A 56,345-nucleotide genomic window follows, 5' to 3' on the forward strand; every position below is an offset into this window, starting at 1 on the left:
AACCTGGGGGATGACCTGTGGTTAGGGGTGAAAGGCCAATCAAACTCCGTGATAGCTGGTTCTCCCCGAAATGCATTTAGGTGCAGCGTCGTGTGTTTCTTGCCGGAGGTAGAGCACTGGATAGGCGATGGGCCCTACCGGGTTACTGACCTTAGCCAAACTCCGAATGCCGGTAAGTGAGAGCACGGCAGTGAGACTGTGGGGGATAAGCTCCATGGTCGAGAGGGAAACAGCCCAGAGCATCGACTAAGGCCCCTAAGCGTACGCTAAGTGGGAAAGGATGTGGAGTCGCAGAGACAACCAGGAGGTTGGCTTAGAAGCAGCCACCCTTGAAAGAGTGCGTAATAGCTCACTGGTCAAGTGATTCCGCGCCGACAATGTAGCGGGGCTCAAGCGTACCGCCGAAGTCGTGTCATTGCAGCAATAGGGCCAACGCCTGCTGTGATGGGTAGGGGAGCGTCGTGTGCCGGGTGAAGCAGCACCGGAAGGTAGTTGTGGACGGTTCACGAGTGAGAATGCAGGCATGAGTAGCGATACAAGAGTGAGAAACTCTTGCGCCGATTGACTAAGGGTTCCTGGGTCAAGCTGATCTGCCCAGGGTAAGTCGGGACCTAAGGCGAGGCCGACAGGCGTAGTCGATGGACAACCGGTTGATATTCCGGTACCCGCTTTGAAACGCCCAATATCGAATCCTCTGATGCTAAGACCGTGAAGCCGTCCTGGAGCCTTCGGGCAAAGGGGAGTGGTGGAGCCGTTGATCCAAGGTGGTAGTAGGTAAGCGATGGGGTGACGCAGGAAGGTAGTCCAGCCCGGGCGGTGGTAGTCCCGGGGTAAGGGTGTAGGCCGTGTGGTAGGCAAATCCGTCACACGTTAAGGCTGAGACCTGATGCCGAGCCGATTGTGGTGAAGTGGATGATCCTATGCTGTCGAGAAAAGCCTCTAGCGAGTTTCATGGCGGCCCGTACCCTAAACCGACTCAGGTGGTCAGGTAGAGAATACCGAGGCGTTCGGGTGAACTATGGTTAAGGAACTCGGCAAAATGCCCCCGTAACTTCGGGAGAAGGGGGGCCACGTCTGGTGATGAGTCTTGCACTCTGAGCTGGGGGTGGCCGCAGAGACCAGCGAGAAGCGACTGTTTACTAAAAACACAGGTCCGTGCGAAGCCGTAAGGCGATGTATACGGACTGACGCCTGCCCGGTGCTGGAACGTTAAGGGGACCGGTTAGTGACCTTTCGGGGTTGCGAAGCTGAGAACTTAAGCGCCAGTAAACGGCGGTGGTAACTATAACCATCCTAAGGTAGCGAAATTCCTTGTCGGGTAAGTTCCGACCTGCACGAATGGCGTAACGACTTCTCGACTGTCTCAACCATAGGCCCGGTGAAATTGCACTACGAGTAAAGATGCTCGTTTCGCGCAGCAGGACGGAAAGACCCCGGGACCTTTACTACAGTTTGATATTGGTGTTCGGTTCGGCTTGTGTAGGATAGGTGGGAGACTGTGAAGCGGCCACGCCAGTGGTTGTGGAGTCGTCGTTGAAATACCACTCTGGTCGTGCTGGATGTCTAACCTCGGTCCGTGATCCGGATCAGGGACAGTGTCTGATGGGTAGTTTAACTGGGGCGGTTGCCTCCCAAAGAGTAACGGAGGCGCCCAAAGGTTCCCTCAGCCTGGTTGGCAATCAGGTGTTGAGTGTAAGTGCACAAGGGAGCTTGACTGTGAGACCGACGGGTCGAGCAGGGACGAAAGTCGGGACTAGTGATCCGGCGGTGGCTTGTGGAAGCGCCGTCGCTCAACGGATAAAAGGTACCCCGGGGATAACAGGCTGATCTTCCCCAAGAGTCCATATCGACGGGATGGTTTGGCACCTCGATGTCGGCTCGTCGCATCCTGGGGCTGGAGTCGGTCCCAAGGGTTGGGCTGTTCGCCCATTAAAGCGGTACGCGAGCTGGGTTTAGAACGTCGTGAGACAGTTCGGTCCCTATCCGCTGTGCGCGTAGGAATATTGAGAAGGGCTGTCCCTAGTACGAGAGGACCGGGACGGACGAACCTCTGGTGTGCCAGTTGTCCTGCCAAGGGCATGGCTGGTTGGCTACGTTCGGGAGGGATAACCGCTGAAAGCATCTAAGCGGGAAGCCTGCTTCGAGATGAGTATTCCCACCTCCTTGAGAGGGTAAGGCTCCCAGTAGACGACTGGGTTGATAGGCCAGATGTGGAAGCCCGGTAACGGGTGAAGCTGACTGGTACTAATAGGCCGAGGGCTTGTCCTCAGTTGCTCGCGTCCACTGTGTTAGTTCTGAAATAACGAACTCCCGTTTGCCGGTTGAGTTCAGAATTTCATAGTGTTTCGGTGGTCATAGCGTTAGGGAAACGCCCGGTTACATTCCGAACCCGGAAGCTAAGCCTTTCAGCGCCGATGGTACTGCAGGGGGGACCCTGTGGGAGAGTAGGACGCCGCCGAACAATTATTGTGGGGGAGCCCCGCACCTTATGGTGCGGGGCTTTTCCGCGTTCCGGGCCCGTTTCGGGCGCACGGGGCGACGGTTCGGGTTCCCGGGGGCCGCGGGGTTCTCCTGTAGGGTCGTCGTGGTTCATCGTTCGCACGTTCAATCGCAGTGGAGGCCCCCGGGTGGAGGTCCAGGAGACTCGGGTCCAGACCGACCGAATTTTCACGATCCCGAACATTCTGAGCATGGCTCGCCTCGTCGGCGTCCCCGTGTTCCTGTGGCTCATTCTCGCCGAACACGACGGCTGGGCCCTCCTGGTGCTGATGTTCAGCGGGATCAGTGACTACCTCGACGGCAAACTCGCCCGGAAGTGGAATCAGATCAGCAGCCTCGGCCGGCTGCTCGACCCGGCCGCCGACCGGCTCTACGTTCTGTCCACCCTCTTCGGTCTGACCTGGCGCGAGATTCTCCCGCTGTGGCTCACCGCGGCCCTCCTGGTCCGCGAGCTGATGCTCCTGGTGATGGTGTGGATCCTCCGCCGTCACGGCTATCCGCCGCCGCAGGTCAACTTCCTCGGCAAGGCCGCGACCTTCAACCTCATGTACGCGTTCCCGCTCCTCCTGCTCAGCGACGGCAGCGGATGGCTCGCCTGGGTTGCGTCGGTATTCGGATGGGCGTTCGCTGGATGGGGTACAACCCTCTATTGGTGGGCAGGGATCCTGTATGTGGTCCAGGTCCGCCGGCTCGTCCGCGCGGACAGGGAGGCCACCACCCATTAGCTGATGCGCGAAGGGGGATTCTCCCGATATGAAGGCCGTCGTGATGGCCGGTGGCGAAGGCACACGTCTTCGCCCCATGACCTCAAGCATGCCCAAGCCGCTCCTGCCGGTGGCCAACAGGCCGATCATGGAGCACGTGCTGCGGCTGCTGAAGCGGCACGGTCTCACCGAGACCGTGGTCACCGTGCAGTTCCTCGCGTCACTCGTACGGAACTACTTCGGCGACGGCGAAGACCTCGGCATGGAACTCACCTATGCCAACGAGGAGAAGCCACTCGGGACCGCCGGCAGTGTGAAGAACGCCGAAGAGGCCCTCAAGGACGACTCCTTCCTGGTCATCTCGGGGGACGCCCTCACCGATTTCGACCTCACCGACCTGATCGCCTTCCACAAGGAGAAGGGCGCCCTCGTCACGGTGTGCCTGACCCGGGTCCCGAACCCGTTGGAGTTCGGCATCACGATCGTGGACGAAGAGGGCAAGGTCGAGCGCTTCCTGGAGAAGCCGACCTGGGGCCAGGTGTTCTCCGACACCGTCAACACCGGCATCTACGTGATGGAGCCCGAGGTCTTCGACTACGTCGCGGCCGACACCTCCGTGGACTGGTCCGGTGACGTGTTCCCGCAGCTCATGAAGGAAGGCCGGCCGATCTACGGCTACGTCGCCGAGGGCTACTGGGAGGACGTCGGCACCCACGAGAGCTACGTCAAGGCCCAGGCCGACGTCCTCGAGGGCAAGGTCCAGGTCGACATGGACGGCTTCGAGATCTCCCCCGGAGTCTGGGTCGCCGAAGGCGCCGAGGTCAGCCCCGACGCCGTGCTGCGCGGCCCGCTGTACATCGGCGACTACGCCAAGGTCGAGGCCGGGGTCGAGATCCGCGAGCACACCGTGGTCGGGTCCAACGTCGTCGTCAAGAGCGGCGCTTTCCTGCACAAGGCCGTGATCCACGACAACGTGTACCTCGGCCCCCACACCAACCTGCGCGGCTGCGTGATCGGCAAGAACACCGACATCATGCGGGCCGCCCGGATCGAGGACGGCGCCGTCATCGGCGACGAGTGCCTGGTGGGGGAGGAGTCCATCGTCCAGGGCAACGTCCGCGTGTACCCCTTCAAGACGATCGAGGCCGGCGCCTTCGTCAACACCTCCGTCATCTGGGAGTCCCGCGGCCAGGCCCACCTCTTCGGGGCGCGCGGGGTCTCCGGCATCCTCAACGTCGAGATCACCCCCGAGCTCGTCGTCAAACTCGCCGGGGCGTACGCCACCACCCTCAAGAAGGGCGCCATCGTCACCACGGCGCGCGACCACTCCCGAGGCGCGCGCGCCCTCAAACGCGCCGTGATCTCCGCGCTCCAGGCCAGCGCCATCGACGTGCGCGACCTGGAGAACGTGCCGCTGCCCGTGGCCCGCCAGCAGACCGCCCGCGGCAGCGCCGGCGGGATCATGCTGCGGACCTCGCCCGGGGTCCCCGACTCCGTCGACATCATGTTCCTCGACGAACGCGGCGCCGACCTCTCCCAGGCACAGCAACGCAAACTCGACCGGGTGTACGCCCGCCAGGAGTACCGGCGCGCCTTCCCCGGCGAGATCGGCGACCTGCAGTTCCCCTCCAGCGTCTTCGACTCCTACACCGGGTCCCTGCTGCGGCGCGTCGACACAACCGGCATCGCCGACGCCGGCCTGAAGGTGGTCGTGGACGCCTCCAACGGCAGCGCCGGGCTCGTTCTGCCCAGCCTGCTCGGGCGGCTCGGCGTCGACGCCCTCACCATCAACCCCGGGCTCGACGAGTCCCGGCCCACCGAGAGCGTCGAGTCCCGCCGCCGGGGCCTGGTCCGGCTCGGCGAGATCGTGGCCTCCGCCCGGGCCGCGTTCGGCGTCCGCTTCGACCCCGTCGGCGAGCGGATCTCGCTCGTCGACGAACGGGGCCGGATCATCGAGGACGACCGTTCCCTGCTCGTCCTCCTCGACCTCGTGGCCGCCGAACGCCGCAGCGGCCGGGTCGCCCTGCCCGTCACCACCACGCGGGTCGCCGAACAGGTCGCCGCCTACCACGGCACCCAGGTCGAGTGGACGACCACCTCGCCCGACGACCTCACCCGGGTCGGCCGGCAGGAGAACACCATCTTCGGCGGCGACGGGCGCGGCGGGTTCATCGTCCCCGAGTTCGGATCCGTCTTCGACGGCTCCGCCGCCTTCGTCCGGCTCATCGGGCTCGTGGCCCGCACCCAGCTCACCCTCAGCCAGATCGACGACCGCATCCCGCGCGCCCACGTGCACAAGCGCGACGTGCCCACCCCGTGGGCCGTCAAGGGCCTCGTCATGCGTCGCGTCGTCGAGGCCGCCGGGACCCGGACCGTCGACACCACCGACGGCGTGCGGATCGTGGAGGCCGACGGGCGCTGGGTGCTGGTCCTGCCCGACCCGGCCGAGGCCGTCACCCACCTGTGGGCCGAAGGCCCCGACAGCACCTCCGCCGAGGCCCTCCTCGACGAGTGGTCGACCGTGGTGGACGGCGCCGGCCGCTGAACCACCGGCGGCGCGCCGGGTGCCCCGGCCCGGGCCCGACGCGCCGCCCGCCCCCACATCCGGCGCATTGGGTGCGAGCCCCCGCGACGTGCGACGATGTGCGGCATGTCGCAGCCGTCCGAGCACCGGGACCCGGCTCCGTCCGGGACCACGGGCGGGCCCCGTTCGGCGCGCGGGCGCCTCGACGCCTCGATGTCCCTGCTCACCGACGCGATGCGGGACAGCCTCGACGCGGGCTACGCCGAGGCGCACGCCCGACGCGCCGCCGAGGGCCCCGCGTCCAAGGGCCGGACGGGCCTGCGCGGGCTGGCCCTGGGCGCCGGCGCGCTGCTCGTCGCCCTCGTGGTCACCCTCGGCGTGGAACACGCCCGCACCGCGGCCCCCACCCTCGCCAAGGAACGCGAGGAGCTCATCGACCGGGTTCGCGGGGCCGACGACCACGCCGACACCCTCGACCGCGAGATCGACGAACTCCGCGCCGATGTGGACCGGCGCAGGTCCGAGGCGTTGAAGGCGCACGGCGGCGACCAGGGTGCCCTGACGGCCCTGCTGGCGGGCGCGACCCCCGTGACCGGGCCCGGGATCGAGCTGACGGTGGACGACGCCAAGGGCGCGGGCTCCGGCACCGGCGGGCCGCGCGAGAACACCGGGTTCTCCGACTCCGGCCGGCTGCGCGACCGCGACATGCAGCGCATCGTGAACGGGCTGTGGGGCGCGGGCGCCGAGGCCGTCGCCATCAACGGCCAGCGGCTGACCGCGCTCTCCGCGATCCGGGCCGCCGGCGACGCGATACTCGTCGACAACCGTCCCCTGGTCCCGCCCTACGAGGTGCTGGTGATCGGGGACCCGAAGAAGCTCGGCACGGACTTCCCCGACAGTCCCGACGGACAGTACCTGCACGTCCTGAAGGAGAGTTACGGGATCCAGTACAAGATCACCGCGCGGGACGAGGTCACGTTGCCGGCCGCGTCCGGCCTGACCGTCCGTTCGGCAACGGCCGCCCCGGCGGCTCCAGTGGGGAAGGGTGCATCGTGATCGCGGTTCTGGGCCTGGTGGCCGGGGTGGTGGTCGGCCTGTTCGTGCGGCCGGAGGTGCCGGCGCTCGTGCAGCCGTACCTGTCGATCGCCGTGGTCGCCGCCCTCGACGCCGTCTTCGGCGGCCTGCGGGCCATGCTGGACGGCATCTTCGTCGACAAGGTCTTCGTGGTCTCGTTCCTGTCGAACGTGGTCGTGGCCGCCCTGATCGTGTTCCTCGGCGACCAGCTCGGCGTCGGCTCCCAGCTGTCCACCGGTGTGGTCGTGGTGCTCGGCATCCGGATCTTCTCCAACGCCGCCGCCATCCGCCGTCACGTCTTCCGGGCCTGAGGCCGCCGATGAACGAACCACGCGTCCCCGGACCCGAGCCCGTCGACCCCCGGTCGGCCTGGGCCTCCGGTTCCGTGCCCGCCGGCCCCGAACCGGAACCGCCGCCCGGCGAACCGCCGGCGCCGGACGGCCGACGGCGGCTGGCCGGCGCCCTGTGGCCGCCGCGGATCAGCCGTTCCCAGGTGATCGTGGCCCTGTTGCTGTTCACCCTCGGGCTGGGCCTGGCCATCCAGGTGCGCTCCACCAACGAGTCCGATCCGCTGCGCGGCGCGCGGCAGGAGGACCTCGTGCGGATCCTCGACGAGCTCGACGGCCGCACCAAGCGGCTGGAGGAGGAGAAGCAGGGACTGGAGGCCCAGCGCAAGGAGTTGGAGACCAGCTCCAACCAGGCCGCCGAGGCGCGCCGCCAGAACGTCGAGAAGGAGCGCCAACTGGGCATCCTGGCCGGTACGGTGGCGGCCGAGGGGCCCGGGATCACGCTGCGGATCTCGGACCCGGCGAAGAAGGTCGAGGCCGACATGCTGTTGGACGCCGTCCAGGAACTCCGCGCGGCCGGCGCGGAGGCCATCCAACTGAACGACGTGCGGCTGGTGGCCGGGTCCTATTTCGCCGGTTCGGGCGGAGAGGTGACGGTGGACGGAACCGCGATCGCCCGGCCGTTCGTGTTCCGGGTCATCGGCAGGCCGCAGGACCTGGAGCCCGCTCTGAACATCCCCGGGGGCGTCGTGCAGACCCTGGAGAAGGAGCAGGCCACGTCCACCGTCGTCCGCTCTGCGAAGATCGTCGTGGACGCCTTGCGGCCTGCGGAGCAGCCTGACTACTCTCGGTCGTCATCGCCGTGAGGCGGGACGGTCGAGGGAGTGGCCCGCGCGGGATCGTGCCCGCGGGGGGTCGACGCACCGAAGAGGCGGTGCGTGGTGGAAACTGTCCGGTGGTCGCGGACGTTGTCAGAATGTCCGGGTCGGCAGGTGTGTGTGACGAAGGTTCGTCCTGCCCCACGGGCGGGTCTGTTTCGGTCAAGGGGAATCGCCCGTGAAGTTGTTTGAGAAGTTGTTCGGCAAGAAGAAGCGTGAGGAAAGCGGAACGGCTCGGCATCGCGCCGGCCACGGTTCCGCCGAGGACCAGGGCGAGCGTCCCCTGTTCCGGGACGAGGTGGCGGGCACCGGAGGGCATCCCGGAGGACACGCCGCGTCGACGGTTGACCCCGCCGGTTCCGGACGCATAGGTTTCGGTGAACCATCAACCTCAAGTGCGGGTGGAGGGTTCACGCCCGACCCGTACGCCACCCATGCCTCCGCGGGAGCACCGCGGCACGAGGAGCCGTCCATGTCGGCCGTGCAGGTCTGCAGCAGGTGTGGTCACCGCAGTGACGCGGTGAGCCGGTTCTGCTCCAACTGCGGTGCTCCGCTGCGGCCGGGTCTGACTCCGGAGCGCGCTTCGGAGACCACGTCCACCATCTCGATCTCGGGTCTCGAGGCATACGAGGCCGAGGCGACGGGTCAGCACCTGTCCCCCTCGCTCTCCCCCGAGGCCGAGGCCGCGGTGAACGCGCTGCCGCCCGGCTCCGCCCTGCTGATCGTGCGGCGCGGCTCCAACTCCGGCAGCCGCTTCCTTTTGGACGGCGACCTCACGACCGCCGGTCGACACCCGCAGAGCGACATCTTCCTGGACGACGTCACCGTCTCCCGGCGGCACGTCGAGTTCCGCAGGGTCGCCGGCGGCGGGTTCACCGTGGCCGACGTCGGCAGCCTCAACGGCACGTACGTCAACCGCGAGCCCATCGAGACGGTCGGCCTCCACAACGGCGACGAGGTGCAGATCGGCAAGTACCGGCTCGTCTTCTACGCGAGCCTGCGGAGCATCTGACCCGGAAGGGGTCCGATCCATGCTGCGTACACCGACAGGCGGTGCCGGCAACGGCACCGCCGGCTCGGCCGGCCGTCTGGTGAGCATCGGCACGGTGCTCACCAGGCTCCGCGACGAGTTCCCCGAGGTCACCATCTCGAAGATCCGCTTCCTGGAGGCGGAAGGGCTCGTGGAGCCCAGCCGGACCCCTTCGGGGTACCGCAAGTTCAGCGCCGAGGACATCGAGCGACTGGCCCGGATCCTGCGCCTCCAGCGGGACCACTACCTCCCGCTCAAGGTGATCCGGGAGCAGCTCGACGCGATCGACCGGGGCGAACGGCCCCGGGTGCCCGCCCCGGCCGCCCCCGGCGACGCGGAGGCCCCCGGCGGGCCCGAGCGGGGCGCGGGCGTCGTGCTCGGCGTCGTGGAGAACCCCACCGTGGCCCGGATCGGGCGGGCCGAACTGCTCGCGGCCGCCGAGGTGGACGAGGAACGGCTCGCGGAGTGGGAGTCCTACGGGCTGGTCGCCGAGGACGCCGTCGGCGGGTTCGACGCCGACACCGTGGTCGTGGCCCGGCTGTTGGCCGATCTCGGCCGGCACGGCCTGGAACCCCGGCACCTGCGGGCCATGAAGGCGGCCGCGGAACGCGAGGCGGGGCTCGTGGAGCAGCTCGTGGCACCGTTGCGGCGGCACCGCAACCCCCAGACCCGCGCGCACGCCGAGGCGCACACCAAGGAGCTCGCGGGGCTGTCCGTGCGGCTGCACGAGGCCCTGGTCCGGACCGCTCTCGGGGTGCGGCTGCACTGAGCAGCGGCAATCCGACTACCCAAACCCTCCGTGCACGGCCTAGGGTTGCTGTGTGAACGAGCTCGACGTTGTGGGTGTCCGGGTCGAAATGCCCTCGAACCAGCCGATCGTGCTCCTGCGTGAAGTGGGAGGCGATCGGTACCTCCCCATCTGGATCGGACCGGGCGAGGCGACCGCGATCGCCTTCGCCCAGCAGGGCATGGCACCGGCCAGGCCGCTGACGCACGACCTGTTCAAGGACGTGCTGGAGGCGCTCGGCGAGGAGCTGACCGAGGTCAGGATCACGGATCTGCGGGAGGGCGTGTTCTACGCGGAGCTGGTCTTCGCCAGTGGCGCGGAGGTGAGCGCGAGGCCCTCCGACGCCATAGCGCTGGCGCTGCGCACGGGGACGCCGATCTTCGGCAGCGAGGGGGTGCTCGACGACGCGGGCATCGCGATCCCGGACGAGCAGGAGGACGAGGTGGAGAAATTCCGCGAGTTCCTCGACCAGATCTCGCCCGAGGACTTCGGTACCGGAAACCAGTGACCAACGGTCGGTCCTGCCGGCGCCGCGTGGGGCCCATCGGAGAGCCGGTCACCCTCGGTGAGGGGATCCGGCCCGGTGGGCCCGTTCCGTGTTCGCAGCGTGACGGCGGGTGGGGAACTCGTCGGGACACCCCGTCCGGGGACGCGTCGCGGACCCGGAATTCACGGCCCATTCGAGTAGCCTTTCCCCGAAATGAGGCACGGGAAACCACTCTCAGGGTGATTGTCACTCGGCACGGCGAGTGTGGCGATCGTTGACGCACCCCTGGTGACTGCCTACCGTCGATGTGGCAGGTCAAGGACGGAGGGTCGGGCGTGAGGATCACGGGCGACGGTACGACCGGGGGCACCCCCGTGCGCGGCGGGGGCGGGCCGTTCCCGCGGCACGGCTCCGGCTCCGACCCGGCGCGCCGCGGGCCGGACGAGGACGCCGCCGACGCGGCGGACGGCGGAGAGGGCGGCGAGGAGCCCGCCGAACTGATCGGCTACCGGGGCCCGACGGCGTGCGCCGCCGCCGGCATCACCTACAGACAGCTGGACTACTGGGCCCGCACGGGTCTGGTCGAGCCGAGCATCCGGCCCGCGCACGGCTCCGGCACCCAGCGGCTCTACGGCTTCCGCGACGTGGTCGTGCTGAAGATCGTCAAGCGCTTCCTGGACACCGGCGTCGGGCTGCAGAACATCCGTACCGCCGTGCGCCACCTCCAGGCCCGGGGCTTCGCCGACCTGGAGCGGGTCACGCTGATGAGCGACGGGGCCACCGTCCACGAGTGCACCTCCCCCGATCAGGTGGTGGAGCTCCTCCAGGGCGGCCAGGGGGTCTTCGGGATCGCGGTGGGCGTGGTCTGGCGGGACGTGGAGGCGGCCCTCGCGCAGCTGCACGGGGAGCGCGTGGACACCGGGGAGACCCTGATCCGGCCGAATCCGGCCGACGAGCTCGCGGCCCGCCGCAACCGGGCCGGCTGAGTCCGGGGAACCCGAACGCGCGAGCGGTGTCACGTGTGCTCGCACGTGAGTGCGCCCGATTGTCGGTGGCATCGGGCAGCATCGGGGGGTGAGATCCGCGCCGACCATCCTGCACCTCGACATGGACGCCTTCTACGCCTCGGTGGAGCAGGCGGCGAAGCCCAGCCTGCGCGGGAAGCCGGTGATCGTCGGCGGGCTCGGACCGCGCGGGGTGGTGGCCACCGCCTCCTACGAGGCCCGGGTCTTCGGGGTGCACTCGGCGATGCCGACCGCCCAGGCCCGCCGTCGCTGTCCGAACGGCGCCTACCTCGTGCCCCGGTTCGAGCTCTACCGGGCGGTGAGCGACCGTGTGATGGGGCTGCTGCGCGAGCTGTCCCCGTTGGTGGAGCCGCTGAGCCTGGACGAGGCGTTCGTGGACCTGGAGGCCGGCGGGGTGGCCTTCGACGAGCCCTCGGCGCGGCGGGTGGGGGAGGAACTGCGGGCCGCGATCCTGGCCGCGACCACGCTCAGCGGCTCGGTGGGGCTGGCCGGGTCCAAGATGCTGGCGAAGGTGGCGTCGGAGGAGGCCAAGCCGGACGGGCTGCTGCTGATCGCGCCCGGGACGGAGCGGGAACTGCTGGCGCCGATGTCGGTGCGGACCCTGCCCGGGGTCGGGCCGGCCACCGGCGAACACCTGCGGCGGGCCGGGATCACCCTGGTGGGCCATCTGGTGGAGGCCGGGGAGGACGAACTGACGCGGATGGTGGGGCGGGCCCACGGGCCGGCCCTGTACCGGATGGCGCTGGGCCTGGACGACCGGCCGGTGGTCGCCGAACGGGACGCGAAATCGGTGTCCGTGGAGGACACCTTCGACGTGGACCTGCACGATCGGCTGCGGATCCGGGCGGAGGTCGCGCGGCTGGCCGACCGGTGCGTGCGGCGGCTGCGGGCCTCGGGGCACTCGGGGCGGACCATCGTGCTGAAGGTGCGGCGCTACGACTTCTCCACCCTGACCCGCTCCGAGACCCTGCGCGGGCCCACCGACGACCCCGTGGTGGTGCGGGAGGCGGCGGCGCGGCTGCTGGAGGGCGTGGACACCACGGGCGGGGTGCGGCTGCTGGGGGTGGGCGTCTCGGGCCTGGCCGACTACACCCAGGAGGACCTCTTCGCGCAGGCCCTCGGGGAGCGGGAGGAGGAGGCCGCGGCGGAGGCGGCGGCCGCCGAGCCGGAACCGGCCGAGGGGGCCGGGACGGGGGCCGAGGGCGCGGAGGGCGAGGCGCCGGACGGGCCGCGAGAGCTGCCCGGGGCCCCCGGGTCCGACGTGCGGCACGCGGTGTACGGGCCGGGGTGGGTGCAGGGCAGCGGGCACGGGTGGATCACCGTGCGCTTCGAGCGGCCCGGTCCGGTGCCGGGCCGCTCGCGGACCTTCCGCACGAGCGATCCGGAGCTGTCGGCGGGGGAGCCGCTGCCGCTGCCCGACGCCCGGGGGCCGGCGGTCCCGTGGGCGCCGCCGACGGAGAGCGGGGAGAAGTCCGGGGACGTTGCGCCGGACGGGGCCGAGGGGGCCCCGGGGGCGGTCGGGGCCTGAGGGGCGGGGCGGGTGAGCCGCCGCCCCTCAGCCGTTCCTGGGGTCCTCCTCGGGCATCCGCCCGAAGTCCCGGTCCCGGCCCGGTCCGACGGGCGGCGGGGCGCCGCCCGGCAGGGTCACGTCGAGCCCGTAGTGGTGGTAGAGCTGCAGCTCCTGCTCGGGCGAGAGGTGCCGGCCCACCCCGAAATCGGGCGCGTCCCGGATCAGGGAGCGTTCGAAGGGCACGTACAGCGTGTCGCCCACCAGTTCGCTCGGCTCCAACGGGACGAACGCGTCCCGGCTGAAGATGCCGGTGCGGACGGCGGCCCATTCGGGCACCCCGGTCGCGTCGTCGAGGTACACCTCGTCCACGGTGCCGATCTTGGCCCCGTTGCGGTCGAACGCCTTGCGGCCGATCAGGCTGCGCGGATCGATGTCGGTCTGCACGGTCCCTCCAACGGGTCGCAACTCCTCCGTTGTGACCACAAAACGGCATTTCCGGGGGGTGGGCCACTCGACCGACTCCCGAGTGGGGCCCCGAACCCCGCTGGTAGGCTGGGTCACGGCTGTCGACCCTGTGCGGGAGAGTCCTCCGTTCGAACCTGACGGAGGCGCCGAAGGAGCAACTCCTCCCCGGAATCTCTCAGGCAGACGTACCGCACGGACGAGGCCACTCTGGAAAGCAGGGTCGGGGGTCGACCGCGCCGGTGGCCGGTTCCCTTTCCTCACCGACGGTGAAAGCCGGCGCGTCCCGGGCGACCCCCGAGCGCACCGGTGAAGCTCTCAGGTCGAGATGACAGAGGGGGAGGCCGTTCGGGTGCCCGCGCCGTGGTGCCCCTCGCAGGTCGTACAGACCCAGGAGGCCTCCGTACATGACCGCCAACCGCATTTCGCTCACCCAGCTTGAGCGAGGCATCCCCTTCGAGCAGCGCCACATCGGCCCGGATGCCGAGGCGCAGGCGAAGATGCTCGCCCAGGTGGGCTACGGCTCCCTGGACGAACTGACCGCTGCCGCGGTCCCGGACGTGATCAAGAGCGCCGAGGCGCTGAACCTCCCCGGTGCCCGCACCGAGGCCGAGGTGCTGGCCGAACTGCGCTCGCTCGCCGACCGCAACCAGGTGCTGACGTCGATGATCGGCCTCGGCTACCACGACACCTTCACCCCGCCGGTGATCCTGCGGAACGTGATGGAGAACCCGTCCTGGTACACGGCCTACACCCCGTACCAGCCGGAGATCTCCCAGGGCCGCCTGGAGGCCCTGCTGAACTTCCAGACGGTCGTGGCCGACCTCACCGGCCTGCCCACCTCCGGGGCCTCCCTCCTCGACGAGGGCACCGCCGCCGCCGAGGCCATGACGCTGGCCCGCCGCGTCGGCAAGGTCAAGGGCGGGGTCTTCCTCGTGGACGCCGACGCCCTGCCCCAGACCATCGCCGTGATCGAGACCCGCGCCGAGCCCACCGGCATCGAGGTCGTCGTCGCCGACCTGTCGGCCGGCATCCCCGAGGAGATCGCCGAGCGCGGGATCTTCGGCGCGCTGATCCAGTACCCCGGCGCCTCCGGCGCGGTCCGCGACATCAAGCCGCTGATCGACCGCGCGCACGAGCTCGGCGCGATCGTGGCCGTCGCCGCCGACCTCCTCGCCCTGACCCTGCTCACCTCGCCCGGTTCCCTCGGCGCGGACATCGCGGTCGGCACCACCCAGCGCTTCGGCGTCCCCATGGGCTTCGGCGGCCCGCACGCCGGCTACATGGCCGTCCAGGCCAAGCACGCCCGTTCGCTGCCCGGCCGGCTCGTCGGCGTCTCGGTGGACGCGGACGGCAACAAGGCATACCGCCTGGCCCTCCAGACCCGCGAGCAGCACATCCGCCGCGAGAAGGCCACCAGCAACATCTGCACCGCGCAGGTCCTCCTCGCGGTGATGGCCGGCATGTACGCCGTCTACCACGGCCCGGACGGCCTCAAGGAGATTGCGCGGCGCACCCACCGGTACGCGACCCTCCTCGCGGCCGGCCTGCGCGCCGGCGGGGTCGAGCTCGCGCACGAGGCGTTCTTCGACACCGTCACCGCCGTCGTCCCCGGCCGCGCCGACGCCGTGGTCACCGCCGCCCGCGAGGCCGGCGTGAACCTGCACCGCGTGGACGCCGACCGCGTCTCGATCTCCTGCGACGAGACCACCACCCGCGCCGCCCTGACCGCCGTGTGGGGCGCCTTCGGCGTCACCGCCGACGTGGCCGCCCTCGACGAGAGCACCCCCGAGGCGCTGCCCGAGGCCCTGCTGCGCGCCGACCAGTACCTCACCCACCCGGTCTTCCACCAGCACCGCTCCGAGACGGCCATGCTGCGCTACCTGCGCCGACTGTCCGACAAGGACTACGCGCTGGACCGGGGCATGATCCCGCTCGGCTCCTGCACCATGAAGCTCAACGCCACCACCGAGATGGAGTCGGTGACCTGGCCCGAGTTCGGCCGCATGCACCCCTTCGCCCCGATCGAGCAGGCCCAGGGCTACGCCACGCTCATCACGGAGCTGGAGGAACGTCTCTGCGAGGTCACCGGCTACGACAAGGTCTCGATCCAGCCGAACGCCGGTTCGCAGGGCGAGCTCGCGGGCCTCCTCGCCGTCCGCGCCTACCACCGCGCCAACGGCGACGAGCAGCGCACCGTCTGCCTCATCCCCTCCTCCGCGCACGGCACCAACGCGGCCAGCGCCGTCATGGCCGGCATGAAGGTGGTCGTGGTCAAGACCGCCGAGGACGGCGAGGTGGACGTCGCCGACCTCACCGCCAAGATCGAGCTGCACCGCGAGGAACTCGCCGTGCTCATGATCACCTACCCCTCCACGCACGGGGTCTTCGAGGAGCACGTCGCCGACATCTGCGCCCGGGTGCACGAGGCCGGCGGCCAGGTCTACGTGGACGGCGCCAACCTCAACGCCCTGGTCGGCCTCGCCAAGCCCGGCCACTTCGGCGGCGACGTCTCGCACCTGAACCTGCACAAGACCTTCTGCATCCCGCACGGCGGCGGCGGCCCCGGCGTCGGCCCGGTCGGCGTCCGCGCCCACCTCGCGCCCTTCCTGCCCAACCACCCGCTCCAGCCCACCGCCGGCCCCGAGACAGGCGTCGGCCCGATCTCGGCCGCCCCCTGGGGCTCCGCCGGCATCCTGCCGATCTCCTGGTCCTACGTCCGGCTGATGGGCGGCGAGGGCCTCAAGCGCGCCACCCAGGTCGCGGTGCTCGGCGCGAACTACATCGCCAAGCGCCTGGAGCCGCACTACCCGGTGCTCTACACCGGCCCGGCCGGGCTCGTGGCCCACGAGTGCATCGTGGACCTGCGCCCGCTCACCAAGGCCACCGGCGTCAGCGTGGACGACATCGCCAAGCGCCTGATCGACTACGGCTTCCACGCCCCGACCATGTCCTTCCCGGTGGCCGGCACGCTGATGATCGAGCCCACCGAGTCCGAGGACCTGACGGAGATCGACCGGTTCTGCGACGCGATGATCGCGATCCGCGCCGAGATCGAGAAGGTCGGCTCGGGCGAGTGGCCGGCCGGGGACAACCCCCTGGCCAACGCCCCGCACACGGCCGCCGCGCTCGGTGGCGACTGGGAGCACGCCTACACGCGGAACGAGGCGGTCTTCCCCGGCGGCGTGAACGCGGCCGAGAAGTACTGGCCGCCGGTGCGCCGGATCGACGGCGCGTTCGGCGACCGCAACCTGGTCTGCTCCTGCCCGCCCCTGGACGAGTACGAGGGCTGAGCCGGCCCCCGCGCGCGGGTGAGGTGACGAAGGGCGGGCCGGGGACGGTGTCCCCGGCCCGCCCTTCGGCGTTCGGTCCTCGGGCGGCGCGCGAGCGGCTCGCTCAGGCGGCGGTCGCCACCCCGGCCGCGATCAGCGGCCGGTGCGGGGCGAACACCCGCCCGTCGGGCAGCAGGCCCCCGGTGTCCTCGAAGAGCAGGACGCCGTTGCACAGCAGGCTCCACCCCTGTTCGGGGTGACCGGCCACGGTGCGGGCGGCCTCCCGGTCGGTGGACTCGGCTGACGGGCAGGCTGGCTGGTGCTGGCACATGGCTGCGTTCTTTCGCTGCGTCGTGGACTGTGTGCTACGGCTCGGTACGTCTGACATCGCCGTCCCCCAGGGTCACCCCCGCGTCGACGCGGGGAGCGGATGCTCAGTCTTCCCCCAAGACAGGCCGTTCGCAGGGATTTCCCGCCGGCTGTCCTCACAGAGTCAGGACGCGTCACCCTCGCGGGCGGTTCGACACCGCCCACCGGTCCCTTCGGATGGTTCCGGCCGGCCCGAACGGGCCGGCCGGAGGGTCCGAACGGGTCAGGCCGCCGCTTCGCGCGCCAGGGCCTCCCGCGCGAGGGCCGGCGGGGCCAGTCGATGGGTCATCACCGGCAGCAACTCCGAGACCGGGTGCGGCCGGTGGGCCGCGATCCCGGGCGGCGCCGGGGCCAGCGGCACCAGCAGATCGGCCGGGGCGGGCAGACCGGCCGCCGGGTTGGCGTTCACCGCCCCGTGCAACCACAGGGTCAGCATGTACAGCTCCGGTACGGACAGCAGTCTGGGCTGCACGTCGCGTCCGAGGGACTCGGCCTGGCGCAGGGCCCGTTCGGTGGAGGCCACGTAGGGGCCCTCGAAGAAGTGCGAGAAGACCCAGCCGTCGGGGGTCAGGCGGGTCTCGGCGGCGGCCACGTACCGGTCCCCGCCGCGGATCAGGAACCGCCACCCCACCAGACGGGTGCGCGGCGGACGACCGTCCGCGCCGGCCGTGACGCGGTCCAGCACGTGGACGGGGAGCGGGAGTTCGGGGGTGAGTCGGCCTTGGAGGGCACGCAGGGACGGCGTGTGGGCCTCGTGGACCGCGGTGGGCGAACCGAGGGCGGCGAGGACGCCGCGAAGGGCGGCGGCGGGGGCCGGGGGGAGGTGCAGCGGCATGATGACGGGTCGCCTCTCACTGTGGGAGACCGGTGGAGCGGGGCAGGGGCGTGCGGGGGTGCGGACGGCGCTGTCGCGTTCCGGGGTCAGAGGGGGCCGGGAGGGGCGATGGCCGCGCTCCCACTCTCTGCCTCGTGGTGCGGAGTTTATACGACATGTGTTCACGCGGTGTTTCCGGGGGCTGTCCCGGCCATTGCGAACCAGCCGTTCACCGTACCCGCTGACGTGGATTTCATGCCCGGTGCGTGCGGAAGTCACGCCCTGACCTCGGAGGTTACCGGACGTGTCGATCGCTGGAAAGGGGCCGAATTCCGAAGCGGGCACATCCGGGCGGGAATTGCGTCTTGCCACATGCCGGATGAATGTGCCGACGCGCCGTCTCGGCCAAACCGGCGCGCGCCGGTGGCCCGGGGCCCCGATCGGGCGTTAGGGATCACCGGGGCGGGGCATCATCGACCGTGACGCGCGCCCCGGGTCAGCAGGGGAGCATCCGAGGAGGGACGCCTCGATGGGGGAGAAGGTCGTGGCAGGCGGATTCGACCTGTCCGATCGGCAGCGGTATCGGCGCAAGCTCCACGAGTGTCTGGAGGGGCTGGAGCGACTGCTGGCGGAGAAGAGGTTCGATCGGCCCAAGAACATGATGGGGCTGGAGATCGAGTTGAATCTCGCGGGTGCGGACGGACTGCCGAGAATGCTGAATGCGGAGGTGCTGGAGCGTATTGCGAGCTCCGATTTCCAGACCGAACTCGGAATGTTCAACCTGGAGGTCAACATACTCCCGCACCGTCTCGACGGCAGGGTTTTCGACCGACTCGCCGAGGAGATCGGCACCGGTATCGGATACGCGCACCGACAGGCCGCCGAGATCGACGCCGGCGTGGTCATGATCGGGATCCTGCCGACGTTGGCGAGCGAGGACCTCGTGCCCGCGAACCTGTCCGCCGTGGACCGGTACGCGCTGCTCAACGACCAGATCCTGTCGATGCGGGGGGAGGACTTCACCCTCGACATCGACGGGGTCGAACGCCTGGAGTGCACCTCGGGCTCGATCGTGCCCGAGGCCGCGTGCACCTCCGTGCAACTGCACCTGCAGGTCACCCCGGGCCGGTTCGCCGACGTGTGGAACGCGGCCCAGGCCGCCGCCGCCGTGCAGATAGCCGTCGGCGCCAACTCCCCGTTCCTCTTCGGGCGGGAGCTGTGGCGGGAGTCCCGGCCGCCGCTGTTCCAACAGGCCACCGACACCCGCCCGCCGGAGCTCCAGGCCCAGGGGGTCCGGCCCCGGACCTGGTTCGGGGAGCGCTGGGTGGACTCGGCGCGCGAGCTGTTCGCCGAGAACGTGCGCTACTTCCCCGCCCTGCTGCCCATCTGCGACGAGGAGGAGCCGCTGCGGGTGCTCGACGCGGGCGGGGTGCCCGCGCTGCGCGAACTCGTGCTGCACAACGGGACCGTCTACCGGTGGAACCGGCCCGTGTACGGGGTCGTGGACGGGGTCCCGCACCTGCGGGTCGAGAACCGGGTGCTGCCGGCCGGCCCGACCGTCGCCGACGTGGTGGCCAACGCGGCCTTCTACTACGGTCTCGTGCGCACCCTGGCCGACGAGCCGCGCCCGGTGTGGGGACGGCTGCCGTTCGCCGAGGCCGAGGCGAATTTCGACGCCGCCTGCCGGTACGGCATCGAGGCCCGGCTGCGGTGGCCGCGCCGGGGCCGCTCGGGCGGGCTCGCGGCGGTGCCGGCGGTGCGGCTGGTCCTGGACGAGCTGCTGCCGATGGCCGCCGCCGGGCTCGACGCCTGGGGCATCGACCCGGCCGACCGCGACCACTACCTCGGGATCATCGAGGAGCGCTGTCTGCGCCGGGTCAACGGGGCCTCCTGGCAGGTGGAGACCTACCACCGGGCGCTGGCGGACGGACTGGACCGGCGGGCCGCGCTCGTCGCGACCACCCGTCGGTACACGGAGCTGTCCCACCGGGGCGAGCCCGTGCACACCTGGCCGGTCGGGCTCGCGGGGGCGGGGGCGGCGGCCGGGCGCTGAGCGGCCCGCCCCGGGGCCGGGGCGCGCCGTGCCCGATCCACAGGTCCACCCGGCACCATGGTCCGGTCAAGGAGTGGGCCGTGGGACGGGAGCGAACGTGCGGGTGGACGGGCCGGTGGCGGCGGGAGCGGGCGGGAACGGCGGAGCGGGCGGGTCGGCCGGAGCGGGCGGCGGGCCGGCGGGCGGGGGCGGGTCGGCGGGGCCGCTCGATCCGCTCGGCCTCGGTCTCGACGAGGGCCGGCGGCGCCGCACGCTGCGCGACGAGACCCTGCTCGTGCTCGGCCTGTCGCTGGGCGCCAGCGGGGTCTCCTCGCTGATCAGTTTCGTCGGCTCGCTCACCAAACCCGGCGGGCTGGCCGACCAGGCGGCCACCCTCAACGGGTCCGCCGCCCCCGGCCGGCCCTGGCTCGACCTGTCCTGGCAGCTCTTCGGGATCGCCTCCGCGCTGGTGCCCGTGCTGCTCGTGGCCCACCTGCTCACCCGTGAGGGCGCGCCCGGGCTGCGGGTGCTGGGCTTCGACCGGACCCGGCCCGGGTTCGACCTCGGGCGCGGGCTGCTGGTGGCGGCGGGCATCGGCAGCGCGGGGCTCGCGTTCTACCTCGGCACCCGGGCCTTCGGGCTGAACCTGACGGTGGTGCCGGAGGCGCTGCCGGGGGTGTGGTGGAAGTTCCCGGTGCTGCTGCTGTCCGCCGTGCAGAACTCGGTGGTCGAGGAGGTCATCGTGCTGGGCTACCTGGTGCGGCGGCTGGACGGGCTGCGCTGGTCGCCGGTGGCGGTGCTGCTGGGCAGTTCCCTGCTGCGCGGCTCCTACCACCTGTACCAGGGCATCGGCGGGTTCGTGGGCAACGCGGTGATGGGCGCGGTGTTCGTGCTGCTGTACCGCAAGTGGGGGCGGGTGGGGCCGCTGGTCGTGGCGCACGCCCTCCTCGACATCGTGGCCTTCGGCGGGTACGCGCTGCTGGCCGGGCACGTGAGCTGGCTGCCGACGGCGCCCTGAGGGCGCGGGCGCCCTGCCGGGGAGTCAGGCGGGGGGAGCGGCCCGCAGTTCGGCGTCGAGGACCGTCACGGCGTGTCCCGCGACGAGGGTGCGGGGGCCGTCGAGCCGCACCCGGACCAGCCCCGTGCGGGCGCCGCCCTGCCGGCCGACCAACTCGCGCCGGCCGCCCAGGCGCGGGGACCAGAACGCGGCCAGGGCGGTGTGCGCGCCGCCCGTGACGGGGTCCTCGTCGATGCCGACGGCCGGGGCGAAGCTACGGGAGGCGAAGTCCCAGCCCCGGGCCGGGTCCTCGGCCGGGGCGGTCACCATCACGCCGGGGTGCCAGGCGCGCAGCGCGGTGAGGTCGGGCACGACGGCGCGCACGGCCGCCTCGTCGGGCAGTTCCACGATCAGGTCGCCCACGTGCGGGTCGGTGGCGTGGACGGAGAGCACGGGCGCGCCGCCGAGGGCCTCGCGGAGCCCGTCGGGCACGGGCACCGCGGTGGTGGCGCAAGCGGGCAAGGAGAGGGTGACCAGGCCGTCGGCGGCGACGGCGGCGGTGAGGATCCCGGCGCGGGTGCGGAAACGGGCCGTGCCGTCCGGGGCGAGGCGGCCGGCACGGGCCAGGACGTGCGCGGTGGCGAGGGTGGCGTGCCCGCACAGGTCGACCTCGGTGGTCGGCGTGAACCAGCGCAGCGCCCAGTCCGCGCCGGAGCCCGGGGGAAGGGGGTGGGCGAAGGCGGTCTCGGCGTGGTTGACCTCGGCGGCGACGGCGCGCAGCCAGTCGTCGGCGGGGAAGCCCGACTCCAGCAGGAGGACCCCGGCGGGGTTTCCGTGGAAGGGCCGTTCGGCGAAGGTGTCGACGATCCGCAGGCGCACGCGCCGACGTTACCTCGCTCGGCGGCCGTGAGGGGGGCGTGGCTCAGGGGGGCGAGGCGACCCCGATCGGGGTCTGCTTCGGCCGGAGTGCGGCCTCCAGGAGGGGCCAAGCGTCGAGTTCCGTCGGGCCGCGGTCGGTGGGGTGCCAACCCGCGGTGAGGGCCGCGTCCAGGAGGGCTCGGACGGCGCCGGGTTCGTGGAGGTTCAGGCCGGGTCCCGCGACGAGGCCCACGTCCCCGGAGCCGAAGGGGGCGCCGCCGGGGACGTACCGGTCGGGGCCGGCGGCGAAGACCAGGCGCAGCGGGCCGCCGGAGCCGGCCGGGCTCGGGGTGAGGGTGAGGATCTGGCGGCAGTCGGCGGCCCGGCCCTCGGCGTCCCGGGTGTGCGCGTGGCGGATCCGCCACCGGTACACGCGGCCGTGGGCGGTCAGCGGGCGGGACTTCTTCTCCTTGCGGGGCACGCGGCCAGTCCACCACGGCCCGCACCCGGCTGACCAGCGGTTTCGCACAGGGTTGTCGTAAGCGTGTTTCCGATATATCGTTGAGGCATCGCAACCGATCGGTGACGGTCGGAGCGAGTTTTCGAACCAGACCCATTTCTTCAGGAAAGGAGCGCAGTCATGCGTTCACACGGACACGAACACGAGCGGCACGAGCACGGTCGGGGTCACGGGCACTGCGGGCCGGACCGCCGGGGTCCGGGGGAGTTCGAGGGACGACGGGCCGCCTTCGGCCCCTTCGGCCCTCCCTTCGGCGGCGGACCCTTCGGGGGACGCGGCGGACGGGGCGGCCCGCGCGGTCGCGCCGGCCGCGGGGACGTCAGGGCCTCGATCCTGGCCCTCCTGACCGACCGCCCGATGCACGGCTACGAGATGATCCGCGAGATCGGCGAGCGCAGCGGCGGGGCCTGGAAGCCCAGCCCCGGCTCGGTCTACCCCACCCTCCAGATGCTGGAGGACGAGGGGCTGATCGCCGGCCAGAGCGAGGGTGGCAAGAAGCTGTTCGCGCTCACCGAGGCCGGTCGCGCCGAGGCCGAGGCCGGCCCCGACGCCCCCTGGGACGAGGCCGCGCGCGGCTTCGACCGCGAGGCGATGCACGAGGTCCGCCAGGCCGGAGCCGGCCTGATGGAGGCATTCGGGCAGGTGTTCCGCAGCGGCACCCCCGAGCAGCGGCAGAAGGCCGTCGCGGTGATCAACGAGGCCCGCAAGAAGCTCTACCTGATCCTCGCCGACGAGCACTGACCCGCACGCGGGCGACGACGGGACCCCGGGCCCGAGGCCCCGTCGTCCGTCGCCCGCTCCCGGACGCGACGAAGGCGCCCGCACCACCCCCGACCGGGGCGGTGCGGGCGCCTTTCGCGTGCCCGGGAGCGGCGCCGGGGTCTCAGGCGACCAGGCCGGCCAGTCGGCGCAGGGACTCGTTCAGCGCGGCGCCCGCCGAGTCCTTCAGCTTGCCCGCCATCAGGGCCACCGCCGCGCCCGTGAACTCGCCGTCGATGCGGACCGTGGTCGCCCCGCCGTCCGGGACCAGGGTGTAGCGGGTGCTGATGAGCACGCCCATCGGGCCCTTGCCCGAGATGGCCAGCACCCGGGCGGGCTCCAGTTCCGCCACGGTCCAGGTGACCTCGGCGGGGAAGCCCATCATCTTCATGTTCTCCGGGAACGTGGCCCCGACCGCGAGATCCGCCGGGCCGCCCTTGGGGAAGTCGGTGTGGGTCATGCTCCACTGCCCGTACGCGTCCCAGTCCGTCAGCTGGGTCCAGATCCGCTCGGCGGGAGCCTCGATGCGGGATTCGGCGGTCACTTCGGCCATGGGGCCACCCCTTCTTCCTCGGACTCGGTGCGCCGGAACGTAGTGCGGGGGAGTGGAACACACAAGACTGACGACCAGTCAGATATCCCGGGCGGGCCGCCCCGAGGGCCCCCGCCGTCTCAACAGGCGTCACCCCCGTGACGGTCCTGACGGCGGCTGCCATGATGGCCCGATGCACGTCTCAGGGAAGAACGCCGGACTGGGCCTCGCCCTGCTCTCGGCCTGCGCGTTCGGCGGCTCGGGAGTCGCCGCCAAGCCGCTCATCACCGCGGGGATCGACCCCCTCCACATGGTCTGGCTGCGGGTGGCCGGCGCCGCCCTCGTCCTCGCCCCGCTGGCCTGGCGCCACCGCGACCTGCCGCTGCGCCGACCCGGGCTGCTGCTCGGCTTCGGCCTCGTCGCCGTCGCCGGGGTGCAGGCGTTCTACTTCGCCTCCCTGTCCCGGATCCCGGTGGGCGTGGCCCTGCTCCTCGAATACCTCGGCCCCGCCCTGCTCCTGGGGTACATCCGCTTCGTGCAGCGCAAACCCGTCACCCGGGCCGCCGCCGGCGGCGCGGCCGTGGCCGTGGCCGGACTGGCCTGCGTCGTGCAGATCTGGTCCGGGCTCACCCTCGACCCGATCGGCGTCCTCCTCGGCCTGGCCGCCGCCTGCTGCCAGGCGTTCTACTTCGTCTTCTCCGACCAGGGCAGCGACCGGGGCGAGGCCCCCGACCCGCTCGGCGTGATCGCCTACGGGATGCTGATCGGCACCCTCGCCATGACCTTCGTGGCCCGGCCCTGGAACCTCGACTGGGCCGTGCTCGGCGGCAGCGCCGAGTTCGCGGGCACCGAACTGCCCGCCTGGACCCTGCTCGCCTGGGTGGTGCTGGTGGCCACCGTGCTCGCCTACGTCACCGGGGTGATCTCGGTGCGCCGACTCTCCCCGCAGGTCGCCGGCGTGGTGGCCTGCCTGGAGGCCGTCGTGGCCACCGTGTTCGCCTGGATCCTGCTCGGCGAACACCTCGAACCCCCGCAAATGCTCGGCGGGCTGCTCGTCCTCGGCGGCGCCCTGATCGCCCAGTCCTCCCGACCCGCCGCGCCCGACCCCGTCGCCGGCTCCACCCCGCCCGGGGTCGCCGTCACCGTGGCCGACCCCACCCCGCCCCGCGACCGGGTCTGACCCCGTGCCGTAGAGTGCCCGCCATGCCGAACACCGCCGTGCTCCCGCCTCCCGCCGCCCGCTGACGCGGGCCGCCGGGCCGGGAAACCGAGCCGATCGACCGCCGCCCGGGGGGTGAACGCCCCCGGGCCGGCGCGTGCTGCCCGCGTGGAGACGAACCTCTTCCCGTCTTCCCGCCCGGCCGGCGCGCCGCCCCCCCTCGCGAACGGGGCGCGCCGCGCGGCCGCGCACACGCGCTCGGAGTCACGTCATGACCTCGTTGTCCTCCCCTTCCCCCGTCACGCCCGGGGCCGCCGCCCCGGCCGGACCCGTCGGCCGCGCCCTGCTCGCGCTCGTGGCCTCGGCCGTCGCCTGGGGCACCGCCGGCGGCGCCGCCGCGCTGCTCTTCGCCTCCAGCGGACTCGGCCCGGTGGCCCTGACCTTCTGGCGGTGCGCCGGCGGCCTGCTCGTGCTGCTGCCGGTGCTGGCCCTGGCCCGCCGGCGCGCCCGCACCCGACCGGCCGTCGCCGGTCCCGGGGCCCGCTGGATGATCGGAACCGGGCTGATGTTCACCCTCTTCCAGGTCGCCTACTTCGCGGCCGTCCGCGAGACCGGCCTCGCCGTGGGCACGGTGGTCACCCTCGGCGCCGGGCCGGTGCTGATCGCGCTCGGCTCCCGCCTGTGGACCGGGGAACGCCTCGGCCGGGGCGGCGCCGGCTCGGTGGGCGCGGCGCTGCTGGGGCTCGCCGTCCTGGTGCTGGGCGGCGGGGCCGCCGAGGTCCGGCCGGTGGGCATCGGCTGGGCCCTGCTGTCCGCCGCCGGCTACGCGGCGATGACCCTGCGCACCCGGGCGCTGGGCCGGCGCGGACGGGCCGTGGACCCGCTGCGGGCCACCGTGTGGTCGGTGGCCGTGGGCGCGGTCTGTCTGCTGCCCGCCGCCCTCGCCGAGACCCCGACCGGGGTACTGCCGCAGGCCGCGCTGCTCGCCGACCCCCGGGTGTGGGGCCCCGCGCTCTACCTGGCCTCCGTGCCCACCGCCCTGGCCTACGCCCTGTACTTCGCGGGGGCCGCGCGGGTCCGGGCCGCCACCGTCTCCGTGATCATGCTGATCGAGCCGGTGTGCGCCGCCCTGCTCGCCGTCGCCTTCTTCGGCGAACGGCTGACGGCGCCGGTGCTCGGCGGGACGGCGCTGCTGTCGGCGGCCGTGCTCGCGCTGATCGCGCAGGAGGCGCGCGGGGCGACCGGGGCGCGCTGAGCCGCCCGGCCGGCTCAGGGGGTGGCGGCGCGCGGGCCCGTGACGAGGTACTCGGGCAGCGCCGCCCCCGCGTCGGTCCACGGGCCCGGGACCGGGACGCCGTAGGCGGTGCGGACCGGGACCACGCCGCTCCAGTGCGGCAACCCGGCGTCCCCCTCCTCGTCGTTGGGGCCGCCCGTCCGGGACTTCGCCGAGACCTGTTCGAGGTCCACCCGGATCACGGCGGTGGCCGCGTGCTCCTTGCGGTCGGCCGGCCGACTGTCGGCCGACCGGCCCGGGACCACCTGGTCCACGAGCGCGTCGAGGGCGATCCGTCGCTCCTCCGGGTCGGTCACGTCGTGCGCCGTGCCGTGCACCACCACGGAGCGGTAGTTGATCGAGTGGTGGAACGCGGACTTGGCCAGCACCAGCCCGTCCACGTGGGTCACGGTCACGCAGACCGGCAGCCCCGGCCCGCCGGCCGCCTTGGCGCCGCGCAGCGGACGGGAGCCCGTGGAACCGTGGAGGTAGAGGGCCTCGCCGACCCGGGCGTACAGGGTCGGCAGGACCACCGGGGCGCCGTCGCGCACGAAGCCGAGGTGGCACAGCCAGCCCTCGTCGAGTATCGCGTGCACCCCGGCGCGGTCGTAGGAGGCCCGTTCGCGGGAGCGGGTCGGGATCGTGAGCTCGGTCGGCTCGTACCCGTCGACCGGAGAGGGGCTCATGAGGCGAACTCCAATGCACTAGTGCATAATAAGGTTTGTGCCAGCAGAATATCGGATCACCGGGCGGCGCGCAGCCGAGATCGCCGCCGACGTCGAACGGGCCGTCGCGACCGGCTCCCTCACCCCCGGCGCCCGGCTGCCCGCCATGCGCGACCTCGCGGGCGAACTCGGCGTCAACCCCAACACCGTCGCCGCCGCCTACCGCACCCTGCGCGAACGCGGGGTCATCGAGACCGACGGCCGGCGCGGCAGCCGGATCCGCGCCCGCCCCGTCACCACCCCCCGCGACCAACTCCGCATCGAGGTCCCCGCCGGCGCCCGCGATCTCTCCCGGGGCAACCCCGACCCCGCCCTGCTCCCCGACCTCCGCCCCGCCCTCGCCGCCGCCGGCCGCCGGTACGCCGAGAGCCCCACCCTCTACGGCTCCGAACCCGTCGCCCCCGAACTCGCCGAACTCGCCCGCGCCCGCCTCGCCGCCGACGGCGTCCCCCACGGCCCCCTCGCCGTCACCTCCGGCGCCCTCGACGCCATCGAACGGGTCCTCACCGCCCACCTGCGGCCCGGGGACGCGGTCGCCGTCGAGGACCCCGGCTGGGGCTCCGTCCTGGACCTGCTGCCGGCCCTCGGCCTCACCGCGATCCCCGTCGGCCTCGACGACGACGGGCCGCTCGCCGAGGACGTCGCGCGCGCCCTCGCCGCCGGCGCCCGCGCCCTGGTCGTCACCGCCCGCGCCCAGAACCCCACCGGCGCCCGGGTCTCCGCCGCCCGCGCCGCCGAACTGCGCGCCCTGCTCGCCGCCCACCCCGAGGTGCTGCTCGTCGAGGACGACCACGGCGACGGATTCGTCGCCGAGCCCCTGAACCCCCTCGGCGGCGCCGGCCGGCACTGGGCGCTGATCCGCTCCACCGCCAAGGCCCACGGCCCCGACCTGCGCCTGGCCGTGCTCACCGGCGACCCCGCCACCCTGGACCTGGTGCGCGGCCGGCAGCGCCTGGGCCCCGGCTGGGTCAGCCGGCTCCTCCAGGACGCCGTCGTCGAACTCTGGCGGAGCGGGGCCGTCGGCCCCAAGGTCGCCCGGGTGTACGACGAGCGCCGCACCGCCCTCCTCGACGCCCTCGCCGCCCGCGGGGTCCGAGCTCAGGGCCGCAGCGGACTCAACGTGTGGGTACCGGTGCCCGACGAGACCGCCGCCGTCACCCGCCTGCTCCTCGCCGGCTGGGGCGTCGCCCCCGGCGCCCGCTTCCGGCTCGCATCCCCGCCCGCCGTCCGCATCACCCACGCGGCCCTCGGCCCCGAGGAGGTCCCGGCCCTCGCCGACGCCGTCGCCGCCGCCCTGCGACCCGGATCCGGGGCCCGCACGGTCTGAGGGCGCGCGCCGCACACGGGTGCGGCCCCGGTCCGCGTGGGACCGGGGCCGCACCCGTGCGCCCGCCGTTCAGCCCGTGCGCGCCGGTCGGGCGGCGGGCCGCGGCCCGGTGGGCCGGGACTGGGTCAGGAAGGCGCCCGCCAGGACCACGGCCGCGCCCACCGGCGTGTTCCACGTCAGGTGCTCGCCGAGCACCAGCACCCCCGCGGCCACCGCGATCACCGGGATGAAATAGGTGACCATCTGCGCCGTGGTCGGCCCCACCTCGTTCACCAGCCCGTACTGCATCAGCATCGCCACCCCCGTGCCCAGCGAACCGAGCGCGATCACCGAGAGGGTCGGCCACAGCGGGATCCCGGCCGGCGCCTCCGTGAACAGCAGGCTCACCACGAGGAGCTGCGCCGTGGCCGACAGCAGCTGTCCGGCTGTCAGCGACACGGGCGAGTGCCCGGTGTCCGCCAGCGTCCGACGCACCCAGATCCAGCCGATCGGGTAGCAGATCGAGGCCAGCAGGGCGAGCGCGGTGCCCAGCGGGTCCACCCCGGCGAAGCCCTGCCACGCGCCCAGCACGATCAGCACCCCGAGGAAGCCCAGCCCGAGCCCCGCGACCCGGCGCCGGGTCGGCCGGTCCTCCGAGAGCGCCACCATCGACAGCACCATGCCCCACAGCGGCGAGGTCGCGTTGCAGATGCCCGCCAGCGTGGACGGGATCCGCAGCTCGGCGTAGGCGAACAGGGCGAAGGGCACCGTGTTGAGGAAGATCGAGGCCACCGTCAGGTGCGCCCAGACCCGGGCCGAGCGCGGCAGCCGCTCCCGACGCACCGCCAGCACGGTCAGCAGGGTGAGCGCCCCGAAGAACACCCGGCCCAGGGCCACCTGGAAGGGGGCGTAGCCCTCGGTGCCCAGCTTGATGAAGAGGAAGCTGAAGCCCCAGACCACGGCGAGGAAGGCGAACCGGGCCCGCCAGTCGGCGGCCAGGGTCCGCAGCCGACCGGGCGGGGCCGGCGCGGCGGGGGTGGCGTTCGGCTTCACGGAGATCGGAGTCGGGGTGGTGGTGGGGGCGAGGGTCGGGGCGGCGGGGCGTTCGGGGGCTGGTGCGCTCATGGAGCCAACTCTCCGCAATACAACCTCTTAGTACAAGCGAGAATTGCTCCAAGGATTCCCGTAGCATCGCTTACATGTTGAACCTGGAGCGCCTGCGCACCCTCGACGCCCTCGCCCGGCACGGTTCGGTGACCGCCGCCGCCGACGGGCTGCATGTCACCACCTCGGCCGTCTCCCAGGCCATGGCGAAGCTGGAGCGCGAGGTGGGCCAGCCCCTGATCACCCGGCGCGGCCGGGGCGTGCGCCTGACCGACGCCGGCCGGCTGCTGGCCGATCACGCGGCCCGGATCATCTCCCAGGTGGAGCTGGCCCAGGCCGACGTGGAGGCGCACCGGGGCCGGGCCGTCGGCGAACTGCGCATCGGCGCGTTCCCCACCGCGATGCGCGGGCTGCTCCCCGAGACCCTCGGCATCCTCCGCGAGGACCACCCCGACCTGCGGGTCCGGGTGCGCGAGGTGGAGCCGGCCGAGGCGATCCAGATGCTGGTGCGCGGCTTCCTGGACCTCGCGATCTGCATCGACTGGTACAACAAGCGGATGCCGGTGCCCGGCGAGCTCGACCGGGCCCCGCTGCTCGACGACGGCGTGGACATCGTGGTCCCCGAGGGGCACCGGCTCGCCGACCGGGCCGAGGTCGACTTCGCCGACCTCGCCGAGGACGAGTGGATCTCGTGGAACGAGGGCCAGTTCTGCCACGAGTGGCTGGTGGACACCGCCCGCGCCCTCGGCGTGGAGCCCCGGATCACGCACATCGCCGAGGAGCACCACACGCAGCTCGCCTTCGTGGCCGCCGGGCTCGGCGTGTGCGTCACCCCCCGGCTCGGGCGCGGGCAGACCCCGCCCGGGGTGCGGCTGCTGCCGCTGGTGGGGTCGGTGCACCGGCACGTGTACGTGCTGTGGCGGGCCGACGCGGGCCGCCGGCCCTCGGTGCGGGCGGCCGTGGCCGCGCTGCGGGAGGCCGGCGGCCGGCACACGGCGGGCCACCACGGAGAGTTCGGCGGGGGCTGAGCCCGCGCGGCCGTCAGCCGGCGGTGGTCGGGGTGCTGGCGGTCGGGGCGGCGAGCTTGCGGAAGTCCCAGGAGACGATCGACTCGGGGGTCAGCCGCATCCAGGCGTGCCGGCCGTCGTGCGGCATCTGCTCGATGCCGAAGTTCTTCACCGGGAACAGGGCCTCCACCGCCTCCAGTCCGGGGTGCGGCTCGCCCGTGCGCGGGGCCTCCCCGACGAATTCCACCCGCCCCGACAGCTCCACCCCGCGCAGTTCGTCGTAGCCCTCGCCCGCGTCCACGACCACCGAGATCCGGGGGTCGGCGCGCAGGTCGGCCCAGCGGCGGCTGCGGGTGATGGAGTACAGCCACAGCGAGGTGCCGTCCCAGACGAACCACAGGGCCCCGACGTGCGGGCGGCCGTCGGGGGAGACGGTGGCGACCCGGCAGGTGCGCTGCTCGGCGAGGAACGCGTCCACCTCCTCCTCGGTCATCATGATCCGTCGCCCCCGCCGCTGGCCCTTGTCCATGTCCCGTACCACCCTTCACATCTGACTGTGTGTCAGGAATCATGGGCGCTCGTCGGTCGGTGCGCCAGAGGGGGAACCATGAGCGGAAGCGAAGCGGACGCGGTCGCCGCGAAGGAGGCCGCCGCCCTCGACGCGGTCCTCGGCCCGGTCGGGGCCGCGGGCACGGTGCTGCTCACCGTGGAGTGTCAGAACGGTGTGGTGGGGGAGGAGAGCGCGCTGCCCGAACTGGCCGCGCAGGCCCGCACCTCCGGGATGCTCAAGCGGGTCGCGGCCCTGGTCGGGGTGGGGCGCGCGGCCGGGGTGCAGATCGTGCACGCGGTCGCCGAGCGGCGGCCCGACGGGCGCGGGGCGAACGCGAACGCGCGGCTGTTCCGGGCCGCCGCCCGGCTGCCGGTGCAGCAGCACGCGGGCAGCTCCGCCGTGCGGATCGCCGCGCCGATCGAGACGGCGGAGGAGGACCTGGTGGTGCGGCGGCTGCACGGGCTCTCGCCGATGGCCGGCACCGACCTCGACCCGCTGCTGCGCAATCTGGGCTGCCGGGTGCTCGTGGTGACCGGGGTGTCGGCCAACGTGGCCATCCCGAACACCGTCTTCGACGCCGTGAACCTCGGCTACACCGTGGTGGTGCCCGCCGACGCGATCGCGGGGGTGCCCGCCGCCTACACCCCCGAAGTGATCCGCAACTCGCTGTCGCTGGTGGCCACGATCACCAGCACCGAGGCCCTGCTGCGCCGCTGGGGCGCCGGCCGCTGACCGCCCGGCCGTCGTCGCGGGGCCCGGCGCACGTCGTAACCTGGGCGGATGTTGTCCGAAGTCATCGCGACCCGCTACGTCACGCCCCTGCGTGAGGGCGGCTCGCTCCCCGGGATCGTCGAGGCCGACGACCTGGGCACATACGTCGTGAAGTTCACCGGGGCCGGCCAGGGGCGCAAGACCCTGGTCGCCGAGGTCGTCTGCGGGGAGCTGGGCCGCCGGCTGGGCCTGCGGGTGCCCGAGCTGGTGCGGGTGTGGGTGGACCCCGTGATCGGGTTGGGGGAGCCGGACCAGGAGGTCCAGGAGCTGCTGAAGGCCAGCGGCGGCCTGAACCTGGGGATGGACTACCTGCCGGGCTCCCTCGGCTTTGATCCGCTGGCCTATCGGGTGGATCCGCTGGAGGCGGGGCGGGTCGTGTGGTTCGACGCGCTGATCAACAACGTGGACCGCTCCTGGCGCAACCCGAACATGCTGGTCTGGCACGGCCGGCCGTGGCTGATCGACCACGGGGCCACCATGATCTGGCACCACAACTGGCCCACCGCGAAGACGGCCGCCGCCAAGCCGTACAACGCCTCCGACCACGTGCTGGCCCCCTTCGACCCGGACCTGGCGGCGGCCGCCGCCGAGCTGGCGCCGCTGGTCACCGAGGAACTGCTGACCGAGGTCGTGGCCCTGGTGCCCGAGGAGTGGCTGCTCGACGAGCCCGGCTTCGACTCCCCGGACGCGCTGCGCCGCGCCTACGTGGAGGCGCTGCTGCCCCGGGCCGCGAGCATCCACGAGCGGATCTCGCTGGACGCGGCCCCGGCCAAGGCCCCGACCGGCCCGCCCGGCTGGCTCACCGACCACCTCACCGAGTGGCCGCACCCCACCAAGAAGAAGAGCGAAACCCCGTGAACCACGATCGTGTTGTGTTCGAGTACGCGCTGGTGCGCGTGGTGCCCCGGGTCGAGCGCGGTGAGTGCTTCAACGCGGGCGTGGTCGTGTACTGCCGGGCGAAGTCCTTCGTCTCGGCCGTGACCCACCTGGACGAGGCCAAGCTGCTGGCCCTGGACCCGGCCGCCGACGTGGTCGGGGTGCGGGCCGCGCTGCGCGGGATCGAGGGGGTCTGCTCGGGCGGCGAACGGGCCGGGCAGGCGGCGGGGGACGACGCGGGACGGCGCTTCCGCTGGCTGATCGCCCCGCGCAGCACCGTCGTGCAACCCGGGCCGGTGCACACGGGGTTGACCGCCGACCCCGAGGCGGAGCCCGCGCGGCTGCTGGAGCTGCTCGTGCGCTGAGCGTGCGGGACACGCGGGGGAGCCCCGGCGACCGGTGACCGTTGACACCGGATGCCGGGGCTCCTAGCGTCTCCTCGACCGAAGCTACTAAGCGGTTGCTCACCCGCGGGTGACGTGACAGGCGAGGAGAACCACATGTCCACCACCGAACAGCGCGTCGCCCTCGTGACCGGGGCGGCCCGGGGCATCGGGGCCGCCACCGCCGTCCGACTGGCCGCCGAGGGGCGCGCCGTCGCCGTGCTCGACCTCGACGAGACGGCCTGCAAGGACACGGTGGCCACGATCACGGCGGCCGGCGGCACGGCCCTGGCCGTGGGCTGCGACGTGTCGGACGCGACGGCCGCGGCGACGGCGGTGGAGCGGGTGACGGCGGAGCTGGGCGCGCCGACCGTGCTCGTCAACAACGCCGGCGTGCTCCGCGACAACCTCCTGTTCAAGATGAGCGAGGGTGACTGGGACACGGTGATGAACGTGCACCTGCGCGGCGCGTTCCTGATGTCCCGGGCCTGCCAGGGCGGCATGGTGGCCGCCGGCTTCGGCCGGATCGTGAACCTCTCCAGCAGCTCGGCCCTCGGCAACCGGGGTCAGGCCAACTACTCGGCGGCCAAGGCCGGGTTGCAGGGCTTCACCAAGACCCTCGCCATCGAACTGGGCAAGTTCGGCATCACCGCGAACGCCGTCGCGCCCGGGTTCATCGCCACCGACATGACGGCCGCCACCGCCGACCGGGTGGGCATGGGCTTCGAGGACTTCAAGACGGCCGCCGCGAGCCAGATCCCGGTGCGCCGGGTGGGCGAGCCCGCCGACGTGGCCAACGCGATCGCGTTCTTCGCCTCCGACGCGGCCGGGTTCGTCTCCGGCCAGGTGCTGTACGTGGCGGGCGGGCCGCTCGACTGACCCGCCGGCCCGGACGGACGGGCCGCGACGGGCGCGACGAGACGTGACGTGACGAGAGGACGGGAGAGGGCTGTGGGCACGACGGACGGCACGACGGCGGACGGGGTCGCGGGAGCGCGGCCGGACAGCGGGCGGGTGGCGCTGATCACCGGCGCCAGCCGGGGCATCGGCTACGGGATCGCGGAGGCCCTGGTGGCCCGCGGGGACCGGGTGTGCCTCACCGGGCGCGGGGAGGAGGCGCTGAAGGAGGCGGTGGAACGGCTCGGCGCGGACCGGGCGATCGCGGTGCCGGGCAAGGCGCACGACGAGGCCCACCAGGCGCTCGCGGTGGAACGGACGATGGAGACCTTCGGGCGGATCGACACCCTGGTCAACAACGCCGGCACCAATCCGGTGTTCGCCCCGCTCGCCGACCTCGACCTCGCGGTGGTCCGCAAGGTCTACGAGACGAACGTGATCTCGGCCCTGGGCTTCGCCCAGCGGGTCTGGCACGCGTGGCAGGCGGAGCACGGCGGCTCGATCGTGAACATCGCCTCCATCGCCGGGGTCTCGGCCTCGCCGTTCATCGGGGCCTACGGCATGAGCAAGGCCGCGATGATCAACCTGACCCTCCAGCTCGCCCACGAGATGGCCCCCAAGGTCCGGGTGAACGCGATCGCGCCCGCCGTGGTCAAGACGCGGTTCGCGCAGGCCCTGTACGAGGGCCGGGAGGCGGAGGCGGCGGCCGCGTACCCGCTGGGCCGGCTCGGGGTCCCGGCGGACATCGGAGGGGCCGCGGCCTTTCTCTCCTCGTCCCAAGCGGAATGGATCACGGGGCAGACGCTGGTCGTCGACGGAGGAATTTTTCTCAATGCCGGAGTCGGCTGACCGATAATCGAACACATTCGGTCCGCGTCGGTCGGTATTGCCGGTCAATTGTGGTCCGAATACGCACGGAACCGGTCAAGTGCCTCGGGGAACCTGCTCATTGGCTTTCCGGGGCGCTGCGGTATGGTCTGCCGCACCCGTGGCAGATCGAGGAGAGTGCACGTGTTCAACCGGACCAGAAGCCTGCAATCCAGTGCGGTCCTCGCGTCGATATCCCTGCTCGCGGGCTGCGGATTGATATCCGGGGGCGAGGACGACAAACCGATCGTCGTCGGCACCACCAGCGCCCCGAGCACCCTCGACCCGGCCGCCGCCTACGACGGCTCCTGGGAGCTGTACCGGAACGTCTTCCAGACCCTCCTCGCCTTCCCGTCCGGCGCCGTCACCCCACAACCGGACGCCGCCGAGTCCTGCAAGTTCACCGACTCCGGCAACCAGTCCTTCCGCTGCGTGCTGCGCAAGGGCCTGGAGTTCTCCGACGGCGAACCCCTCGACGCCGCCGCCGTCAAGCACTCCTTCGACCGCATCCGCGCCATCAACAGCAACACCGGCCCCTCGGGCCTCTTCGCCAACCTGGACAAGGTCGAGGCCCCCGACGCCCGCACCGTGGTCTTCCACCTGACGGCCGCCGACGCCACCTTCCCCTTCGTGCTCGGCTCCCCGGCCGCCTCCCTCGTGCCCCCGAAGCTGTACCCGGCGTCGGCGCTGCGCACGGACGGCAAGGTCACCGGCTCGGGCCCGTACACCCTGGAGTCCTACCAGAAGGACAAGGAGTCGGTCCTCGCCCGCAACGAGGGCTACAACGGCTTCGCGAAGGACCGCAAGAACGCCAAGGTCACCATCCGCTACTTCGCGAGCTCGGAGAAGATGGTCAAGGCCCTCAAGGCCAAGGAGATCGACGTCACCTACCGCGGTCTGACCTCGCCGCAGGTCAAGGACCTCCAGAGCCCGGCCTCCGTCAAGGACGGCATCCAGACCGTCGAGGCGTTCAACGCCGACATCCGCTACCTCGTCTTCAGCGGCAAGGATCCGGTCACGGCCAAGCCCGCCGTCCGCCAGGCCATCGCCCAGCTCGTGGACCGCGGCAACCTCGTGGCCAAGGTGTACAAGGGCACCGCCGAGCCGCTCTTCTCCATGGTCCCCAAGGGCATCGTCGGCCACCGCACCCCGTTCTACGACGTGTACGGCCACGCCAGCCTGGAGAAGGCCCGGCAGATCCTCGCCAAGGACAACATCACCACCCCGGTGCCCCTGACCTTCTGGTACACCACCGACCGCTACGGCGACTCCACCCGCCTGGAGTTCGAGGAGCTCAAGCGGCAGCTGGAGGCCGGCGGGCTGTTCCGGATCACGATCGAGGGCAAGCCCTGGACCGAGTTCCACGAGGCGTACAGCAAGGGCGAGTACGCCGTCTTCGGCCGCGGCTGGTTCCCCGACTTCCCGGACCCCGAGAACTTCATCGCCCCCTTCGTCGGCGCCAAGAACCAGCTCGGCACGCCCTACCTGGTCCCCGAGATCACCGACGTGCTGCTGCCCAAGTCCCGCCGGCAGAGCGACCGCGCCACCGTCGGCGACGAGATGGACAAGGCCCAGCAGATCATCGCCAAGGACGCCCGCCTGCTGCCGCTGTGGCAGGGCAAGCTCTACGTGGCCTCCCGCGAGGACATCGGCGGCGGCGAGCGCGCCCTGGACCCGCAGACCGCGATGCAGATGTGGGAGCTCTACCGCAAGGAGAGCTGGTAGGGGCCGACCGCCCGGCGGCGGCGTTGTCGGTGCGGGCGGGTAGGTTGACGACCTGTTGCCCGTTCGCCCGTGTTGTCGGAGGTTGTCGACGTGTCCGAGAAGCTGCCCGAGTCCTGGCTGCCCGTCCTGGCCGAGGAACTGGAGAAGCCCTACTTCGCCGAACTGATCGAGTTCGTCGAGAAGGAACGCGCCGAAGGCCCCGTCTACCCGCCCCGGGACGAGGTCTTCGCCGCCCTGGACGCCACCCCCTTCGACCGGGTCAAGGTCCTCGTGCTCGGCCAGGACCCCTACCACGGCGCCGGCCAGGGCCACGGCCTGTGCTTCTCCGTGCGCCCCGGGGTGCGGACCCCGCCCTCCCTGCGCAACATCTACAAGGAGATGAAGGAGGAGCTCGGGCACGAGATCCCCGACAACGGCTACCTGATGCCGTGGGCGCGCCAGGGCGTCCTGCTCCTCAACGCGGTGCTCACGGTCCGCGAGGGCGAAGCCAACTCCCACAAGAACAAGGGCTGGGAGAAGTTCACCGACGCCGTCATCCGCGCCGTCTCCGACCGCCCCGACCCGGTGGTCTTCGTGCTGTGGGGCGCCTACGCGCAGAAGAAGCTGCCCCTGATCGACACCGAGCGGCACGTGGTCGTCAAGGGCGCCCACCCGTCCCCGCTCTCGGCGAAGAAGTTCTTCGGCTCCCGCCCGTTCACGCAGATCGACGAGGCTGTCGCGGCCCAGGGCCATGAGCCGATCGATTGGCGCGTGCCCAACCTGGGCTGACCGACGAACCGTGCCTTCGGGGCATTGCGGGCGCCGCCGGATAGCGTCGTGACCACCGGTCCCGACAGGACCGGCGGGGACGAGCCGGAGGTCGTGTTGACGGAGCAGCGGGAGGCGTTCGAGGACGCCGTCATGACGAGGATCGGCCAGGCCATCATCCTGCTGCACGCCGGGGACCGGGAAGAGGCCCGCAACCGGCTCGGCGCCCTCTGGGACGCCCTCGACGCGATCGAGGCGGAGGTCGAGGAGGAATCCGCGGCCGAGGCCGGCGGCGGCCCCGACCCCGGAGGGGAACGGGCCGCCCGGGTCGCGGCCCGCGCCCTGCACCGCTGCACCCTGGCCCACTACCTGGCCGACGCCCAGGACCGGTCCGCCGACAAACTCGTCTGGGACCTGCGCGCCCTCGACGCCGCCGACGCCCTCGCCGAGGAACCCGGCCACGACGGGCCCGGCGGCGCCGTGCGCGCCTTCTACCCCGCCCTGCACCTGCACCTGGCCGACGACTACATCACCCTGCGCCGCCCCGAGGCGGCCCGCGTGCACCTGGCCCGCGCCGTCGCGGGCGCCGCCGCCCTCGCCGACGACGGGTACGGACGCGGGGTCCGGGCCGCCCTGGCCCGCATCGAACGCCGCCTCGCCGGCGCCGAACCCGACGCCCACCCCCGCCCCGGACCCTTCCCCGGCCCCTTCCGGGGCTGAGCCGGCCCGCACCGACCCCCGGCCGTGCCTCAGCCGCCCTCCACGTCCGCGCAGATCCGGGCCTCCGGACTGTCCGCGTCCCAGTGCCCGGACCGCCGGCCCAGCGCGCACACGTCGGCGGGCCGCACCGGCAACTCCTCCATCACCTCGCGCGGCACCTCCCGCACCTGCTCCTCCGCCCCCGCCCCGGCCGCCGCCGGCACCCGGGGCTCGGGGATGTCGGGCACCGGAGGCATCACGACCCCGTCCGGACCCGCCGCCGGCCCGACCTCGCCCGGCTCCGGCTCCGGCACCTCCACCCCGTCCGCCGCCGGCCCCTCCGAGGCCGCCGGGTCCGCCGGGGCCGCCGCCTCGGCGGAGGCCGAGGCCGATGCCGCCGCCCGCGCGGGCGCCGCCCGCAGCGCCGCGAGGGCCGGCGCCTCGATCACCACGGGGGTCTGGGCCGCACCCCCGTCCGGCAGGGTCTCGGACAGGCTGCCCGCCGAGGGCAGGGACTGCGGGCGGGCCGACTGCGGGGTCACGTTCACGCAACCGGACACGGCGGACACCGCACAGGCCACGGTGAGCAGCAATTTCGTGGTGGTTCGGGAAGTTCGCGATGGGTGCACCCGCGCAACAATGCTGTGCCGGCGCCCCGTTGTGAAAATCCTCGGCCGATATTCACCCCGCACGGGTGACGTGACCCTGGGCGGAACGGAGCCCGCGCCGGGCCGCGCGACCGCCGTTCGGGGGAATCACCCCCCGGATTCGCTAGGCTGCGGGAACACGCGGCGCACAATGGAGGTTTTGCGGTGAAAATCGGCATCATCGGACTGGGGGACATCGCCCGAAAGGCGTACCTGCCCGTGCTCACCGCCCGCCCCGGCGTCGAACCCCACCTGCACACCCGCACCCGGGCCACCCTCGACCTCGTCGGCGACCGCCACCGGATCCCGGCCGCGCACCGCCACGCCGGCCTCGACGCGCTCCTCGCCCAAGGGCTCGACGCCGCGTTCGTGCACGCCGCCACCGCCGCCCACCCCGAACTCGTCACCCGCCTCCTCGAAGCGGGCGTCCCCACCTACGTGGACAAGCCCCTCGCCTACCACCTCGACGAGTCCGAACGCCTGGTGGAACTCGCCGAACGCCGGGGCGTGCCGCTGGCCGTCGGCTTCAACCGCCGCCACGCCCCCGGCTACGCCCAGTGCGCCGACCACCCCCGCGACCTGATCCTGCTCCAGAAGAACCGCGTCGGCCTGCCGGAGGAGCCCCGCACCCTGGTCCTCGACGACTTCATCCACGTCGTGGACACCCTGCGCTTCCTCCTCCCCGGCACCCCCGACCACGTGGACGTGCGGGCCCGGGGCGCGAACGGGCTCGTCGAACACCTCGTGCTCACCCTGGCCGGCCCCGGCTTCACCGCCCTCGGCGTCATGAACCGGCTCTCCGGCTCCACCGAGGAGATCCTGGAGGTCTCCGGGGCCGACACCAAGCGCCAGGTGTTCAACCTCGCCGAGATCGTCGACCACCGGGGCCAGCCCACCACGCGGCGACGCGGCGACTGGGAGCCGGTGGCCCGCCAGCGCGGCATCGAACAGGTCGTGGACGTGTTCCTGGAGGACGTCGCCGCCGGCAAACCCGTCAGCGCCCGCGACGCCCTGGCCACCCACGAACTGTGCGAACGGATCGTCCGCGCGATCGAGGAACAACTCCCCGTCTGACTCCGAACACCTTGCCCGCCGCCGCCCCCGCGAGCAGCGCCAGCAGGCCGGCCGAGGCCCGGGGCACCACGTCACCGATCCGCGCGTACCAGGTCTCGCCCCGGGTCAGGGTCAGCTCCCGCACCGCGACCGTCCGCTCGGAGAGCCCCACCGCCGCGCCCACCCGCCGCCCGTCCGCCGCGTACGCGGCGCTGATCCCGGTCAGCGTCGCGTGCACCACCGGGCGGCCGGACTCGGCGGCCCGCAGCGCGCCCAGGGAGGCGTGCTGCGCGGGGGCCGGGCTCTCCTGGAACCCCGAGGTGGACGAGGCCACCACCACCAGCGCGGCCCCGCCCGCCACCAGGTGCCGGGTCATGTCCGGGAACGCCGACTCGAAGCAGACCAGGGGCCCGATCCGCAGCCCGGCCGCCGGCCCGCTCGGCAGGGTCTGCCACCGGGGCTCGGTGCCGGGCCGCCGGTTCTCCCCGGCCGCCTTGCCCACCGAGGTCGCCCACCCCAGCACCGACCGCGCCGGCACGTACTCCCCGAAGGGCACCAGCCGCATCTTGTCGTAGCGGGGCCCGACCTCGCCGTCCGGACCGAACAGCACCGCGCTCTTGCGGATCCCCGAGCCGTCCGCCGCCCGCGCGTCCACGTTCACCAGCAGCGGCGCTCCCACCCGCCGTGACAACTCCGCCAGCCGGGCCACCAGATCGGGCCGGGCGGCCGGGTCGAAGCCCATCGAGCTCTCCCCCCACACCACCAGCCCCGGCGCGCCCCCGGCCCGCCCGGCCAGGGAGGCCGTGAGTCGCTCCGAGGCCGCGAACCGCCGCTCGGCCGCGTCCGCCGTCGAGCCGCCCGTCACGATCCCCGGCTGCACCATCGCCACCCGCACCACCCCCACCGGCTCCGGTCGGGGCGCCCACCACCAGGCCGCGCCCGTCACCGCCGCCACCGCGGCCAGCGCGCAGCACGCGGTCCGCCGCGCCGACGGGGACAGCAGCAGGGACACCAGCGCGCAGTTCACCGCCACCACCAGCACGCTCACCAGCCACACCCCGCCCACCGACGCCACCCGCAAGGCCGGGGACACCTGCCACTGCGAGGCCCCCAACAGCCCCCACGGCCCGCCCAGGCCCTGCCAGGACCGCGCCAACTCGGCCACCGACCACGCCGCCGGCACCACCACCAGGCCCGCCGCCCGCCCCCCGAACCGGTGCGCCACCACCCCGAAGGGCACCCAGGCCGCCCCCAACAACAGCGCCAGCACCGGCAGGAACACCCCGAGGTCCGGCCACAGCCACCGGTGCACGGCGAGCACGTACCCGAACCCGCCCGCCCACCCCACCGCGGCCGCCTGCCCCGTTCCCCGGGACCCGCGCGCCCACCACAACCACGGCACCAGCGCCCCGTACGCCCACCACCACAACCCCGGGGCCGGGAACGCGAACACCGGCAGCGCCCCGGCCGGGACCGCGAGCGCCACCCGGGCCGGGCCCGGCAGCCGGCTCAGCCGGCCAGGTGCTTCCACTTCTCCCGCACCACCACCTCGGCGAACCGCCAGTCGTGCGGCTCCGCCACCCGCGTCAGGGAGAAGGAGTACCGGCCCGCCGCGCAGAAGTTCGGCACCCCGGGCGAACCCTCCGCCGGGACCGGATCGGCCGGGTCGACGAGCCGCATCGGGTTGAGGAAGTCGGCGCCGGCCCAGGCCGGGTCGCCCACGCTGCGATATCCCTCGGGGGCCCGGACCCGCCGGTTGACGATCAGGTGCTGACGCACCGGGAACAGGGTCATCGTGCCCGCCAGCCATTCCGCGACCTCCGCCGCCGGCCCCGCGATCCCGCCCGCCGAGGTGTAGTCCGCACGCCCGCCGGGGGCGAACAACCCCCGGTAGGCTTCCCAGTCGCCGTCGTCCACGGCGACGGCGTACCCGGTGATCAGATCCTCGATCGCGATCCGATCCCACAACAGCCCGAGATCCGCGCGCAGCGTCATCCGGTCAGTGTGCGGTCCCCGCGTCACGGAACAAAGGGGCGTGCGGACACCGATCGGTCACGAGGCGGCGCTGCGCTCCCGGGGACGCACCACCACCAGGAACGCGTCGGACTCCAGGTCCATCACCACCTCCGCCGGCACCCCCTCCCGCAACCGCTGCGCCGCGTACTCCTCCGCTGGCCAACTGCCGTGCGGATTGCCCGCCGGGAACCGCTCCAACACCACGCGCCTCATGGGACACCCCCGTCGTTTCCGAGCCGTGCCCTCTTCTGCCCGGCTCTCCGCCTGGCTAACGACGCCGCGACCGGCCGGGAACGTTCCCGGGAACGCGGCGTGTCGCCCACCGAACACGCGGACGGCGTCCCGCGCGGATCGCGCGGAACGCCGTCGGGCCCTTTCGGAGCGGGGAGCGGGGCCGTGCTCAGCCCGCCGACTCGCCCGCGTGCGGGCTCAGCACGCCCATGCCGATCAGCACGAACAGGGCGATGCCCAGCAGGATCCGGTAGACCACGAAGGGCATGAAGCTCTTCGTGGTGATGAACTTCATGAACCACGCGATCACGGCATATCCGACGAAGAACGCGATCACCGTGGCGAAGATCGTCGGCCCCCAGGACACGTGCCCACCCTCGGTGGCGTCCTTCAACTCGAAGACCCCCGAGGCCAACACCGCCGGGATCGCCAGCAGGAACGAGTACCGCGCCGCCGCCTCGCGGGTGTAGCCCATCAGCAGACCGCCCGAGATCGTCGCCCCCGACCGGGACACGCCCGGCACCAGCGCCATCGCCTGGCACAGACCGAAGATCAGACCGTCCTTGACGCCCAACTCCCGCAGCGTCTTGCGCTCCCGGATCGCCCGGTGCCGACCGCCGATCTCGTCCCGCGCCGCCAACCGGTCCGCCACGCCCAGCACGACGCCCATCACGATGAGGGTGGTCGCGGTCAACCGCAGGTCGCGGAACGGGCCCTCGATGCTGTCCTTGAGGGTCACGCCCAGCACGCCGATCGGAATCGAGCCGATGATCACCAACCAGCCCATCCGCGCGTCGTGATCGGAACGCATCGCCTTGTTCGTCAGCGACCGGAACCACGCGGAGACGATCCGCGCGATGTCCTTGCGGAAGTAGATCAGCACCGCGGCCTCGGTGCCGATCTGGGTGATCGCGGTGAAGGCCGCGCCCGGGTCGTGCCAGCCCGCGAACGCCGCCGTCAGCCGCAAATGGGCGCTGGAGGAGATCGGCAGGAACTCGGTCAGTCCCTGGACGAGACCGAGGATCAGTGATTCGAACCAGCTCATGGCGGAGGCGTTCGTCCTTGTGATCGTCGCGTGGTGCGAGACATCGGGGAGGGGAGGAGCGGGGGAAGGGTACGGGAAACGGGCACGCCGGCGGTCGGCGGGTCGGACGGGTCGGGCGGGTCAGGGGGAAGACGGTACGGCGGCCGGGCTCAGGCGCCCGGAAGCCGCGCGGACGCGGCCGAGGAACCGGCGCCCACCGGCACCGGCCGCTCCACCGGGGCGAGGGCCGCCTCCGCGGCCCCCGTCATCCGGTGCCGCTTGCGCCAGGCGACCACGCCCGCGCCCACCGCCGACAGGGCGATGAACCCGAACGCGGCCAGGAACACGGGCGAACCCGGAGTGCTCGCCGTCGCCCCCGCCACCACGTACGCCGCCGTGTTCGGCACCGTGCCCAAGGCCGTCGCCGCCAGGAACGGCGCCCACCCGCAGCGCGAGATCGACGCGCAGTAGTTGGCCGCCGCGAACGGCACCCCGGGGAAGATCCGCACGGCCAGCACGGACCGGAACCCGTGTTCGCTGAGCTGCCCGTCGGCCAGCCGCAACCACTTGCCGCGCACCCACGGACGCAGCGCGTCCTGCCCCAACAACCGGCCCAGACCGAACGCGATGCCCGCGCCGAGCACCGTGCCGGCGACCGCCGCGAGCAACCCGAACCAGGTGCCGAAGACGACCCCCGCCCCCAGGTTCAACAACGGGCGCGGCACGAACGCGGCCGTGCACAACCCGTAGACCCCCGCGAACAGCACCACCCCGACCGCGATCGGGAGGTGCTCGGGCCACCCCTCGGCCAAGAGCCGCTGGGGCTCGTAGCGGAGCACGCCCACACCCGCGGCCGTGAGGATCACGAGCAGCAGGGACAGGCGCGTCCAGGGCGAGAGGAGGAGGGGCATTCCGGAAGGGTAACCGCGACGGGCGACCTCCGGCCGTAATCTGGGCCTCATGCCGGGAAACGCGGAGCGACGCGAAAGTGACGTGGCCATGCCCGAACTTCGAAGGCCGGCCCGGCCCGCGCCCGTGACCAGCGCGTTCGCCGACACCGCGCGCGAGCGACTGATCACCGCCTACGCCGGCGCCGCCGATCCGACCCGGGCCGCCGCCATGGCCGCGTACATGAAGGACATCGGCCCCTTCCTCGGCATCCCCACCACCGCGCGCCGAGCCCTGGCCAAGGAGGCCCTGCGGGGCCTGCCCGTGCCCGACGAGGCCGACTGCGTCGCCTTCGCCCTGGCCTGCCGGGCCCTCCCGGAACGCGAGTACCGGTACGCGGCGGTGGACCTGCTGCGGGCCCGCATCGGCCGCTGCACCGCCGCGATCCTGCCCGTCGTGCGCGAGCTGCTCGTCACCGACGGCTGGTGGGACACCGTCGACCTGCTCGCCGCGCACGTGGTCGGCCCCCTCGCGACGGCCGAACCGGCCCGCGTGCACCCCGTCCTCGACCGGTGGATCGAGGGCACCGAACCGGGGGCGCCGGCCGGCTCCGAGGCCGATCTGTGGCTCGCCCGCACCGCCGTCCTGCACCAGCTCGCGTACAAGGACCGCACCGACCCCGAGCGCCTGTTCCGGTACTGCGCGCGGCGGGCCGAGGACCCCCGCTTCTTCCTGCGCAAGGGCATCGGCTGGGCCCTGCGCGCATACGCCAAGACCGACCCGGACGCGGTCACGGCCTTCGTGGCCGCGCACCGCGACCGGCTCGCGCCGCTCACCGTCCGCGAGGCCCTCAAACACCTCGGCGGGGCCTGACACACCGGGCGCGGGCCCCGTACCGTCCGGCCGGTCCGTGCGGCAGACTGCCGCCGTGCGCGCGGCCAAGAGGACCGGGCGCGGACGGGGAAGGGGTACGCCGGCATGACGGACACGAGCACGGACACGACCACGGACACGGACGCCTACACGGGCGCGAGCGGGGACCGGGGGCGCGAGGGCACCGCCCTGGTGCTCGGCGGCGGCGGCCTGGCCGGCATCGGTTGGGAGACCGGCATCCTGCACGGTCTCGCCGAGGCCGGGGTCGACCTCTTCGACGCCGACCTGGTCGTCGGCACCTCCGCCGGGTCCCTCGTCGGCGCCCAGCTCAGCGGCGGGCTGCTCAGCCCGCGCGCCCTGTGGGAACGCCAGCTCGGGGACCCGAGCGGCGAGCCGGTGGGCCGGCTCGCCCCGGCCGGGATGGTCCGCTTCGCGGGCGCCCTGCTGCGCTCCACCGACGTCCGCGCCTACCGCCGGCGCGTCGCGGCCTTCGCGCTGGCCACCGACACCCGCGAGAGCGAGGCCGACCGCAAGGCGGTCATCGCCGACCGCCTCGTCAGCCCCGTCTGGCCCGGCCGCCGACTGCTGATCACCGCCGTGGACACGGCGACGGGCGCGCTGAAGGTCTTCGACCGGGACAGCGGCGTCGACCTCGTGGACGCCGTGGCCGCGAGCTGCGCCGTGCCCGGCGTGTGGCCGCCGATCACGATCGGCGCGGAACGCTACGTGGACGGCGGCATCCGCTCCTCCGCCAACGCCGACCTCGCCCGGGGCCGGCGCCGCGTGGTCGTCATCGCCCCGATGGCGCTGGGCACCGGGCTGGTGCCGCATCCGGCGGCGCAGGTCGCGCGGCTGCGGGAGGAGGGTGCGCGGGTGGCGCTGATCACCCCGAACGCCGCGTCCAAGGCGTGTTTCGGCCGCAACCCCCTCGACCCGGCCCGCCGCGAGCCGGCCGCCCGCGCGGGCCTGGCCCAGGCCGCCGAGCACGCGGCGGAGGTGAAGGAGGTCTGGGGCTCCTGAGGGCGGAGAATGGGGCGGTGAACGAGGACGAGAAGCACCGGCCGACCACCCCCGACGAGACCGACCGGCCCGACGAGGTCGACGAGGTCGAGGATTGGGACGAGGACGAGGACGACCGGGTGCCGGTGCGGGCCGAGGTGGCGCAGGGCGTGGCCCGGCTGCTGCCCGACGTGGACCGCCCGGCGGGCTGGCTGCTCACCGTGGACGACGCCCCGCAGTCCTATGTGGACCTCGACGACCCCGCGCACCTGGAGTTCGAGTACACGCGCCGGCTGGGGCACGTCCTGGACCTCGCGGCCGACCCCGGGGCCCCGCTCGACCTGCTGCACCTCGGCGGCGGGGCCCTGACCCTGGCGCGCTACGCGGCGGCCGGGCGACCCGGTTCGCGCCAGCACGTCGTGGACTTCGACGGCCCGCTCCTCGACCTCGTCCTGGATCGGCTGCCGCTGCCCGCCGACGCCGCGATCGAGACCCACGCCACCGACGCCCGGGCCTGGCTGGAGGCCGCGCCCGACGCGAGCGCGGACGTGCTCGTGGCCGACGTGTTCGGGGGCTCGCGGGTGCCGGCCGCGCTGACCTCCGTGGACTGCGCGCGGCACGCCGCCCGGGTGGTGCGGCCGGGCGGCACGTACACGGCGAACCTCGCCGACGGCGCCCCCTTCGCGTTCCTGCGGGGTCAGCTCGCGGGCCTGCGCACCCTGTTCGCCGAGCTCGCCGTGCTCGCGGAGCCCGCGGTGCTGCGCGGGCGCCGCTTCGGCAACGTCGTGGTGGTGGCTTCCGACGCGCCGCTGGACCTGGCCGGCCTCACGCGCCGCTGCGCCGGGGACGCGTTCCCCGCGCGGGTGGTGGCCGGAGCCGAACTGGACCGGTTGATCGGCCGGGCCCGCCCGGTCACGGACGCAGAAGCCCTGCCCTCCCCGCCGCCCCCGTCGGGCGCGTTCACGGTGGGCTGACGACGGCCGCGGGCTTCGGGGCGTCGGCGAGGTCGGCGGGCGGCACGGGCACGGGCCTCCCGGGCCCGCCGGCGGCCGGCTTGGGCGGTCGACGCGTCATCGTGCGCACCTCCGGCACCAGCAGCACCGCGGCCGTGGCCAGCACGACCAGGGCCGCGCACCCCCACAGGGCCTGCGGGCGGCCGAACGCGGACTCGGCCGGGCCGGCCAGCGCGGTGGCCACCGGCAGCATGGACACCGAGCCGAACCAGTCGTAGGCCGAGACCCGGGAGAACTTCTCCTCCGGGATCTCCTGGTGCATCGTCGTCATCCAGTTGACGCCGAACACCTCGATGCAGGTGCCGGTCAGGAACATCACCGCGCACAGGCCCCACACCGGCAGGGGCACGGCGAGGCCGGCGGAGGGCAGGGCCAGCGGGAAGACGCACAGGGTGCCGGTGAGCAGCAACCGGCGCGGTTTCCAGACCATCATCAGCACCGCGCCGGAGATGGTCCCCAGCCCGAAGAACGCCAGCGCCAGGCCCCACGGGGCGGCCCCGCCGAGGCTGTCGCGGGCCACGAGCGGCCCGTACACGGCCTCGGCCGCGCCCACCACGCCGACGACCACGGAGAACTGGAGCACGATGCTCCACAGCCAGCTCCGGGTCCGGAACTCCACCCAGCCCTCGCGCAGGTCCGACAGCAGGCCGCCGCCGGGCGGGCGTTCGGCGAGGGGACCGGGCACGAGGAAGGCGCGCAGCAGGCCGGCGAGGGCGAAGGCCACGGCGTCCACGGCCAGCACCCAGCCGGCCCCCATCACTGCGATCATGGCCCCGCCGAGCGCGGCCCCGCCGATGCCGGCGCCGTTCATGGCCATCCGGAAGAGGGCGAAGGCGCGGTTCGCGTGCTCGCCCGACACGCTGGAGAGCAACATGCCCTCGGCGGCCGGGTTGAAGAAGGCGGTACCGGTGCCGCACAGGGCGGTCAGCAGCATCATCGCCCACAGCGGCGGGTGCCCGGCCAGCACGATCACGGCGAACGCGGCCTGAGAGACGCAGTTGAGGGCGTTCGCGGCGACCATCACGCGGTGCCGGGGGAAGCGGTCGGCGATGGCCCCGCCGATGAGGAGGAAGAGCACCAGCGGCAGGGTCCGCGCGGCGGTCACCAGGCCCACGTCGCCGGCGCTGCCGCCGTTGTCGAGCACGGCGAAGGCGGCGGCGATCAGGGCGCCGTGGCTGCCGAGGTTGGTCACGACGGCCGCCGCCGTCAGCAGCCCGTAGTTGCGCCCCGCCCACTCGGGCCGCCCGCGCCGGGAACCGGGTCCGGCCCCGGGCGGGGCGGGGGGTTCGGGCACGGACACGGGGGAGGGCTGCGCGGTGGACACCGTAGGACTATCCCCGGTCGGCGGGCCGAAAGCCAACCGGATATCCGGTCGGGAGGCCCGGAGGCCGCAGGCTCGCGCGTCGGCCGGCCGCGGGGGGTCCCGGGAGGGGCCGCGGCCGGCCCGCGCGTCGGGCGCGGGTCAGGCGGGGGTCACTGGGGTCACCGGGCTCACTGGTCCATGAGGCGGATCGTGCTCATGATCTGCGTGGCCAGCTCGTCGGAGTACTCGTCCTTGACGTGGGCCGGCCCGAAGAGGGACCAGCTCACGAACTCGCCCTTGGCGTTCTTGAAGCCGAATCCCATGCCCTTGCCGTCGGTGGAGCAGCGGTTCTTCTTCGTCACGCCGTCGGCGGCGGCGGTGACGGTCATGCCCTTGATGCCGGACTTGGTCGTGTACTCCTTGGCCGTCGTGAGCTTAGTGGTCTCCTCCGGCGTCTTGGGCTCCTGCTGGGCGTAGGTGGCCCACACCCAGGTGCCGGTGTTGGCGCGGGCGGCGTGACCGGCGTCCTTCGCGCCGTCCGCTCCCTTGACCCCAGTCGCGACGAGGAAGCTGTCCTCTTCCCGGCCGTCGGCGTCGCTGTCGATGGTGCACCACTTCTCCTTGAGGAAGGCAGGTGCGCTCATGCTGACGGCGAGGCTGCCGTCGCCCTTCTTCTCGTCCTCCATGGCGAACATCACGCCCGTGCCGGAGACCTTCCAGTCCTTCGGCACGTCGAAGACGACGCCCCACTTGGGGTTGACGACGACCTGCCAGCCCTCGATGGAGGGCTTGAGGTTCGAGCCGGCGCGCGGGTTCGCGCTCGGGGAGGCGGGGGCGGTCGTGGGGGGCGGGGTGGTGGGGGCGACGGAGGGCTTGGCGTCGGCGACGGTCTTCTTCGGCTCGTCGTCGCCGAGGCCGAAGACCACGAACGCGGTGCCGGCGGCGGTCAGCGCCACGGCGGAGGCGGACAGGATCGCCACCGTCTTCGTGGACAGGCCCGAGTGGCGCTCCGGCGGGGTCGGGGCGGCCTGCGCCCAGGGCTGGGTGGGGGGTTGCGGGGGGTAGGCGTAGCCCTCTCCGGTGCCGGGGGCGCCGAAGCCCGCCGCGGGGGGCCCGGACGGCGGGGCGGGCTGCTGGTACGGGTTCTGCCGCGGATCCCGCGGGTTCGACTGCTGCTCGCCCCCGGGCGGCTGGTTCTCTCCTGGCCACATGGCCGACAACCATAGTGGGCGGGGGTGACGGCGGGCACGGGCGGGGCGGGGTCGGTCCGGTGTCGGCTCTGGTCAACCCGGCGTACTCGTGGGTAACATCGCGGTCATGAGCGCTGACCAGATGACCGTGGGCGAGATGCTCGCCGCGACCGTGCCGATGGCCCGCACGTTGAACCTCCAGTTCCTGGAGACCACGCCGGAACGCGCCGTCGTCCGCCTCCCGGACCAGCCGGAGTTCCACAACCACGTCGGCGGCCCGCACGCCGGCGCCATGTTCACCCTCGCCGAGTCCGCCAGCGGCGCCATCGTGCTCGCCGCGTTCGGCGACCAGCTCGGCCGCGCCGTGCCCCTCGCCGTGAAGGCGGAGATCGGCTACAAGAAGCTCGCCAAGGGCGTGGTCACCGCGACCGCGACCCTGGGCCGCCCCATCGCCGACGTGGTCGCCGAACTCGACGCCGGCGGCCGGCCCGAATTCCCCGTGAGCATCGCGATCAGCCGCGAGGACGAGGCCGTCACCGGCGAGATGACCGTGGTCTGGACCCTGCGCCCCAACAGCTGACCCGCCCGCCCCGCGCCGCACCCGCGCCCCCGCCCGCCGTCCACCGGCGGCCGGGGGCGCGGCCGTTCGGGGCACGCCGCGTGCCCAAACCGGCCGCCGGCGCGATCCACCCGCCCGGCTGAAACCGGGACCCGCCGAGGGCGCGTCCGAGCGGGTGGGGGCCGGGGCCGGGGCACAGTGGGCGGGCCGCCCCGGGCAGCACCGCCCGGGCGCCGTCACCCGCGCCGCCAGGAGGGCCCCGTGGCCGAACCCCTGTCCCGTCGTTCCGCGCTCCGCCTGCTCACCGCGGCCGGTGGGGTCGGCCTCGGCGGCGGCGCCGCCCTCGGCTGCGCCCCGGCCGCCGGCGGACTCCCGGCCGCGGGCCCCTCCCGCTCCCGCCCCGCGACCCGCGTGGACCCGGCCGCCGCGCCCGGCGCGGCCCGCGTGGACGCCCTCCTCGACCGGCTCACCATCGAGGAGAAGGCGAGCCTCCTGCACGGGGCGAGCGATCCCTCCCGGCTCGGTCAGGCCGGGTACGTGCCCGGGGTGCCCCGCCTCGGCATCCCCCCGCTGCGCCTGGCCGACGGCCCGGCCGGGGTGCGCGTCGCCAAGCACGCCACGGCCCTGCCCGCCCCCGTGCTGCTCGCCGCCGCCTTCGACCCGGCGCTCGCCCGCCGCTACGGGCGCGTCATCGGCCGCGAGGGCCGGGCCCTGGGCCAGGACGTGCTGCTCTCCCCGATGTGCAACCTGATCCGCACCCCCTACGCGGGTCGCAACTTCGAGACCTTCTCCGAGGACCCGAAGCTCACCGCCGACCTCGTCGCCGAGCTCGTGCGCGGCATCCAGGACGAGGGGCTCATCGCCACCGTCAAGCACTTCGCCCTCAACAACCAGGAACAGGGCCGCGAGACCGTCGACGCGATCGCCGACGAGCGCACCCTGCACGAGACGGAACTGCGCGGCTTCGAGGCCGCCGTGGAGGCCGGGGCGGGCGCCGTGATGGGCGCCTACAACAAGGTCAACGGGGTGCACGCCTGCGAGAGCGCCCCCCTCCTGGACGAACTCCTGCGCCGGGGCTGGGGCTTCGACGGCTGGGTCATGTCGGACTGGAACGCCACCCACAGCACCGTCGCCGCCATCACCGCCGGACTCGACATGGAGATGCCCGACGGCCCCCACTTCGGCGACCCGCTGCTCCAGGCCGTCAAGGCCGGCAGCGTCTCCGAGGCCGCCGTCGACCTCGCCGTCCGCCGGATCCTGGGCACCATGGACCGCTTCGGGCTGCTCGCCGAACGCCCCGCCGCCCGCCCGGCCCGGGACCCGGCCGCCGGCGCGGCCGTGGCCCGCGAGGTCGCGGTCGCCGGCGCCACCCTGCTGCGCAACGCCCGCGCCACCCTGCCGCTGACCGCCGCCGACGCCCGCTCCCTCGCGGTGATCGGCCCCACCGCCGGCACCCCCTTCGTCAGCGGCGGCGGCAGCGCCCACGTGATCCCCGACCGCGCCGAGAGCCCGCTCAAGACGCTTACGGCCCGGGCCGGGGAACTCGCCCCCGGGGCCTCCGTGCGGTACGCCCTCGGCGAGGACATCCACGGCAAACCCCTGCCGGCGAAACTCCTCACCCCGCCCGCCGACCTCGACGACCGGGGCGTGGACGCCGGCCGCACCTTCACCTGGAGCGGCACCTTCACCCTGCCCGCCGCCGACGAGTGGACCCTGCTCGTCCACTACACCGGCGAACGCCCCGACGTCCGCCTCGACGACCGGCCGGTGTTCCCCACCAAGCCCGGCGTCGCCGAGTTCTTCACCGGCGGCCTCCTCGGCAGCGCCCCCGACGGCCTCACCGTCCGCCGCCGCACCCTCCCCCTGACCGCCGGCGCCCACCGGCTCGCCGTCACCGCCAAGGGCGGACAGGCCGGACAGCGGTTCCGGCTGCGGTACGTGGACCGGGCCGGCCGGGCCGCCGACCTCGCCGCCGCGACCGCCGCCGCCAAGGCCGCCCACGCGGTGGTCCTGTTCGCCTACGAGGACGCCACCGAGGGCACCGACCGGGTCGGCCTGGCCCTGCCCGGCGGCCAGAACAAGCTGATCGAGGCCGTCACCGCCGCCAACCCGCGCACCACCGTCGTCCTCAACACCTCCTCCGCCACCGCCATGCCCTGGCTGGAGCGGACCGGCGCCGTCCTCCAGATGTACTACCCGGGACAGGCCGGCGCGGAGGCCACCACGGAGATCCTCTTCGGCGACGCCGACCCCGGCGGCCGACTCACCCAGACCTTCCCCGCCGGCGAACGCGAACACCCCACCGGCGCCGAACCGCGCCGCTACCCGGGGGTCGCCGGCCGGCAGGAGTACAGCGAGGGCGTGCACGTCGGCTACCGCTGGTACGCCCAGAGCGGGGTGAAACCCCTCTTCCCCTTCGGCCACGGCCTGTCCTACACCACCTGGGCGTACGAGAACCTGAGCGTACGGCCCGAACGGGGCGGACTGCGGGTGGAGTTCACGGTCCGCAACACCGGGCGGCGGGCCGGGGTCGACGTGGCGCAGATCTACCTCGGCCCCTCCCCGGACCTCCGACTGGAGCAGCCCGTTCGGGTGCTCGCCGGCTACCGCCGACTGGCCCTGCGCCCGGGGAAGTCCACCCGCGTGGTGGTGGACCTCGACGCCCGCGTGCTCTCCTCCTGGGACCCGGAGACCAAGGGCCGCAGGCTCGGCACCGGCGCCCGCGAGGTGTGGGTGGGGCGCTCCGCGACCGACCTGCCGCTGCGCGCCAAGGCCGTGGTGCGGCCGGGCCCGGGGGAGGGGAACGGATAGGCTGCCGCGTCGGCGCGCCGTCAGGGGGCGCGCCAGGGACGTGGGAGGAACGCACCCGTGCACATCCAGGAATGGCTCGAAACCGTTCCGGCGGTCAGCATCTACCTGTTGGTGGGGCTGGTCATCGGCCTGGAGAGCCTGGGCATCCCGCTGCCCGGGGAGATCATCCTGGTCAGCTCGGCGCTGTTGGCCTCGCAGCACGGGGCCATCGACCCGTGGGTGCTCGGCGGCTGCGCCGTCGCCGGCGCCATCGTCGGCGACTCCATCGGCTACGCCATCGGACGACGCGGCGGCACCCCGCTCCTCGACCGGCTCGGCCGCCGCTTCCCCAAGCACTTCGGGCCCGCGCAGATCGGCATGGCGCGCCGCTCCTTCGACAAGTGGGGCATGTGGGCGGTGTTCTTCGGCCGTTTCGTGGCCCTGCTGCGGATCTTCGCCGGGCCGCTCGCGGGCGTGCTGCGGATGCCGTACTGGAAGTTCCTCGTGGCCAACGTGCTCGGCGGGATCCTCTGGGCGGGCGGCACCACGGCCGTGATCTACACGGTCGGGGTCGTCGCCGAGGCATGGCTCAAGCGGTTCTCGTGGCTGGGCCTGCTGATCGCCGTGCTGATCGGCCTCGCCTCCATGCTGCTGCTGCGCAACCGGGCCCGGAAGGCGGGCCGGGAGCTGGAGGCCGAGGCGGCGGCGGCCGGGGCGAACGGGGCGGCCGGGAGCGCCGTGCCGGGGCAGACCGGCGGGTCCGGACCGGCGCCGGCGACCGAAGAGGCGCGCGGGCGCGCGTGACGCGGGCGGCCGGGCGCGGCCGGTGCGCGGGTGGAGCACCCGCGCACCGGCCGCGCCCGCGTCGCTTCCGTACCGTCAGGCCCGGTCCTCGGCGGTCTCCGCCGCGTCGGCCTCGTGCGCCTTCGCGTGTCGCGCGGCCAGCTCCAGGTACATCACGGCGTTCGCGCGGATCCCCTCGCGCTCCTCGGCCGTCAGCTCGCGCCGCACCTTCGCCGGCACCCCCGCCACCAGCGAACCGGGCGGCACGACCATGCCCTGCGGCACCAGCGCCTGCGCCGCGACCAGCGAGCCCGCGCCGATCACCGCCCCGTTGAGCACGGTCGCGCCCATGCCGATCAGGCAGTCGTCCTCGACCGTGCACCCGTGCACGACCGCGTTGTGCCCGATCGAGACCCGCTCCCCGATCGACACCGGGAACCCGGGGTCCACGTGCAGGGTGCAGTTGTCCTGCACGTTGCTGTCCGCGCCCAGCGTGATCGGCCCGCAGTCCGCGCGCAGCACCGCCGAGTACCAGACGCTGGTGTTCGGGCCCAGCGTGACGTCGCCGATCACGACCGAGGTCGGCGCCGTGAACGCGGTCGGGTCCACCGACGGACGGCTGCCGCCCACACCCGTCACCAGGGCTCGCTGGGAGGACTGCTCGGTCATTTCCACACTCATCTCTCTCGCCGTTCGCGCGTGCCGCGCCCGCTTGCACGGTAGGCCACGCCCCTCAAGACGCGCGCGATGGGGTGAAGATCACAGGTCGGCTCACCGGCCGGCCCCGGGACCGGCCACTACCGTGCAGGGGTGCCCAAGAACAGAAACACGTTCTCGTCCCTGCCCCGGGAACTCGACCGGGCCCGGCGCCGGCTGACCCACCGCGCCGTGCGCGCCGGCTGGGCCTGGATGCAGCGCACGGGCGCGATCACCGCGCAGACCCCGGGACGGCTGCGGTTCGGGACCCTCGGCGAGGGCAGTCGGCTCGCGTTCCCGCAGGGCACGATCTTCGGCGAACGCTGGATCCGGATCGGCGAACACTGCATCATCGGCGAACAGGTCACCCTCACCGCCGGCATGATGCCGGACCTCGACCTCGGCCCCGAACCCCTGCTGCTGCTCGGCAACGGCGTGGTCCTCGGCCGCGGCAGCCACGTCATCGCCGACGCCCGCATCGAGATCGGCTCGGACACCTTCGCGGGCCCCGGGGTCTACATCACCTCCACCAACCACAGCTACGACGACCCCCACGAACCCGTCGGCCGGCAATGGCCGCGCAGCGCCCCCGTCACCATCGGCCCCGGCTGCTGGCTGGGCACCGGCAGCGTGATCCTGCCCGGGGCCCGCCTCGGCCGGAACGTGGTCGTGGCGGCCGGGGCCGTGGTCCGCGGCGAGGTGCCCGACCACGCCGTCGTCGCCGGGGCGCCCGCGCGGATCGTGCGCCGCTGGACCCCGGAGGAGGGCTGGCAGCCGCCGCTGCGCAGCCCCGCGCCCCGCCCCGTCCCCGACGGGGTCACCGGCGAGCAACTGCGGGCCCTGGCCGAATGGGCCGAACGCGAGGAACGGGCGGAACACGAGGGCCGGCGGGGCCGTGACGCCGCCGAGGCCGAGGCCGAGACCGTGGGCGACCGCGGGGCCTGACCCCGGCGTCCCGACTCAGCGCCGGCGGGGCGTGGCGGCGGGCGGGCCGCCCAGGAGGCGCTCGGTGACCTCACGGGCGCGCTTGTACGCCGTGCGCTCCGCGATCCGGCCCGTGCCCCGCCGCAGGGCCAGCCCCGCCAGCGCGTCCGCCAGCTCGTTCAGATCGTGCCCGATGTGCCCCTTCAACCAGCGCACCTCCAGCCGCTCCCGCTCCGGCAGCACCTCCCGCAACGCGCGCGCCGCCTCCGGGAAGAGGACCAGGCCCGCCGCCGCCTCCGGATCCCCCGACTCCAGCACGGCCCGCACGGTGTCCACGGCCTGCGCGCTGTCGCACAGCACCGCGACCCGCCCCCGGGGATGGCGCCGCAGCATCGCCAGGCCCGCCGCGCACACCCCGATCAGCTCCGCCTCCCCACTGCCCGCCGCCATCGACACCCCGTCACCGGTGCTGCCGTCCTCGGCGGCCCACCCGTACCCGCAGATCGCCGACTCGTCGCCGATCGCCGCGTCCACCACCGCCACCGGCACCTCGGCCGGCAGATCGGCCAGCAGCGCGTACCGATCCGGCGCCGTGTCGGGGCCGGGGTCCGGGCTCGGGTCCGGGTCCGGGTCGGGGGCCTCCGTCGGGGCCGCGGCCCGTTCGCGCAGGGTCCGCACGAGCGGCCCGTGGCAGTCCGGGCAGCCCCGCTCCGCCGCCGGGCACCCCGCCACGTGCCCCGCCACCGCCTCCCGGACCAGCGCCGCCGTCCGCGGCAGCTCCTCCCCGACCCGCGCGAACGCCTCCGCGTGCGCCCGCGAGATCCCCGCCCCGAACCGCTCCGCCACCGCCGCCCGGGCCCGCGCCCCCAGGTCCGCCTCCCGCTGCCGGGCCTCCCGGGCCCGCGCCGCCAACACCGCCGCGTCCTGATAGGCGTCCCCCAGGGCCCGCAGCTCCGCGCCCCGCGCGTGCCCCGGCCGGGCCACCACCGCCCGCTCGGCCCGCCCGATCGCGTACCGCCCCCAGGCCGCGGCCGTCCGCGTGTGCCGCGCCCACCGCTCCACCACCGCGTCGTGCGCCAACCACGGGTTCTCCGCCTCCCGGGCGTCCCGCGACAGCACCTCCACGAACTCCGCGTCCGACAACGCCAGCAGCGCCCGCACCGGCGCCGGCAGCTCCACCGGCGCCAGGCCGTGCTCACGGGCCCAGGCCGCCGTGGTGTGCGCCGGCACCGCCAGCACCGCCGGGTCCAGCCCCCGCGCCCCGCACGCCGCCCGCAGCCGCGCCTGGTACTCGGCCCCCGCGAACTGCCGCAGCACCCGGTGCTCCAAGGACACCTCCGGTGCCCGGGCCCGTCTCGCCCGCGCCGCCCGCACCGCCTTGCAGCGCTCCTCCACCACCCTGCGCTCCACCGTCAGCCGTCTGGCCGCCGCCCGCAGCGGCCCCAGCCGGTCCGCCGGCCCCGGCCCCAACTCCGCCTCCCGCACCGCGCCCCGGGCCTCGGTCACGGCGTGCGCCAACACCACGGCCATCGGCTCGGCCAACTCCGGATCGGCCAGCGCCGACACCGTCGCCGGATCCGCCGTCCCCGCCATCCCGGCCAGCACGGCCAGCCGCAGGGAACCGAAATCGGCCGCGAGGGAGGCCACCAGCGTGGGCGAGACCACCCCCGCCGCGACCGGCCCCGAACGCTGCGCGGGTGGGGACATGGCCGGATTCACACCGGTGAGCGAGCTGGAGGACACGGCGGTTTCCTCTCCGATCGGTGCGGTGACACACCGCCGACCGGCGGCGTCAGCGCCGACCGGGTACGCCGGGTGCCCGGGGGGACCTCGCCTCCAATGTGCCG

Annotated in this window: 53 protein-coding genes, 2 rRNA genes and 1 riboswitch (1 of these 56 running past the window's edge); of the genes, 36 read left to right on the forward strand and 19 right to left on the reverse strand. The window is 73.2% G+C overall.

Translation table 11 applies throughout. The features are described 5' to 3' along the window. The 12 genes from ACN20G_RS23990 to ACN20G_RS24045 all read left to right on the forward strand — a co-directional run. Positions 1-2,268, forward strand: a 23S ribosomal RNA gene (locus ACN20G_RS23990); it begins 851 nt to the left of the window's first position. Between the two features lie 76 nt (positions 2,269-2,344). Next, positions 2,345-2,461, forward strand: a 5S ribosomal RNA gene (rrf, locus tag ACN20G_RS23995). A 166-nt stretch (positions 2,462-2,627) separates the two neighbouring features. Next, positions 2,628-3,224, forward strand: a complete 597-nt coding sequence (locus tag ACN20G_RS24000) for a CDP-alcohol phosphatidyltransferase family protein (RefSeq protein WP_424214877.1) — start codon at positions 2,628-2,630, stop codon at positions 3,222-3,224. Positions 3,225-3,252: 28 nt separating this feature from the next. Beyond that, positions 3,253-5,748, forward strand: a complete 2,496-nt coding sequence (locus tag ACN20G_RS24005; RefSeq protein WP_424214878.1) for a sugar phosphate nucleotidyltransferase — start codon at positions 3,253-3,255, stop codon at positions 5,746-5,748. A gap of 96 nt (positions 5,749-5,844) precedes the next feature. Then, complete coding sequence (locus ACN20G_RS24010; RefSeq protein WP_424214879.1) at positions 5,845-6,783, forward strand: DUF881 domain-containing protein; 939 nt, start codon at positions 5,845-5,847, stop codon at positions 6,781-6,783. Continuing rightward, the gene (locus ACN20G_RS24015) at positions 6,780-7,112 is read left to right on the forward strand and encodes a small basic family protein (protein ID WP_424214880.1); all 333 of its coding nucleotides are present in this window, start codon (positions 6,780-6,782) and stop codon (positions 7,110-7,112) included. The genes ACN20G_RS24010 and ACN20G_RS24015 overlap by 4 nt, the downstream gene beginning before the upstream one ends. Before the next feature lie 8 nt (positions 7,113-7,120). After that, positions 7,121-7,954, forward strand: coding sequence for a DUF881 domain-containing protein (locus tag ACN20G_RS24020; RefSeq protein ID WP_424214881.1), 834 nt, complete (start codon positions 7,121-7,123; stop codon positions 7,952-7,954). Between the two features lie 148 nt (positions 7,955-8,102). Continuing rightward, positions 8,103-8,978 carry an FHA domain-containing protein gene (locus ACN20G_RS24025; RefSeq protein ID WP_424215656.1) on the forward strand — a complete coding sequence of 292 codons (876 nt, stop codon included), beginning with the start codon at positions 8,103-8,105 and terminating at the stop codon, positions 8,976-8,978. Positions 8,979-8,997: 19 nt separating this feature from the next. Next, positions 8,998-9,765, forward strand: coding sequence for a MerR family transcriptional regulator (locus ACN20G_RS24030; RefSeq protein ID WP_424214882.1), 768 nt, complete (start codon positions 8,998-9,000; stop codon positions 9,763-9,765). A gap of 52 nt (positions 9,766-9,817) precedes the next feature. After that, positions 9,818-10,291, forward strand: coding sequence for a bifunctional nuclease family protein (locus ACN20G_RS24035; RefSeq protein ID WP_424214883.1), 474 nt, complete (start codon positions 9,818-9,820; stop codon positions 10,289-10,291). Positions 10,292-10,605: 314 nt separating this feature from the next. Continuing rightward, on the forward strand, positions 10,606-11,256 hold the full coding sequence (locus tag ACN20G_RS24040) for a MerR family transcriptional regulator (RefSeq protein ID WP_424214884.1): 651 nt from the start codon (positions 10,606-10,608) through the stop codon (positions 11,254-11,256). Positions 11,257-11,344: 88 nt separating this feature from the next. Beyond that, a complete protein-coding gene (locus ACN20G_RS24045) occupies positions 11,345-12,823 on the forward strand; it encodes a DNA polymerase IV (RefSeq protein WP_424214885.1) in 1,479 nt (492 codons plus the stop codon). Positions 12,824-12,850: 27 nt separating this feature from the next. On the opposite strand, the gene ACN20G_RS24050 is transcribed toward ACN20G_RS24045, so the two are convergent. After that, positions 12,851-13,249, reverse strand: a complete 399-nt coding sequence (locus ACN20G_RS24050) for a PRC-barrel domain-containing protein (protein ID WP_424214886.1) — start codon at positions 13,247-13,249, stop codon at positions 12,851-12,853. Between the two features lie 123 nt (positions 13,250-13,372). Then, a riboswitch (glycine riboswitch) is annotated at positions 13,373-13,471 on the forward strand. A 203-nt stretch (positions 13,472-13,674) separates the two neighbouring features. On the opposite strand from ACN20G_RS24050, the gene gcvP reads away from it, so the two are divergent. Then, positions 13,675-16,560, forward strand: a complete 2,886-nt coding sequence (gene gcvP, locus ACN20G_RS24055) for an aminomethyl-transferring glycine dehydrogenase (protein WP_424214887.1) — start codon at positions 13,675-13,677, stop codon at positions 16,558-16,560. 103 nt (positions 16,561-16,663) lie between these two features. Here the strand turns inward: gcvP and ACN20G_RS24060 are convergent, their stop codons facing one another. Both ACN20G_RS24060 and ACN20G_RS24065 read right to left on the reverse strand, forming a co-directional pair. Continuing rightward, entirely contained in the window at positions 16,664-16,870 is a 207-nt protein-coding gene (locus tag ACN20G_RS24060) for a DUF5999 family protein (RefSeq protein WP_424214888.1), read from the reverse strand. A 261-nt stretch (positions 16,871-17,131) separates the two neighbouring features. Further along, positions 17,132-17,743 (reverse strand): hypothetical protein, encoded by a 612-nt coding sequence (locus tag ACN20G_RS24065; protein ID WP_424214889.1) that lies wholly within the window; start codon positions 17,741-17,743, stop codon positions 17,132-17,134. A gap of 508 nt (positions 17,744-18,251) precedes the next feature. Here ACN20G_RS24065 and ACN20G_RS24070 point away from each other — a divergent pair. After that, complete coding sequence (locus ACN20G_RS24070; RefSeq protein WP_424214890.1) at positions 18,252-19,775, forward strand: glutamate-cysteine ligase family protein; 1,524 nt, start codon at positions 18,252-18,254, stop codon at positions 19,773-19,775. Positions 19,776-20,028: 253 nt separating this feature from the next. After that, positions 20,029-20,772 (forward strand): CPBP family intramembrane glutamic endopeptidase, encoded by a 744-nt coding sequence (locus tag ACN20G_RS24075; protein WP_424215657.1) that lies wholly within the window; start codon positions 20,029-20,031, stop codon positions 20,770-20,772. A 24-nt stretch (positions 20,773-20,796) separates the two neighbouring features. Here the strand turns inward: ACN20G_RS24075 and ACN20G_RS24080 are convergent, their stop codons facing one another. After that, positions 20,797-21,630 (reverse strand): PhzF family phenazine biosynthesis protein, encoded by an 834-nt coding sequence (locus ACN20G_RS24080; RefSeq protein ID WP_424214891.1) that lies wholly within the window; start codon positions 21,628-21,630, stop codon positions 20,797-20,799. A 43-nt stretch (positions 21,631-21,673) separates the two neighbouring features. Next, entirely contained in the window at positions 21,674-22,090 is a 417-nt protein-coding gene (locus ACN20G_RS24085) for a hypothetical protein (protein ID WP_424214892.1), read from the reverse strand. A 159-nt stretch (positions 22,091-22,249) separates the two neighbouring features. Between ACN20G_RS24085 and ACN20G_RS24090 the strand changes: the two genes are divergently transcribed. Next, entirely contained in the window at positions 22,250-22,870 is a 621-nt protein-coding gene (locus ACN20G_RS24090; RefSeq protein ID WP_424214893.1) for a PadR family transcriptional regulator, read from the forward strand. Positions 22,871-23,012: 142 nt separating this feature from the next. Here ACN20G_RS24090 and ACN20G_RS24095 read toward each other — a convergent pair whose 3' ends face one another. After that, entirely contained in the window at positions 23,013-23,441 is a 429-nt protein-coding gene (locus ACN20G_RS24095; RefSeq protein WP_424214894.1) for a type II toxin-antitoxin system Rv0910 family toxin, read from the reverse strand. A 172-nt stretch (positions 23,442-23,613) separates the two neighbouring features. Between ACN20G_RS24095 and ACN20G_RS24100 the strand changes: the two genes are divergently transcribed. Together ACN20G_RS24100 and ACN20G_RS24105 are read left to right on the forward strand one after the other, a co-directional pair. Beyond that, a complete protein-coding gene (locus ACN20G_RS24100) occupies positions 23,614-24,600 on the forward strand; it encodes an EamA family transporter (RefSeq protein ID WP_424214895.1) in 987 nt (328 codons plus the stop codon). A gap of 250 nt (positions 24,601-24,850) precedes the next feature. Then, a complete protein-coding gene (locus tag ACN20G_RS24105) occupies positions 24,851-25,834 on the forward strand; it encodes a DMT family transporter (protein WP_424214896.1) in 984 nt (327 codons plus the stop codon). A 14-nt stretch (positions 25,835-25,848) separates the two neighbouring features. Here ACN20G_RS24105 and ACN20G_RS24110 read toward each other — a convergent pair whose 3' ends face one another. Then, a complete protein-coding gene (locus tag ACN20G_RS24110; RefSeq protein WP_424214897.1) occupies positions 25,849-26,538 on the reverse strand; it encodes a pyridoxamine 5'-phosphate oxidase family protein in 690 nt (229 codons plus the stop codon). 37 nt (positions 26,539-26,575) lie between these two features. Between ACN20G_RS24110 and ACN20G_RS24115 the strand changes: the two genes are divergently transcribed. Beyond that, entirely contained in the window at positions 26,576-27,904 is a 1,329-nt protein-coding gene (locus ACN20G_RS24115) for an aminotransferase class I/II-fold pyridoxal phosphate-dependent enzyme (protein ID WP_424214898.1), read from the forward strand. Between the two features lie 69 nt (positions 27,905-27,973). Here the strand turns inward: ACN20G_RS24115 and ACN20G_RS24120 are convergent, their stop codons facing one another. Then, positions 27,974-29,008, reverse strand: a complete 1,035-nt coding sequence (locus tag ACN20G_RS24120) for a DMT family transporter (RefSeq protein WP_424214899.1) — start codon at positions 29,006-29,008, stop codon at positions 27,974-27,976. A gap of 74 nt (positions 29,009-29,082) precedes the next feature. Here ACN20G_RS24120 and ACN20G_RS24125 point away from each other — a divergent pair, with 74 nt between their 5' ends. Further along, positions 29,083-30,015, forward strand: coding sequence for a LysR family transcriptional regulator (locus ACN20G_RS24125; protein WP_424214900.1), 933 nt, complete (start codon positions 29,083-29,085; stop codon positions 30,013-30,015). A 13-nt stretch (positions 30,016-30,028) separates the two neighbouring features. Here the strand turns inward: ACN20G_RS24125 and ACN20G_RS24130 are convergent, their stop codons facing one another. Continuing rightward, on the reverse strand, positions 30,029-30,523 hold the full coding sequence (locus ACN20G_RS24130) for a pyridoxamine 5'-phosphate oxidase family protein (protein ID WP_424214901.1): 495 nt from the start codon (positions 30,521-30,523) through the stop codon (positions 30,029-30,031). 78 nt (positions 30,524-30,601) lie between these two features. Here ACN20G_RS24130 and ACN20G_RS24135 point away from each other — a divergent pair, with 78 nt between their 5' ends. From ACN20G_RS24135 to ACN20G_RS24170, 8 genes are all read left to right on the forward strand, one after another. Continuing rightward, positions 30,602-31,276, forward strand: coding sequence for a cysteine hydrolase family protein (locus tag ACN20G_RS24135; protein WP_424214902.1), 675 nt, complete (start codon positions 30,602-30,604; stop codon positions 31,274-31,276). Between the two features lie 48 nt (positions 31,277-31,324). Next, on the forward strand, positions 31,325-32,173 hold the full coding sequence (locus ACN20G_RS24140) for a HipA family kinase (protein ID WP_424214903.1): 849 nt from the start codon (positions 31,325-31,327) through the stop codon (positions 32,171-32,173). Then, positions 32,170-32,556, forward strand: a complete 387-nt coding sequence (locus tag ACN20G_RS24145) for a DUF3037 domain-containing protein (RefSeq protein ID WP_424214904.1) — start codon at positions 32,170-32,172, stop codon at positions 32,554-32,556. Before ACN20G_RS24140 ends, ACN20G_RS24145 begins: the two co-directional genes overlap by 4 nt. Before the next feature lie 135 nt (positions 32,557-32,691). Beyond that, positions 32,692-33,453, forward strand: coding sequence for a 3-oxoacyl-ACP reductase FabG (fabG, locus tag ACN20G_RS24150; protein ID WP_424214905.1), 762 nt, complete (start codon positions 32,692-32,694; stop codon positions 33,451-33,453). Between the two features lie 72 nt (positions 33,454-33,525). Beyond that, entirely contained in the window at positions 33,526-34,320 is a 795-nt protein-coding gene (locus tag ACN20G_RS24155; RefSeq protein WP_424214906.1) for an SDR family oxidoreductase, read from the forward strand. A 162-nt stretch (positions 34,321-34,482) separates the two neighbouring features. Next, positions 34,483-36,063, forward strand: coding sequence for an ABC transporter substrate-binding protein (locus ACN20G_RS24160; protein ID WP_424214907.1), 1,581 nt, complete (start codon positions 34,483-34,485; stop codon positions 36,061-36,063). A gap of 90 nt (positions 36,064-36,153) precedes the next feature. Continuing rightward, positions 36,154-36,831, forward strand: a complete 678-nt coding sequence (gene ung / locus ACN20G_RS24165; protein ID WP_424214908.1) for a uracil-DNA glycosylase — start codon at positions 36,154-36,156, stop codon at positions 36,829-36,831. A gap of 96 nt (positions 36,832-36,927) precedes the next feature. Next, positions 36,928-37,530 (forward strand): hypothetical protein, encoded by a 603-nt coding sequence (locus tag ACN20G_RS24170; protein ID WP_424215658.1) that lies wholly within the window; start codon positions 36,928-36,930, stop codon positions 37,528-37,530. A 29-nt stretch (positions 37,531-37,559) separates the two neighbouring features. Here ACN20G_RS24170 and ACN20G_RS24175 read toward each other — a convergent pair whose 3' ends face one another. Beyond that, positions 37,560-38,051: a hypothetical protein gene (locus ACN20G_RS24175; RefSeq protein WP_424214909.1), complete on the reverse strand. Its 492-nt coding sequence runs from the start codon at positions 38,049-38,051 to the stop codon at positions 37,560-37,562. A 270-nt stretch (positions 38,052-38,321) separates the two neighbouring features. On the opposite strand from ACN20G_RS24175, the gene ACN20G_RS24180 reads away from it, so the two are divergent. Then, positions 38,322-39,230: a Gfo/Idh/MocA family protein gene (locus ACN20G_RS24180; protein WP_424214910.1), complete on the forward strand. Its 909-nt coding sequence runs from the start codon at positions 38,322-38,324 to the stop codon at positions 39,228-39,230. Here ACN20G_RS24180 and lnt read toward each other — a convergent pair. From lnt to ACN20G_RS24205, 5 genes are all read right to left on the reverse strand, one after another. After that, positions 39,151-40,740: an apolipoprotein N-acyltransferase gene (lnt, locus tag ACN20G_RS24185; RefSeq protein WP_424214911.1), complete on the reverse strand. Its 1,590-nt coding sequence runs from the start codon at positions 40,738-40,740 to the stop codon at positions 39,151-39,153. The genes ACN20G_RS24180 and lnt overlap by 80 nt on opposite strands. Beyond that, entirely contained in the window at positions 40,719-41,204 is a 486-nt protein-coding gene (locus ACN20G_RS24190) for a nuclear transport factor 2 family protein (RefSeq protein WP_424214912.1), read from the reverse strand. The genes lnt and ACN20G_RS24190 overlap by 22 nt, the downstream gene beginning before the upstream one ends. Positions 41,205-41,261: 57 nt before the next feature. After that, positions 41,262-41,438: a hypothetical protein gene (locus ACN20G_RS24195; protein WP_424214913.1), complete on the reverse strand. Its 177-nt coding sequence runs from the start codon at positions 41,436-41,438 to the stop codon at positions 41,262-41,264. A 187-nt stretch (positions 41,439-41,625) separates the two neighbouring features. Beyond that, positions 41,626-42,501 carry an undecaprenyl-diphosphate phosphatase gene (locus ACN20G_RS24200; RefSeq protein ID WP_424214914.1) on the reverse strand — a complete coding sequence of 292 codons (876 nt, stop codon included), beginning with the start codon at positions 42,499-42,501 and terminating at the stop codon, positions 41,626-41,628. A 149-nt stretch (positions 42,502-42,650) separates the two neighbouring features. Next, on the reverse strand, positions 42,651-43,391 hold the full coding sequence (locus tag ACN20G_RS24205) for a TVP38/TMEM64 family protein (RefSeq protein ID WP_424214915.1): 741 nt from the start codon (positions 43,389-43,391) through the stop codon (positions 42,651-42,653). An 88-nt stretch (positions 43,392-43,479) separates the two neighbouring features. On the opposite strand from ACN20G_RS24205, the gene ACN20G_RS24210 reads away from it, so the two are divergent. From ACN20G_RS24210 to ACN20G_RS24220, 3 genes are all read left to right on the forward strand, one after another. Then, positions 43,480-44,241, forward strand: coding sequence for a DNA alkylation repair protein (locus ACN20G_RS24210; RefSeq protein ID WP_424214916.1), 762 nt, complete (start codon positions 43,480-43,482; stop codon positions 44,239-44,241). Positions 44,242-44,346: 105 nt separating this feature from the next. After that, on the forward strand, positions 44,347-45,261 hold the full coding sequence (locus ACN20G_RS24215) for a patatin-like phospholipase family protein (RefSeq protein WP_424214917.1): 915 nt from the start codon (positions 44,347-44,349) through the stop codon (positions 45,259-45,261). A 119-nt stretch (positions 45,262-45,380) separates the two neighbouring features. Beyond that, entirely contained in the window at positions 45,381-46,214 is an 834-nt protein-coding gene (locus ACN20G_RS24220; RefSeq protein WP_424215659.1) for a spermidine synthase, read from the forward strand. Here ACN20G_RS24220 and ACN20G_RS24225 read toward each other — a convergent pair. Together ACN20G_RS24225 and ACN20G_RS24230 are read right to left on the reverse strand one after the other, a co-directional pair. Then, positions 46,201-47,547 carry an MFS transporter gene (locus ACN20G_RS24225; RefSeq protein ID WP_424215660.1) on the reverse strand — a complete coding sequence of 449 codons (1,347 nt, stop codon included), beginning with the start codon at positions 47,545-47,547 and terminating at the stop codon, positions 46,201-46,203. The two genes, ACN20G_RS24220 and ACN20G_RS24225, sit on opposite strands and share 14 nt — an antisense overlap. Before the next feature lie 197 nt (positions 47,548-47,744). Next, on the reverse strand, positions 47,745-48,767 hold the full coding sequence (locus ACN20G_RS24230) for a hypothetical protein (protein WP_424214918.1): 1,023 nt from the start codon (positions 48,765-48,767) through the stop codon (positions 47,745-47,747). Between the two features lie 121 nt (positions 48,768-48,888). Between ACN20G_RS24230 and ACN20G_RS24235 the strand changes: the two genes are divergently transcribed. The 3 genes from ACN20G_RS24235 (at position 48,889) to ACN20G_RS24245 (ending at position 52,899) form a co-directional block, all read left to right on the forward strand. Continuing rightward, positions 48,889-49,326 carry a DUF4442 domain-containing protein gene (locus ACN20G_RS24235; protein ID WP_424215661.1) on the forward strand — a complete coding sequence of 146 codons (438 nt, stop codon included), beginning with the start codon at positions 48,889-48,891 and terminating at the stop codon, positions 49,324-49,326. 240 nt (positions 49,327-49,566) lie between these two features. Next, positions 49,567-52,116: a beta-glucosidase family protein gene (locus ACN20G_RS24240; protein WP_424214919.1), complete on the forward strand. Its 2,550-nt coding sequence runs from the start codon at positions 49,567-49,569 to the stop codon at positions 52,114-52,116. A gap of 57 nt (positions 52,117-52,173) precedes the next feature. Beyond that, positions 52,174-52,899, forward strand: coding sequence for a DedA family protein (locus ACN20G_RS24245; protein ID WP_424214920.1), 726 nt, complete (start codon positions 52,174-52,176; stop codon positions 52,897-52,899). 75 nt (positions 52,900-52,974) lie between these two features. On the opposite strand, the gene ACN20G_RS24250 is transcribed toward ACN20G_RS24245, so the two are convergent. Beyond that, positions 52,975-53,547 (reverse strand): gamma carbonic anhydrase family protein, encoded by a 573-nt coding sequence (locus ACN20G_RS24250; protein WP_424214921.1) that lies wholly within the window; start codon positions 53,545-53,547, stop codon positions 52,975-52,977. Positions 53,548-53,688: 141 nt separating this feature from the next. On the opposite strand from ACN20G_RS24250, the gene ACN20G_RS24255 reads away from it, so the two are divergent. Continuing rightward, positions 53,689-54,519, forward strand: coding sequence for an acyltransferase (locus tag ACN20G_RS24255; protein ID WP_424214922.1), 831 nt, complete (start codon positions 53,689-53,691; stop codon positions 54,517-54,519). 15 nt (positions 54,520-54,534) lie between these two features. Here the strand turns inward: ACN20G_RS24255 and ACN20G_RS24260 are convergent, their stop codons facing one another. Then, positions 54,535-56,241 carry a hypothetical protein gene (locus ACN20G_RS24260; RefSeq protein WP_424214923.1) on the reverse strand — a complete coding sequence of 569 codons (1,707 nt, stop codon included), beginning with the start codon at positions 56,239-56,241 and terminating at the stop codon, positions 54,535-54,537. Between the last annotated feature and the right edge of the window lie 104 nt (positions 56,242-56,345).

The sequence above is a fragment of the Streptomyces dryopteridis genome (assembly GCF_049606955.1).
GTDB lineage: Bacteria > Actinomycetota > Actinomycetes > Streptomycetales > Streptomycetaceae > Streptomyces.

Coding starts and splice junctions, on each gene's coding strand:
- ACN20G_RS24070 (WP_424214890.1), top strand. CDS start 18,252: ATGGGGGAGAAGGTCGTGGCAGGCGGATTCGACCTGTCCGATCGGCAG.
- ACN20G_RS24125 (WP_424214900.1), top strand. CDS start 29,083: ATGTTGAACCTGGAGCGCCTGCGCACCCTCGACGCCCTCGCCCGGCAC.
- ACN20G_RS24010 (WP_424214879.1), top strand. CDS start 5,845: ATGTGCGGCATGTCGCAGCCGTCCGAGCACCGGGACCCGGCTCCGTCC.
- ACN20G_RS24250 (WP_424214921.1), bottom strand. CDS start 53,547: ATGACCGAGCAGTCCTCCCAGCGAGCCCTGGTGACGGGTGTGGGCGGC.
- ACN20G_RS24105 (WP_424214896.1), top strand. CDS start 24,851: ATGACCTCGTTGTCCTCCCCTTCCCCCGTCACGCCCGGGGCCGCCGCC.
- gcvP (WP_424214887.1), top strand. CDS start 13,675: ATGACCGCCAACCGCATTTCGCTCACCCAGCTTGAGCGAGGCATCCCC.
- ACN20G_RS24130 (WP_424214901.1), bottom strand. CDS start 30,523: ATGGACAAGGGCCAGCGGCGGGGGCGACGGATCATGATGACCGAGGAG.
- ACN20G_RS24215 (WP_424214917.1), top strand. CDS start 44,347: ATGACGGACACGAGCACGGACACGACCACGGACACGGACGCCTACACG.
- ACN20G_RS24030 (WP_424214882.1), top strand. CDS start 8,998: ATGCTGCGTACACCGACAGGCGGTGCCGGCAACGGCACCGCCGGCTCG.
- ACN20G_RS24100 (WP_424214895.1), top strand. CDS start 23,614: ATGCACGTCTCAGGGAAGAACGCCGGACTGGGCCTCGCCCTGCTCTCG.
- ACN20G_RS24190 (WP_424214912.1), bottom strand. CDS start 41,204: ATGACGCTGCGCGCGGATCTCGGGCTGTTGTGGGATCGGATCGCGATC.
- ACN20G_RS24195 (WP_424214913.1), bottom strand. CDS start 41,438: ATGAGGCGCGTGGTGTTGGAGCGGTTCCCGGCGGGCAATCCGCACGGC.
- ACN20G_RS24005 (WP_424214878.1), top strand. CDS start 3,253: ATGAAGGCCGTCGTGATGGCCGGTGGCGAAGGCACACGTCTTCGCCCC.
- ACN20G_RS24205 (WP_424214915.1), bottom strand. CDS start 43,391: ATGCCCCTCCTCCTCTCGCCCTGGACGCGCCTGTCCCTGCTGCTCGTG.
- ACN20G_RS24140 (WP_424214903.1), top strand. CDS start 31,325: ATGTTGTCCGAAGTCATCGCGACCCGCTACGTCACGCCCCTGCGTGAG.
- ACN20G_RS24120 (WP_424214899.1), bottom strand. CDS start 29,008: ATGAGCGCACCAGCCCCCGAACGCCCCGCCGCCCCGACCCTCGCCCCC.
- ACN20G_RS24235 (WP_424215661.1), top strand. CDS start 48,889: ATGACCGTGGGCGAGATGCTCGCCGCGACCGTGCCGATGGCCCGCACG.
- ACN20G_RS24060 (WP_424214888.1), bottom strand. CDS start 16,870: ATGTGCCAGCACCAGCCAGCCTGCCCGTCAGCCGAGTCCACCGACCGG.
- ACN20G_RS24110 (WP_424214897.1), bottom strand. CDS start 26,538: ATGAGCCCCTCTCCGGTCGACGGGTACGAGCCGACCGAGCTCACGATC.
- ACN20G_RS24090 (WP_424214893.1), top strand. CDS start 22,250: ATGCGTTCACACGGACACGAACACGAGCGGCACGAGCACGGTCGGGGT.
- ACN20G_RS24135 (WP_424214902.1), top strand. CDS start 30,602: ATGAGCGGAAGCGAAGCGGACGCGGTCGCCGCGAAGGAGGCCGCCGCC.
- ACN20G_RS24095 (WP_424214894.1), bottom strand. CDS start 23,441: ATGGCCGAAGTGACCGCCGAATCCCGCATCGAGGCTCCCGCCGAGCGG.
- ACN20G_RS24230 (WP_424214918.1), bottom strand. CDS start 48,767: ATGTGGCCAGGAGAGAACCAGCCGCCCGGGGGCGAGCAGCAGTCGAAC.
- ACN20G_RS24200 (WP_424214914.1), bottom strand. CDS start 42,501: ATGAGCTGGTTCGAATCACTGATCCTCGGTCTCGTCCAGGGACTGACC.
- ACN20G_RS24020 (WP_424214881.1), top strand. CDS start 7,121: ATGAACGAACCACGCGTCCCCGGACCCGAGCCCGTCGACCCCCGGTCG.
- ACN20G_RS24065 (WP_424214889.1), bottom strand. CDS start 17,743: ATGCCGCTGCACCTCCCCCCGGCCCCCGCCGCCGCCCTTCGCGGCGTC.
- ACN20G_RS24210 (WP_424214916.1), top strand. CDS start 43,480: ATGCCCGAACTTCGAAGGCCGGCCCGGCCCGCGCCCGTGACCAGCGCG.
- fabG (WP_424214905.1), top strand. CDS start 32,692: ATGTCCACCACCGAACAGCGCGTCGCCCTCGTGACCGGGGCGGCCCGG.